This window comes from Leptolyngbya sp. Heron Island J (assembly GCF_000482245.1).
GTDB lineage: Bacteria > Cyanobacteriota > Cyanobacteriia > Phormidesmidales > Phormidesmidaceae > Leptothoe.
The window spans coordinates 1-57,671 of record NZ_AWNH01000034.1 but is presented as its reverse complement, the minus strand read 5'-3'; the positions used below and the strand labels follow the sequence as shown (position 1 = coordinate 57,671).

The following is a 57,671-nucleotide window of genomic DNA, read 5'->3' as shown; positions in this document are numbered from 1 at the left end:
TTTGTTGCCGACGACAGCATGTTGCCCCAGGATGCATCCGGCTGCTGAATGCCCAGACCAATAAAGCTCAGACCCGACTCGAAGAGAATATACCCCGGAATTGCCAACGTCGCAGAGATAATCACATAGGTAGCCGTCTGGGGCAAAATGTGACGCAAAATAATATGCAACGACCTTCCACCCATAGCCTGACTAGCCTGGACAAAGGTACGTTCTTTAAGAGATAACACTTCTCCGCGAATAATCCGTGCCAGTCCGGCCCAACCGATAAACGACAGAATTAAGACAATTAGCAAAAATCGCTGGGAACTGCTCAGACCGGCGGGTAACACCGCTGCTAGGGTAACCAACAGGAAAAACCCTGGAATGGTCATAATCACCTCAACCAGACGCATAATTATGGTGTCGATGGTGCCGCCAAAGTAGCCGGAAATACCACCCACCAAGAGACCTAAGGGAAAGGAAATCATAATCCCCACCAGGCCAATGCTAAGACTGATGCGGCCGCCGTGGATCAATCGACTCAGCTGGTCTCGAGCAGACTCATCGGTACCAAAAATATTCCATCTCCCTTGGCCAACGGTGCCAAACAAATGACGGTCAAACGTAAACCCCCGGAAGAGTTCCACTTCCTCTAGCTGCATCGACTCTTCAAAGGAAATGCTTTTGACAAAGGGAAATTTTATCTGCAGCAGCTGGTATTCGGCCCCCTTGACCCATAAGCGAATGGGGGAGGGCTGAGAAAAGTCAGTCTCTGTTTCCCGGCTGCCGGTTTCAATATCGACTGGCCCCTGGCTCACTGGATAGACGTGAGGTCCAAGAAACTGCCCAGACTCCTGGTCGCGCCAGTACACCGTTGTCGGTGGCAGCAAAGACCCATTGGGCTGTTGCTCGTAGGGATCATATGGTGCAGTAATTTCTGCAAAGGCTACCGTCAGGTAAAAAATGGCTAGAACCGTGGCTCCAAACCGGGCCAGAGAGTTTTGTTTGAGTTTTTTCCACCAGGTAGCTGCCATATCTGAGGTTGGAGGAGGTTTGTAAGGGTTGGAGTTATTCTAAGCTGTCTGATGCGAAGCGACTAGCATAGTGCCGATGCCTGAATTGGTAAAGGTTTCGAGCAGTAGGGAATGGGCGACTCGACCGTCGATGATGTGGGCACCGCGTACCCCCTGGGCCAGGGCGCGAACGCAGCAGGTAACTTTGGGAATCATACCGCCGGAAACAATGCCGGAGTCAATTAAGCTGCGGGCTTCTTGAATATCTAGCTTGTTATAGAGGGTAGAGGCATCGTGGTAGTCCTTAAGGATGCCGGGGGTGTCGGTCAGCAGGATCAGCTTTTCGGCGCTGAGGGCGGCGGCGAGTTCGCCAGCAACGGTGTCGGCGTTGATGTTGTAGGGCTGGCCTTTGGGGTCGGCGGCCACACTGGAAATAATCGGGATATAACCAGCATCCACCAGGGATCTGACTAGCTGAGGTTTGATGCGGGTGACTTCGCCCACAAAGCCGACACCTTCGGCGGCATGGGGGCGGGCGGTGATCAGGTTGCCGTCTTTGCCGCACAGACCAACGGCGCTGCCGCCAGCGGCGTTGACTAAACCGACGAGTTCTTTGTTGACCCGCCCGACGAGCACCATTTCGACAACGTCCATGGTGGGGGCATCGGTGACCCGCAGACCGTTTTTGAATTGGGGTTCAATGTTTAATTTGCCGAGCCAGGTATTGATTTCGGGACCGCCGCCATGGACGACGACGGGATGAATGCCCACACAGGCCATAAAGACAATGTCGCGAATGACGTCGTCTTTCAGGGTGCTGTCTTTCATGGCGGCCCCGCCGTATTTGATCACAACGGTGCGGCCTCGAAATTCTTGGATGTAGGGTAGGGCTTCGCTGAGGATTTGGACGCGGTTGGCGGCGGTTTCCATTGGGTGTCAAGCAAATAGGGAACGAGGATGGGGATATTCCATGGAACGTCCCCACAAATGATTGGCTAATGGTTAATGGTGGTGCTGGTGGCGGGGTTTTCGGCAATAAAGGTTTGTAGGGTATTGAGGATACGGGTTGCGATCGCAGTTGCCTTTTCCCCAGGTTGATATTCCACCGTCACATCGGCCTGGCCATAGCGAGCCTGCCGCTGTTCTAACAGCGTTGTCAGCTGATCGCGCAGATCCCCCTGTTTGAGCAACGGTCGGGACTGATCGCGGCTTAGACGGGCAATCAACTCATCGACAGAGACATTGATCCACACCACCAGACCCGATTGTAAATAGCTCCAATTTTGCTGTTTGACCACCATGCCGCCCCCGGTGGCAATCACCGTGTGGGTATAGGGTGCAACCTGGGCTAGTACCTGGGTTTCAATCTCACGAAAAGTCGCTTCGCCCTGCTCTGCAAAAATCTGATTGATGCTCTGCCCCGTGGCCTGCACAATCACATCATCTGTGTCGATAAAACGGTAGTTGAGGGTGTGGGCCAGGTGTTTGCCGATGGTGGTTTTGCCAGAGCCCATCATGCCCACCAGGTAAAGGTTTGTACCTTTAAGGAACTCTGCGGTCATGTGCCAGTGTGCGTTTTTTAACCCACCTATTATCGGTCTATTCGGTCCCATCTATGCGGTTTGATCTAGTCCGCCCGATCTAACAGTGCCTGCCATAGCCGTTGCGAACCGCCACCGCCGCTATAGAACAACAGATCGATCAAGAGTTGAAAGGCCAGTTTTTCCAGGACTGGCGGCGGCACATCCGCTTCCATACGCTCGGCATAGGTATTACTAAACCGATCTAGATAGTCCCCCAAAATCGCATTACGGTGCGGTGGGGTGCCCATTGCACCCGCTTTCTCCAGGGCCGCTACCGCTTTATTGATCGCCTGCCCATGTTGGCGGGCCAGCTGGGCGGTAATCAATACCAGGGCGCGGGCTTCATCCACGTCTAGCTTTTTGCGCCCCTGTCCTTTGCGTAACGGGCTCGACTGCCGTAGCCGCCACAAACTCACCCGGTCCGAAAGCAGGGTATCCATCTGCAGGGATTTTGCCTGGTCTAAAATCGCCTCGGAGCCAATGCCAACTAAAGTTTCCAGGGCCAGCAGCACCAAATCGAGCTGACCCTTGATGGAACGTAGCTGGTTGGGGGTGAGATTAGCAGACACCGCTCAGTACAAACGAAATACAGGTAGAGACACAAGACCGCATAGCGAAATCCCGTTAAGTGGGCCAAAGAGCTACCCAAAATTTGACACTTTATCACCCTTAAACGGTCACGTTGTAGTTTAACGCCGCATCGTCCCTGCTTATTAAAGTTGATGTCCACTGTAAAGACTTTATTGAACTTAGTCGAAATTTTATCCGTATCCCATGGGGCGGATCGCGAATGCATTAGGAAAGGGATGGACGTAACTATGGGACAGGTTTCGGCACTGCTGCCGTCTACCTATAAAAGCCGATTACGCAACTACCTTCAGGCAATTAATTGCTAAAACGGAGTACGCTTATGGGTCGCGCTAGTATCATTGAAGCCTATATTAAACGGTTGCTAGAGTTAGAGCATCCGGTTACTCAGTCTGTCCTGGAAGCGATCGCAGCAGAAGTTGGGATTACCAACGGTGAATTAGAGGCCATCAATCTACAAGTGCAAGCCCATCTTGACCGTGGTCATAACTACATAGAACTTGACAACTTCGATAAAGCTATTGATGTTCTGATGCGGGCCAGAGCGCTAGATCCCATCAACCTGGAAGTGCTCAACACATTGGCGAATGTGCATTATCTACGCTACAACCAGGACAGCAACTTAAACGATCGGCAGCAGGCGCTACAGCTGGCCAGACGGTGTTTAGAGCTAAAGCCCAATGATCGAGAGGCCCTGGGGTTAATTCGAGCATTGGATGGCAGTGCCAGTCCTGAGATGCTCTCGTTGCAAACCAAGCCAAATATCTTTCTTTTAATTGGCTTTTTGGAGAATGTTTTTAGCCCTAAGAAGTTCACTCGACGGACAAAAACTAAGATTGCGCTTTTGATCTTGTTTTTACAGCAACCCGTCAGCTATCCAAAAACAGCCTGGTGGGTAACCCAGAAGCTAGCGCTTTTGACCGGCAGTGCGGCAGCTGTTGTGCTCACCTTTGTGGGGGTGAGTCGATTGCCTGTATTTTCTAGTCTAAATGCGGCAGATTCTACCCTGGTTGAGGAGAACACGATTCCTAAGTTTGACCCAGGACCGAATGTACCCGTGGCGTTTAATTATCCTGGTTTGTTGATTGAACCGCGACTGTCGCGCCTGGGAGAATATGATGGTGAGCCTTACTATAAGCTCCATGGCGTTGTGATTAACGATAGCGGTCAGGAAGTTACTAAGCTCAATCTCAAGGTCGAGCTATTGGATGGTGATGGTACACCAATTTCTACGATCGATCAGGTCGCTCTTACCACTAATGGTTTCATTATTCGCCCTGGTGATACTCGCTCATTTGAACTGTTTCACAAAATCGCCCCGACTTTGATCAGTGTGCGTGTGAGTGTGATTGATATTGAGCAGGTTGTTGAGAATGGAACCCACATGGCTCCAACTGCTGATAGCTATAGTGCTAAGTCTGTTGTTCCCGCAGACAGTGAGGTGGCACTGATCAGTTACAGCCCACGGGGGAACCATTCACATTGACCAGACGTCAAGGTTGGACCACAAAGACTTTACTCAACTTAGTCGCTTTTTTATCCGTATCCACTCACGGAAACGGGGAATGCATTGAGTAGACATGGAGTGAACTATGGGTCGCGATCGCATCATCGAAGCATACATTCAGCGCTTGCTGTCCTGGGAACAACCCGTGACACAAGATACCCTGGCCGTTATTGCCCAAGAAGTTGGCATTACCAGCGATGAGTTGACGGCGATCAGTACCCAGGCCGATTCTCATCTGACCCGTGGTCGTGCCTACATTGAATTTGGCTGTCTTGATGATGCCGTCAAAGAATTGGGCCATGCCGCCTCCTTAGAACCCCTCAACCTGGACGTGTTGCATACCCTGGCCAATACCTATAACCTGCGCTACAACCGCACCCATGACGCCGACGATCGACAAAAGGCGTTACTGGTTGCCAAACGTTGTGTGGAACTCAAGCCAGATGACAAAGAAGCCCTGGTTTTGATTAGTTTTTTGGAGAATAACTCGACCAAAGGCAATCCCAAGCCCTCGCCATGGACCCAGCAAAAAGTAGCCGCTTTAGCCGGTGGTGTTGTCACTTTTGGCATTGGCATGATGGGGCTAAGTCGTTTGCCGATATTTTCCCCACCTCCGGCCCCCATGGGGCCAGCTCCCGGCACCATTGTCCCCGGCTCGGTCATTTATGAATCCCTTGATGCAGCTGACGCTAACGACTCTCAGTCGGCCAGGGATGATATGGCCATAGAACTATCATCCGATGTGGATATTCCTGTAGTTTTTGACTATCCCGGCTTAGTCATGGAACCCCGGCGCTCGGAACTGGGAGACTATGAAGATGCCACGTACTATCAGCTGCAGGGCGTCTTTATCAATTCCAGTAACCAAGAGTTTAGCAACCTGGTGCTTGATGTTGAATTTCTCGATCGTAATGGTGTAGCGATCGCAACCGCCCAAAAAGAAGCCATTGCCGACACCGATGCACTCATCCGTCCTGGCGATACCCACACCTTTAATTTGTTGCAAAAAATCACCCCAGAGCTAGAAACAGTGCGTCTCAGTGCGATTAGTCTGCAGCAAGCACCCGCCCGTAGAACCTACGTGCCGCCTACGCCGATTAACTACAGTTGGGACCAGCTAGAACCCGAAGATATTAGCTTTGAGTTAGCCAGCCGCAGTGAAGAATTTAGCGGCCCCACCCCTACCTCTCCCCAACCGGATGCTACCGCCACCGGCAACCCAGACGCCAAACCCACCCAGACCCCGGCAGGACCCACCACCTTTAATGCCGAGTGGGTGATTATTAACACTAGCAGTGTTCCGATTCGCGAACTAAAGCTAAAAACAGACTTTTACAGCGGCAACAATCGCCTATTACAAAGTGAAGATGTGTTCGCCATCAACACCAATGATGCTCCCTTATTACCGGGGGAAATACGACCATTTCGCGTCGTCAAGCCTGTCGTTAAAGGCTATGAACGCTATCGCGTCACAGTTGTTGACGTGGAGTAATAACAAAATAATTAGATAGCGATCAAAAACAAACTATTGCCCTAGCCAAACGTTGTATGGAGATTAACCTCAACAGCGAAGCGGCCCTCATGCTGATCAGCACCCAGGAGTATCAGGCCAATCAGCGCCAAATCCCTATCTGGCTAGTACGGCAGCAACACCCCCATGCTGCCCAACGAAGTCCGTCCCATACGGATCAACAAAGCCATTGATAAAGACTATGCCCGGTATAAAGTGACCGTATTAGAAGCAGAGGTCGAGTTCCCTACGAAGGGTGGTTTGCAGGGAGGAAAGCCCTGAGCAACCGATTTCGCCACATCACCAGTTCATACCGCCAGACTCATTTCCTCGCATAATAGAAAACGTAGCTTTACATTCCGTAAAGTAACAACATATTTTGAAGCCCCCCTGAGTCCCCCTGACTCAGGGAGGAAGGTCCATAATCACCACAAAAATCCACTTCACCCCCATGGCCCGAGACCTCCGCGAATTCATCAACCTAGTCGAACAACGTGGCCAATTACGCCGCATCCAAACATTAGTCGACCCCAACCTCGAAATAGCCGAAATCTCCAACCGCATGCTCCAGTGCGGTGGTCCGGCCCTCCTATTCGAAAACGTCAAAGACTCCCCTCACCCCGTCGTTGTCAATCTGCTCGGTACCGTTGAGCGCACCTGCTGGTCCATGGGCATGGAACACCCCCAGGAACTCGAAACCCTGGGTAAAAAATTGGGCATGCTGCAGCAGCCCAAACCCCCCAAAAAAATCTCCCAGGCCATCGAATTTGGCAAAGTCCTATTTGACGTTGTCAAAGCCAAACCCCAGCGTGACCTGCTTCCTCCCTGCCACCAGGTCGTCCTCAAAGGCGACGACGTGGATCTAACCCAGATTCCCATGATCCAGCCCTATCCCCAGGATGGCGGCAAAATCGTCACCCTAGGGTTAGTGATTACCAAAGACTGCGAAACCGGCATCCCCAATGTGGGTGTCTATCGACTGCAGCTACAAGGTAAAAACACCATGACCGTTCAGTGGTTGTCGGTACGAGGCGGAGCCAGACACCTGCGTAAAGCCGCTGAAAATGGCAAAAAATTAGAAATTGCCATCGCCATCGGCGTCCATCCCTTGATTATCATGGCCGCTGCCACCCCTATTCCCGTCGACCTTTCCGAATGGCTATTTGCCGGTCTCTACGGCGGTAGCGGTGTTCATCTAGCTAAATGTAAAACCGTTGATCTAGAAGTGCCCGCCGCCTCAGAATTTGTCCTGGAAGGTACCATCACCCCTGGCGAAGTCGCTACCGATGGTCCCTTTGGTGACCATATGGGCTACTACGGTCCAGTCAATGATCACGCCCCGTTGGTACGGTTCCAGTGTGTTACCCATCGCAAAAATCCGATCTATCTGACCACCTTTAGCGGTCGACCTCCCAAAGAAGAAGCGATGATTGCGATCGCCCTCAACCGGATCTATACCCCAATTTTGCGCCAGCAGGTGTCCGAAATTGTCGATTTCTTCCTACCCATGGAAGCCCTTAGCTACAAGGCTGCCGTCATTTCCATCAAAAAGGCTTATCCTGGTCAGGCCCGTCGCGCTGCTATGGCTTTCTGGACGGCTCTGCCCCAGTTTACTTACACCAAATTTGTCATCGTCGTCGACCACGATATTAATATCCGCGATCCGCGCCAGGTGATCTGGGCGGTAACCTCCAAGGTAGACCCCACCCGCGATGTGTTTATCTTGCCCGACAACCCCTTTGACTCCCTGGACTTTGCCAACGAAAAGCTGGGATTAGGCGGTCGTATGGGGATTGACGCTACCAGCAAAATTCCACCTGAAACCGATCACCAGTGGGGGGATGAACTCAAGTCTGATCCTGACGTGGCGGCCATGGTGGAACGCCGCTGGGCTGAGTACGGTCTGGGTGATCTAGATATGGGTGAAGCCAACCCCAATCTGTTTGGATATGATATCCGCTAGTGTTGTGTCAATAAATTAAACCGTAGGATGGGCGCTGCCCATTGTCTGATTTTGCCATGGCAGAAGATCGTCGCCCCTGGTTCAAAACCCTGCTCCGTGTGCGCGGTTCCGTCATTCGGGCCGTATTGCCCAGGGTCGGTATCTGCACGGCTTTTTCCTTAATAGTGACTTTGGCCCACGAAGCGGGTATGTCCGTCTCCTGGCCGGTACTGGGGGGCGTCGTGCCCAGTCTGGTGCTGGGTTTGCTGCTGGTGTTTCGGACCAATGCCTCCTATGAGCGCTTTTGGGAGGGGCGTAAGCTCTGGGGCAACATTGTCAACACGTCGCGCAACCTGGCCCGCCAGATCTGGGTGTCGGTGGATACAAGCCGTCAGTCTAAAGAACGGGCGTTGAAGCTGCTGGTGGCGTTTGCGATCGCAACCAAACAACACCTGCGGCAACAACCCTGCGAGCAAGAACTCCGCCATCTAGTCACCCCAGCCCAGCTCGATAAAATGCTAGGCATGAACAGCCCCCCGCTAGAAATTGCCTTTTGGCTAGGCGACTATCTGCAAGTACAACAGCTCAAAGGCCGCATCAATCCATATCAGCTCCAGGCCATGACCCAACAAGTCAACGGCCTGGTTGACGCCCTAGGAGGCTGCGAACGCATTCTTAAAACACCGCTGCCTCTGGCCTACTCCATCCATCTCAAGCAGCTGCTGGTGATGTATTGCCTAGCCCTACCGTTTCAAGTAGTCAGTGAACTCAACCTGTGGACCGTTTTAGTCGTTGCCCTGGTCGCCTTTGCCGTATTCGGCGTTGAAGAAATCGGTTTAGAAATCGAAAATCCCTTTGGCTGCGACCCCAACGATCTGCCCCTCAACGCCATCTGTCGCACCATGGAGCACAACATTCAAGACCTGGTAACCCTGACCCCCAGTATTGAAAAAAACGAACAACAACCCTGGCAAATCACAGCCCTATTACCTGTGGGCCAAGAAAAACAAAGTATTGAGTAGCAACCCTTACCCGCCACTCAATTGCTAGATTTCATACAAACTAAATATTCATCAACGGTTTGACAGCGCCAGCCACCATGGTTCTCTGCAGAGGAATAATTGATGGCTGGGAAACGCCGTGACCGGCCAAGCTGCTGTTCTCCAGGAAAGAATCACAACATTTTAGGAAATTTCCACATACCTATAAATTATTAGCTCTTTGGCCCCGACATAGTACTTAATCCCGCATTGCCTGGCACATAATCGACCCATAGAGGAATTACTTATATGCCTGATTCTATAGGGTGAGTCACATACTATGAAGTCCAAACGCCGTTTTTCTAGCCTTGGTAATAAATTTACCAAAATGCTGACCATCCTTTTTTTCGTTGGCATTTTCTCAAGTGGTCTAATTCTCTCAGTGGCCATGCGTCAGAAAGCCGCAGGAGAAATCGTACAGCGGGCAGAGATATTAATCGAAACCATGAACGCTGTTAGAAGCTACACCACTGAGCAAGTTAGTCCCCAGCTGGCGGACGAGCTGGCAGAAACGGACGAGTTTATTCCTGAAACTGTACCGGCTTACTCTGCTAGAGAAGTCTTCGAATCCTTTCGAGCGACGGACGAATACAAAGATTTTCTCTATAAAGAAGCGACCTTAAACCCCACTAACTTGAGGGATCAAGCCGACGAATTTGAAACCCAAATTGTCAATAAGTTTCGAGCTAACAACACGTTGACTGAATTAAAAGGCTACCGTGACTTTGAAGGCACAAAGTTAAAGTACATTAGCCGACCACTCACAGTTAGCCAAGAAAGTTGTCTGCAGTGCCATGGTAATCCGTCCGATGCCCCTGCCAGTATGCGGAAAACCTATGGTGAAGAGAATGGATATGGGTGGACATTAGGAGAAACCGTCGCTGCCCAAACCATTTATTTGCCTTCCAGCCAGGTATTTGCAAAAGGTAACCGCTATCTTTTGCTAGTCGTTGCCATCTTTAGCGGTGTATTTGCCGTAGTGATTGGTGTCATTAATCGCCTATTAAAAAGGACGGTCATTAGCCCCCTGGGGCAGCTCAATAAGTTAATTCGCGACATCAGCTTAGGACAATACATCACATTGCCCAACGGCACAGATGGCACCACCTCCCTGAGCAGTCTGACATCGAGAACCGATGAACCAGGGCAGCTAGCCCGAGCATTTGAACACATGGCAAATGAAGTCGTTCTGAGGGAACAGTCCCTCAGCCATGCTAAAGAGAGCGCTGAAGCCGCTACTCAAGCCAAAAGTGACTTTTTAGCCAATATGAGCCATGAGTTACGCACTCCCCTCAATGCCATCATCGGCTACAGCGAAATGCTAGCCGAAGAGGCCGACAATCTCTCTACAGAAGACGCCCAGACCGACTTGTATCGAATTCAAGGAGCGGGTAAACAACTCCTGACCCTAATCAATTCAGTCCTTGACCTATCCAAGATTGAGTCAGGTCGCATGGAGTTATATATCGAGGAATTTTCGATTTCCTTTTTAATGGAACAAGTCATTGACGTAATTAATCCACTGGTCCAGAAAAAAGGAAACAAACTCATTGTTCACCATGAAACGGAGCTAGATCTGCTCACAGCCGACCGCTCCAAGCTCCATCAAAGCCTATTAAACCTGTTGAGCAATGCCAATAAATTCACCGAAGATGGCACCATTGCCCTCACAGTGAAATCAGGTATGTACCAGGATGAACCATGGATTAACTTTATTGTCACCGATACCGGCATCGGGATGACACCAGAGCAACAAAAAACGATCTTTGAAGCCTTTGCCCAGGCCGATAACTCAACTACTCGAGAATTTGGTGGGACAGGGCTAGGATTAACCATCACCCAACAATTTACCACCATGATGGGGGGAGACATTACCGTAGAAAGCCAGCCTGATAAAGGCTCGCAGTTTACCCTACGGTTACCCCAAATCGTTAAAGGATTGAGTCAGTCCGTTGAAGATGAGCAACCGTGGGTATTAGTCCTGCAGGCACGAGAAAAAAATGATGAAATCATTACGCGGATGCTGCGGCAAGAAAACTGGAGTGTTAAATGCGTCGATAACTCTGCGGATGCCCTAAACCTAGCCCAGGTAGATCGTTCGCCTGCTTTGGTGCTGATTGATTTAAGTTTAGAACCCGACGCTGTGCAATGCATCAAAGCACTGCGGCAAACCTCCGAGTTTGAACAAATCCCGATTATTGCTATGGCCAACTCCGCGATTGAAGCTGATGTCAGTATCCAAATCGCCAACGATATTCAAAGTATTTATTATCGCAATGATTTGAACTTGCAAGATTTCTTAGCCGAATTGCATGTTTGCGCTGCCATCTAGGATCGTTGGGAGATGCATATCCCTAACTGACGGCTGATGAGCTCCATTTAGATTACTGTCCGACATCATTGCGTGTTAAATCTATCACCCCGATATTCACCATGCCTCAAGTTTTACTAGTAGAAGACAATGCATTAAATCGCAAAATGCTGGATCGACAGCTACGACATTGTGGATATGATGTCTTGATTGCAACCGATGGTGACAAAGGGGTATCAATCGCCATTGAGCATCAGCCCGACTTGATCATTATGGATACTGACTTGCCGGTGATTGATGGATGGCAAGCAATCAAAATCCTTAAAGCCTCTTCTGCCACCTTGCATATCCCAGTCATTGCGCTAACGACTAATGCCAAAACAGACAACTGGAAAACAGCGTTAGAAGTTGGTTGTAATGACTACGATACAAAACCCATTGTGCTCAAACGACTACTTAGCAAAATCAACGCATTACTGGGCGTCACATTGCCTTCGCCTAGCCTTGCCAAGAATCCCTCAGCGGAGATGCTGCAAGGTGAACAAATAGATAAAGTACTCTCTAAGCTTGTCGGCGCGGATATTGATGAGATTCTGACCCCAGTGTCTACCCAGGTTCAACCCTCGGACGGCTGTTTGAATAATCGCTACGAAGTCAGCCAAGTGCTAAGTAATAATCCATTTGGCCAATGTTTACTAGCCAACGATTTACAAACTACTCCTCTCCAATCAGTTATCATCAACACCTTTAACCTGCCAGTGGATAATCCCTCCCTGTTAGCGTTAGTACGCGAAGCGCTCACCTCAGAAATGAGCTTCTTAAGGGTGATCACCCGACAGGACGAAATTGCCACCTGTCTAGATTATTTTGAGCAAGATGATGTCTTCTACTGGGTGCAAGCCTATGTCGAGGGAACCTCTTTGGCCGATGAACTAGGCAGTGCTCAATCGATGGGATATGTCCTGCAGCTGACCCACAGTTTGCTCAGCAGTGTGAACCCTTTTCACCAGGGGCAAATGGTACACTGCGAGTGTAATCCCAGCAGCTTTATCCGGCGTCAATCTGACAATCGCATTGTTTTAGTAGAATATGGAGTGCTAAAGCGACTGTTTGTTAAGCTACGCTCCCATTCGTTGCCATATCGTCAAGCTCTTTTAAAACAGCATGACTATCAATCAGCTGAGCAGCGGGTGGGTAATCCACAGCTCAATAGTGATATCTATGCCATTGGGATGATTGTGCTGCAGTCATTGACAGGGCAATCTCCTGAGTGGTTGTTAACAGTCAGCGGTAAGCAAAATTTGACAGATTTGGTGAAAGCTGATGCCAACATTGTCAAACTGTTTGAGCGTATGATCAATTCCAATTACCATTTACGCTTTAAATCTGCTGGCGAGGCTCTTAAAGCACTTCCCCTGGGGCTAATACCGAAAAAAAATGCTTATCAGCAGGCCATCTCTTCATAGACTGAGCAACATGCCTTGATACAGTTGTCGGTATGCAGTCAGCCAGGGCTCGCGTAAGTTATTAGACTATAACTGTTGCGTATGTAGATGTACGTAGGTAGTTGTCTAATCATACATTGGGTTTTCTAAGTGTTTTCCAGGGAAAGGCGCACTAAAAGTCAAGATCTTCCTGATGCAATATGTAAAATCTTCAGTATCTAATGGAGAAATTAGAAACTTTTCATAAAGCGTCCGGATCTATATGATCGTGTGAAATTAACTTGCTCTAATATATCCGTGAACAAGAACATGCGTTGACCGTTGATACAAAGCCTATCGCCAGGGATTTTGTCAACGTATATCTTGCATGTATGGGGACATCATGGGTGCATCAAAAGCGCTTTGCCTGGTTTGAAGGAGGCATCTAAGAGGTTTGATTGAAGTATTGAATGGCTCAACTGGTTCCGGAAATCCCTAGACTATTGGGTTTACTGCCAAGCACTTGCTTTTCTAGAGGAAACAAGCTGCCTAGGAAAAATAGCATTCGTATTTCAGAGTTTACCTTTGAGGTTGTCTAATTTCACTAATCAGCTAGTGCGTTTTTGACTTTTTCACTAAACAGTTAAACAACCAGTGCTCTACCTGAAATGCGTCTACCACTTGAATCTGTTCCGCTGGGAAACCATCTGGGTTTTCTCGCATTAGCTGCCTATGTTGCCACCTTAACCCCGACCATCATGCGGATTGTATTCCCTTCAATCAAATCCCATGGTGTGGTTCGTTGGTTACTAAAAGAAAGGCGGGCTGTCGGCATATTAGCCTTTGCCCTAGCCGTGGGACATACCTATTTTGTAATTCGCAAACGCAATTTCGACTTTTTTGATTTCAATACCTACAGAGCCAGTGCTGAGGGACTGTCAACGCTGATCATTTTTGCGATCCTGACAGCCACTTCCAACGACTGGAGCATAAAGCGCCTTAAAAAGAATTGGAAACGTCTCCACATGCTGACATATGCTGCCATGTTTTTGTTAACCTGGCACGTCATCAACAAAATGGCAGGTCAGTGGACACTGGTGACACCCATCGCCACCGTGAGCATTACTGTCATTACGGTTTTGTTTCTGGTCCGCAAAGGAACCGAGTTTCAAAAAGAAATATCCCGAGTGAGGGCAGGATCTCACTAAAGTTAGGTTCAGTGTATAGAGTCTAGATACTGCCAGGTATTATCTGGAGAATGCTTTGTCGTTTCATTTTTTAGCAAGATGACTTCTCTGATAGAAGCACAGTGACGGATGGCTAATCTATTGGCCGATGGCGTATGCGATACTTCGATACTTCGTGACGCCCTATGCCGTTGGCAGCAGCTATGACTAGAAATCAGGATTTTATAAGTCCAAAATGTTGTCTGCAGAGGCATTCCATGGCACGTCTGTACAGCAAAAGATAGGACCTAATTGAATCCTCATCCTCATTCCTAGAGAATTTCAAGTCTGGTCAACCAGGCGATGTACTTGCATGAAAGTGCTGCAGTGGTGCAACCGTTAAAAGCCATGATCATTACTTCAAAATCTACCGAAGCTCCAGAAAAGAGATCGTTTTTTAGAAATTTTGGTGACAGATTATCTCAGTTTAAGCAACAGCCAGCAGCCAACAGTAAGAAAAAACGTAAAAGGAACAGCTCGACCCTTGAAAAAATCAGTCTAACTAGCCTGGCCATAACCTGCATCGCTGTTGCTGTAGATATGACAGCTTCTCCAATGATTATTCGCAGAGGAACTGCCTATGTAGCTACTGATTTGGCTACGGCTCAGGCATCAATTGGGTTTGATAGTCGGTTTGGTTCCAGGCAAGCATTTACAACTGATGCAGTCACCTATGGCAGTACTGCGCATACCAGCAGCCAGATTTTTGCAACGGGACATGCTGACGGCACCGTGTCGGTTTGGGACTCTATGTCCGGGGAGTTATTGCAATCTCATCAAGCCCATTCTGATGCAGTTGAAAATGTTGCGTTTAGTCCCAGCGGCAGGCTTATGGCTAGCGGTAGTTGGGATAACGACATTCACATTTGGAACCTGATGACAAAACAGGCATTTCATACGTTGGCGGGGCATACCGATGATGTGAAAGCGCTGGTCATCAGTGCCGATGGTCGTTTGTTAGTCAGTGGTAGCTTTGATAAAACCGTCAGAGTTTGGGATATTTGGACAGGTGAACCATTGCATACATTTGAGCATCCCCATGGCATTACAGCAGTAGCGATTAGTCCCGATGGTAAGACCCTCCTGAGCGGTGATCGACGCGGCATGATCCATGTGTGGGATCTTGAGTTGGGGATGAAGCAGATCACATTACATGTTCATAAGAGAACGGTGTGGGATTTAGCCTTTAGTCCTGATGGCAAGATGTTTGTGAGCGGTAGTCAGGATAAGTCAGTGATTTCGTGGGATCTGCAAAAGTTTGAGCCGATCTGCCTGTTTATCGGTCATGATCGGGCGGTGTATTCGGTGGCGTTTAGCCCAGATGGACGCACGGTGGCCAGTGGTAGCTATGACCAGACGGTAAAGCTATGGGATGTTAAAAGCCATCAACTGGTGCAGACGCTGGAGGGGCACGATATGGCGATATGGGATGTGGAGTTTGATGATCAAGGCCAGGTGTTGATGAGCAGTAGTGCGGATGGTGCTGTACGGTTTTGGGCGGTGGAGTGGTTGATGCAGAGGGCGGGAGGATGGGAAGAGACGTTGCAGGCAACGTCTGTACGTGCCAATTAGCGACAGTGCCTTCATTGTCTAAATTCATTTAAGTTTCCTGGCACATCTGAGTCATCCCTTAACGGGGGTGGCTTTTTTTTGCCTGTCGAAATGTTGCTGATGGGTTGGTCGACTGTGGCAAGAGCGCTATAACAGAGCTGATGTTTTACTGCTTGCTAATGAACTATGAATCTGGCCAAACGGTGCCTGTAGAGTTAGAGGATGGCAGCTTGATTTATGTAAAGGTAAAACCACCTCAAATCACACGTGGTGATTCAGACAAGTTGGGGCCTAAGTCTTCCTTTGATAAGGTCACGTCTTCGATTGAGGGAATTGTGACGGCCATTGCTAAGCCAATTAATGCGGCAAAACCCACAAAGGCGAGCGTGACGTTTGGGGTGGAATTGGAAATGCAGGAGGGGCTGTTGATTGCAGCGTTAGCGAAGGGGACAGGTAAGACGAGTTTAGAGATTACCCTAGAGTGGGAAAAGGGTGAGTAGTATAAACTTGAATTATCGCTCATTTCTGTCTTATAGATAGATGCTATGTTGGTCTCCAATGCGGTTTTTATCTCCTATCGACGTAGTGACAGTAACGATGTCACTGGGCGTATTTATGATTTTTTGAGTCAATATTTTGGTGCTGATGCTGTGTTTAAGACTGTTGACTCAATTCCGCGCCCTTACTCGAGTGAGTGTAGATTTTCATGTTCAGACTTGGGTTCAGAGGATTCAATATTGTCAGGAGAGTGGATTGCTCTTCCTGCAGAAGATTGGCGGCGGCTACATTCACCGAATACTGTTAGAACATTTTGCCCAAATGGAACCCCCTCGTAGGTTGGGTTGATAATTCGTCCAATATTCTTTGCTTTATAACGATCCGTTGAAACCCAACAATTGATAATTCCAGGCTATTTTCCTTAACCCCCAACCCAAGATTAACATTTGAGATTTTTAAACGTGGCGTGGGGTATCGATTGTTAAGGTTTTGGAAATATAGCGTAGGGTACCGATTGTTGGGTTCGCGAGACAGTAAAAGAGCGAGAGGTGTTGGGTGAGCGGAGTCGAACCCAACCTACGCGACCAATTCCTTGAACCAATTGTCCTGCCAGATATCCTCAAAGCTCTCATCCGCCTGAGCTTCTTCCTTATAGCGTGGGTCAATCTGTACCGCCTTTTGCAAATTCTCTAACGACTTATCCGTCTCCCGCTGCAGGGCATAACAAACGGCACGATTGTAGTACGTCTTGGCATAGTTCGGATTTAGCTCCAGCGCCTTTTCAAAACTCTTAAGCCCATCCCGGTCCCGTCCTAACTTCACCAGAGCCAACCCGCGATTATCCCAAGCCTTGACCAAATCTGGCTTAAACCGGGTGGCCTTTTCAAACGAAGGTACCGCATCCTCAAAGCGCTCTAGCTCCATCAGGGCCAGACCCCGATTTAACCAGGCTACCCCATCATTTTCTTGAATATTGACTGCCTTATCAAAGGATTCAAACGCCTCCTGAGTCTTTTGCAAAATGCCGTAGGCCACCCCGCGATTTACCCAGGCTTCGTGGTAAGTAGGGTCAAGGGCAATGGCCTTATCAAAGGAGATAATCGCCTTCTCTCGCTGCTTGAGACGGCTGAGCACCATGCCATTATTGAGCCAGGCTTTTGGATCGCTATTATCCAGCTCAATTACTCGCTCAAAGGTGGTCAAGGCATCTTCATAACGACGTAGCTCCCGCAGCACCAGCCCCCGCTGATACCAGGCTGCAATCCGCTGGGGTTCAAGGTCAATGACCTTTTGCAAGGCTGCTAGAGCCTCATCCCGACGCTTGAGCTGAGTGAGGGGCTTACTGCGGGCTAACCATAGATCCGCATTGCTGGGCTGAATGGCCAGGGCACGATCATAGGTGGCAATCGCTTCTTCTAAATTGCCTGTCTCTATCTGGCCTTCAGCAGTGGCTATCAGCTCATCAATGGTTTCAAATAACTCGGGACGGTTGGCCTGCAGCCGCGATAGGCGCTCGGTCAAGCTTTGTAGCTGGGTTTGAGCTGTATCGACAAACGAATCGGCCACATATTCAGGAGTGACTTCGCCAAGCTGGCGCATAATCTGATCTTTCTGCACCTTGGCATCTGTTTGCAGTTCTTCCAACTGCTGGGCAAAATTCTGTTTTAGCTGTTCCAGGTCAGCAACGGTAGCAGACTGTTCGCCTTCAAACTTAGCTTTCAGGCCATCCAGGGCCGTGGCAAACCGCTCGGCAACGACAATCAGCCGCTGCTGGGCTTCTTGCTGACGTCCTCGGGCGGTTTCGGCTAGCTCATTAATTTGGTTGCCGAGGTTGGCGTCAAAGTTGTTGAGCTTGTCGATTACCACATCCCGACGACCAAAGACAACGTCTCGGACTTCGCTGAGCTGCTGGGTAAATTCGTTTTCTAGCTGACGCAGGCTTTGTAGTGACTGTTGTTGCTGTTGGGTAATGCCTGACTGCAGCTCATTCAGCTGACGGTCAAAGTCTCGGGCGGTGACTTCAATGGTTTGCAATGTGCGGGACTGCTGGTCTCCGGTTTCACTTTGTAGCTGGTTGAGCTGATTTGAAAAGTTGTTGGCTGTTTGCTGTAAGGCGCGAAATGATTGTTCGCGTTCGGTGCTTAGATCACCCTGCAGTCGGTCTAGCTGATTTCTAAAGTCGGTGGCGACCTGGTCCATATCGCCCAACAGCACACCCTTGCGGCCTTCGACATCGACCTTGAGGGTGGCAAACTGGGTCAAGAAGTCGTCTGTGGACTGGCGTAGCTGTTGCATCAGGTCGGCTTTGCGGCCTTCGATATCGTTGCGTAGTTGTTGAAATTGCTGTTGTAGGTCCCCAACGGAGCGTTCAATGGTTTGTAGGGCTAATTCTTTATGGCCCAGGGCGTTGGCCTGTATGTCATTGAGCTGCTGGGTAAATTCCCCTCGATCCTGCTGCATGTCGTCAATGATGCTGTCCCGCTGCTGCTCTAGCTGGGTTTTCATGGCCTTGCGCAGGTTTTCTAGCTGGGGGCCAATGTCTTTTTCCAGATTGGCGAGTTTTTCTAACCAGCGATCGCGATGTTCAATGGTCTCAGCCTGTAGCGTACCAATCTCATCAGAAAAGATAGATTCCTTACGTTCTAACTCATCGAGAAAAATGCCCTGGCGATGGTCGGCGGTGGCTTTGAGCCCGGAGAGATGATTGTCGAGGGTAGCTTGGGCGCTGTCTAACCCTTGGAAAACGGACTGCTGCTGGCGACGGGTATCGGCTTGTAGAGTCTGCAGCTGCTGAATAGCGGCGTTTTTGAGGCTGTCTAATTCTTTAAGAAAGTCGGTTTGCGTGGTTCCCAGGTGCTGACGGGCATCGTCTAGTTCGGTCTGCCAGTCTTTAATGGTTTTGGCTTTTAGCTCAGTGATATCGGCCACCAGGTTGGTGAGAATATCACGCTGGGTGGTGAGGTCACGCCGAAAACTGCTGGAGCGTTCGCTCAGTTCGTCGGATAGGTCACCGGCCTCAGCCAAAATGGTATTGAGTTCACGGCTGGCGTTGCGGATTTTACCTTCGAGGTCGCTCATTTCATTGAGCTGACTGCGTACGACGGTGGCCACCTCGTTAACCACGGAGCGTCGCAAAAACCAAAGCATGACCACGCCGACGCCCAGCAGCAGAATCAGGGTACCCAGCAAAATGACAAACAGGGTCGTGGCTCGACCCATGGCCCGATCGGCTTCTTGCTGCAGCCGCTCAACCTCAGCAGCGGGGGCGGCGGTATTGGCTTGGGCAAAAACTGGTTGGATGGGGCTACACATCACTATCAGCATGAGGGCCAATTTGGGCCAGTTAGCGGATTTTGATGATGCGCTCACAGTCATAGGGGCAGGTAAGGTCTGAAAGACTGCTCATAGCATACCTGAGCTAGTGCGGCTTGCTTTACTCTTTGGTGGAGGGATTCCCTGACTTGAGAGTTCGGTTAATTTTCCATGGGGTAGCCATTGGGGTCGATGGTGGTGCGATCGCAAATTGCCTCACTCAAATCGACGGCCTGGGCTCGAAATAGATTTGCCCCTCGCAGGTCCGCATTAGTCAGTTGCGCTTTAGTTAGGATAGCTCGACTCAGATTTACCTGACGCAGATCGGCTCTCGTTAGATCGGCCCCCGTCAAATCAGCTCTGTAGAGATTGGCCTGATAGAGCTTAGCCCCCGCCAAAATCGCCCCCCGCAGATTGGTATAGGACATCACCGCCCCCTGCAGCTCAGCATTTGATAAATCAGCTGCCTGGAGAAACGCATTGCCCAGGTTGGCTCCGGTCAAAGTCGCTTGAATTAACCGGACTCGACTCAGTTTGGCATAGGGCAAATAGGCTCCCTGGGCCTGGGCACCGCTCAAGTCGCAGTTTCGTATATCGCAATCAAACAAATTGGCTGACTCTAGCACAATGCCTTGAAAGTCACGTTTCCCAGCTTGATAAGCCGCCAAGAATTCATCAACTGTCATACACTTATCTACGTCAAAATAATCAGATACGGCGGGGGTAGCCGACTGGCTAAATGAGGCTAACTCTAGAAGTCCCTGGCAGCTAGAGACGATATGTTACAGAATGTAAATTAAGATACATATCGTAAAAAATGGCCTTTCTTAAGCGTCACTTAAGGTTTTCTGGGGGCACCCTCGGCCTTGGGGATCCATTCAACACATAGCTTCACTCCACAACTATGACTGAGGCATCGCGTTCTCTTGCTCATCACTATCACCAGCGCACCAAGTATTTCCCCGATGCGTTGCCCCGAGGCACCTTAAACTGGGCTGAACAGCCGGATGTGTATAAACACTATCCTCTGGGCAGTCGTTTTGATTTACAGGGATATTTAAGGCCGGTGGAGCAGGCGAGCGATCATTGGTGGCAACGGCTGTCGCAGTTTTTGTTCCACAGCTATGGATTAACGGCTAAGTTCACCAGCACTACTGGAGAAACGGTCTATCTCCGGTCTGCGCCGTCGGCCGGGGCGCTATACCCGGCAGAGATTTATTTGATTTCCCGTGGCACGTCTCATCTGCCAGCGGGTTTGTATAACTATCAGGTGAAAACCCATAGCCTGGTGCGTTTTTGGGACGATCATCCCTGGCAGCGGCTACAGGAGGCGTGTTTCTGGCACCCAGCCCTGGAACATACGCATCTAGCCCTGGTGACCAGTGTGATTTTTCAGCGGTCTGCCTGGCGCTATCAGGCGCGGGCCTATCGTCGGGTCTGTCTGGATACGGGGCATCTATTGGGCAATATCGATCTGGCGGCTTCTCTGTGTGACTATCGACCCCATTTGATTGGGGGCTTTGTGGATGATGCGGTGAATGATTTGCTGTATCTGAATGCGGAGGAAGAGGGGGCGATCGCAGTACTAGCCTTGGCTGACTTGCTGCAGGTGGAGCAAAATTTGCCACGGGGATGTACGGCGCTGCCCAGCGCCTTGTCCATTGAGACGGTTCCAGCTGATGATGAACAGCTGCTAGAGGCGCTGCATCAGGTGAGTAAAATTACGCCGCAGCCGGATAAAAGTTTGGAGCAGGCCCAGTTAGATCATCCGCGCCAGTTAGCGGGGTCTCAATATGCGTTTCCGTTTGGGAATAATGCCAGCACTAAGGTGACTGCCATCAGCTGGGGGGAGGGTTTAGAGTATCTGACTAAAGCGATGTTGCACCGTCGTTCCACCCGGCGCTATCGAGGAGCGGCGATGTCGCTAGACCCGCTGCGACAGCTATTGGATTTTACGTATCATCCTGAAAATTACAGCGATCAGGGGTTTGATGCGCAGCCTGATTATTTTGATTTAAGTCTGATTCAGACGTTTATCGTGGTTTTGGGGGTCAATAGTCTGGATACGGGCTGTTATTACTATGATCCAGCCGCGACTACCCTGCGACAGGTGCGGTTTAAGCATTTTCGCCGGGAGCTACATCATTTGTGCTTAGGGCAGAATTTAGGTCGCGATGCTAGCGTGGCAATTATTCATACGGCGAATTTGAAACGGGCAATTGAGCGATATTGCGATCGCGCCTATCGGTATTTGCATATGGATGCGGGGCATCTGGGCCAGCGGTTGAATTTGGCGGCGACCCGATTGGGGTTAGGCGTTAGCGGCATTGCCGGTTTTTTTGATGACCAGGTGAATGATGTGCTGGGTATTCCTGAGGATGAGGCGGTGCTTTATATCACGACGATTGGGGTGCCTTAAAAGGGGTGGATGGGTGGATGGGTGGATGGGTGATGGGGTGGATGAGTATGCTCCCTGCCACCCTCTAAATGCCCCCCATTTCTCTCAAACTGCGGGCGATGGCTGACATGTCTTCATCGCCAAAGCCTTGGGCAATCAGACCACTTTCAATTTGCTCTACATAGGCGGCCATGGGTAGGGGCAGCCCTAGCTCACGGGCTGCTTCTAGGGCAATTAATAGATCTTTGCGGTGAAGCCGCATGCGAAATCCTAAGGGGTAGGTGTTGTCGAGCATATTGCCGGAGCGGTTGGTAAAGGCCCAGGAGCCAGCGGCACCACCGCCGACAGCCTGAACGACTTTTTCCATATCAAGCTCGGCTTTGAGCCCCAGAGCTAGACCTTCTGCGACGGCCCAAAAGGTGCCGGCTACCACAATCTGATTGATGGCTTTAGTGGTTTGACCTGCGCCGTTGGGGCCAATGTGGGTGATGGTTGTGCCCATGGCTTGTAAAACGGGCATGGCTCTGGTGAATGCGTCGGCTTCACCGCCCACCATAATTGAGAGGGTGCCGTTTTTAGCACCTTCTGAGCCACCGGATACTGGAGCATCAAGCATGGCGATCTGTTGGCTTGCGAGTTGGGTGGCAATGGTCCGCGTCGCAGTGGGGCTGATGGTGGACATGTCGATGACCAGGGTGTTAGGCTGTGCCCCGGCAATCACACCCTCAGGACCGAGGATGACGGCTTCTACATCGGGGGTATCACTGACGCAAATGACGACGACTTCGGCAGCGGCAGCGGCAGCGGCAGGTGAAGCGGCTCGCTGGGCTCCGGCTTCGACCAGGGGGAGTTCGCGATCGCGACTACGATTATGAACAGTGAGGTGATGCCCGGCGGCTAACAAATTCAGTGCCATGGGGGTACCCATCGTACCGAGGCCAATAAATCCAACCTTCACGTCATATACCTCCGAGTAGAGTTATCACAAGGCAACCATAGCAAAGGCTCCCCGAAAATACTTCAGGAAGCCAGACTATGTGAAATATTCGGTTTTTAGAGACAATGCAATATCCAGTTTTTAGCCGATGTTAGCCAGCACAGGGGTCAGCCGGAGCCGCACAGGGGTCCTCAGGGGCAGCACAGGGGTCTTCAGCGGGAGCAGCACAGGGGTCTTCAGCGGGAGCAGCACAGGGTGCCACTTCTTCAGTGGGAGCAGCACAGGGGTCAGCCGCACAAGGGTCAGCCGCACCGCCACAACCAGCCAAAACACCAATACTGAGCATAGATGCAGCCGCAACAGCTGCCATGTAGTTAACTTTCATTCAGAGGGCTCCTCTTAAAGCATTGAACAGATAATAATGCAGCCGAAACCAAATCGACAAATTAATCCATCAAATATTATTCGAGCCAAAGATTAATTTTGCCTGAGAGAGGGCTGCTAATTAGCTGAAAGTCGAATCGGTTCAACCCTGATTTTTCAATGACCGATACTTTATGGAAAAGGGAAGTAGTGCAACAGATAAATATTGCTGATAACTAGCGCTGTGGGTCGGATACCAGGCGAAATCCAAATAAGATGTGGCGATAGGTCGTAGGTCGGCCATGGCGATAGGCCGTACGACAAAATCCTGGTAGATCATCCCAGGCACAGCCTTTCATAATGGCGCGTTCCTGGCCGTCTTGTCTGTACACTGTGGAGGTAAACTCAAACACATTACCCGCCATATCTTCCACACCGTATACGCTTTGGCTGAGGGGATACGCACTCACCCGGCTGGTACCTGTAGGTCCATTTTTTTGCCAGTTAGTGGCCTGACCTTGCCAATTGTTACCCCAGGTAAAGTAGCGACCATCCTGACCACGGGCTGCTTTTTCCCACTCATCTGCAGTTGGCAGGCTATATTCCACGCCATCTTCTTGACTTTTCCAGGCAGCATAAGCCAATGCATCTTTCTGAGACACTAGCACTACTGGATAGCTAGCTTTACCCGGTGGAAACTGGAAGCTTCTCCAAAAGTAGGGTCGTAAATCCTGGTAGGAGTGTACCAGCATATTTTGCTCTTGATAGTTCTCAGGGGTAATACCGGGCTGATGATAGCCAGTGGCCAGCACAAATTCTTGATATTCTTCGTTGGTGACCAGGTTGCGACCGATGCAAAATGCCGCCATGCGCCGGGTGCTTTGGTCTGGTTCAAAATCAAACCATCGCTGTTGACGTAGACGCGTTTCCAACTCCGCGACATCTTCAGGGCGATCGGCCAAGGCCTCGGCCGAAATTCGGTAGGCATAATCTCGCTCGGCTTGATCACTACCCGCTACGTAGCGACCACGCTCAATGTATACAGAATCCTGCACACAGCGACTATCTTGACTATTTGAGGTAAGGCTATCGTTCAACGCTACCTGGGAATTAGCCTGGCCACATCCGGCAATCAAGGAAACTCCCAGCAGTGCCCAGACTAGAGGCCGACGCAGGTATCTGGTTGAGCGTGAGTTCAGCATTCGTACCACAAGTGTTTTAGGGGCGTTAAAAGAGTCGAGTTTTGTTTGAAAGATTTACGAAGGTTGGCATTAGTTATCCTGCCAATCGATTCAAACTGAGAGGAAAGGAATAGAACAGAAGATAATAGGTTCTGACTATCAAAGCTGCAAAAAGGTTTATGGCGCAAATCCCTTTCAGGCCATATGGCTTAATCTCATTTGTCTATTGGCCTAGTTGGTTGACCGATTCGGGGACTCTAATTGTCAGCGTCTAGGTATGGTTTGTCTAAGAACATGCTTTGGATACACGGCTGTTACAAGATTAAACGTTTCTTTCGTATACCATTGTTACAGTGAAGCAATGTTCTAAATATCAGCCTGTAACTGTATCTTTGTCTTGTTGAAAATCTAAGATGAAGCGGTTAATACAGGCCATCTACTTTTCTGCCTATGACGAATCACAATTGGCTGGTGACCGAAGATGGTCAGTACACTACGTTTGGTAATACCGATGTACAAGCTCCCGAGCGGGTCTATCGGCTATACCGATTCTTAACTGATTTAGAAGATATTTTGGCCGACGAGAGTGATAACAGTCGTCGTATTCAAAAGATCACACCGCTGGTGCGTCAGTTGTTAACAAGTTCCTACTGGCTACAGATGGAATATGATCCACCGTCCGCCAAAACGGGGTGGTCTGTCAAATTTTTATACCGAGAGTACGAATTCCCCCTAACTGTGCAGATGGTAGCTTGGGCCCCAGGCCAGGTGTCAACCATTCATAACCACGGTACCTGGGGGATTGTTGCTATGATCGGTGGTGAAGAAAAAAATCGTCTGTGGCGACGTTCTCCTACTGCAGAGCAACCCCATCGTCTGGAAGCTGTTGATGAGAAAGTCTTAGGCCCCGGTGACATTATTGGGTTTACCCCTGGCGCAATTCATCAGGTACAACCCCTGGGCGATGAACCGACAGTCTCCTTTAATCTCTACGGCGTCACTGACTATAAGACTCGCTATGCATATGATGTTGAGGCTCAGACAGCTAAGCTGTTTTGAGTCCGAAGTGGGGATGGTGTAGTGACTTTGGCAACACCTGAGTGAGTAGATGTTACTGAGTAGAAGCGCTCAAGCCTGGTACCCTTTCCTTGGCCGTAATTGGGATAAGATTTTATCGAGAGAGAAACGGCACAAGCAAATCCTTTACTCCTTATATCTTTCCTTGTCAACCTGTTCTCTGATCCACTGTTCATAGGCTTCGGTGCTCGCAACCATTGGCACAGCGATGATTTCAGGTAGATCGTAGCTGTGCTGTTGGGTGACTTGGGTGGCTATTTGTTCAAATAAGGCCAGGTCAGTTTTGATCGTCAGCTGATATTCAGCATCATTGTGGATGCTCCCCTGCCAGCGATAGATGGATTGAATAGGAGTGATGCTGACACAGGCTGCCAGCTGGTTGTCAAGTAGGCTCTCGGCAATTGTGCGGGCTTCGCTTTCAGAAGCTGTGGTAACAAGTATGAGACCTAGCTGGGACGATGTAGCCATAGATCCATAAGGGCTGAATGTGACTGGCGCGGGTCTATCTGACAATAACAGATGACAGCAGTCCCATATTTAGCCTGGAGGCTATAACTGGGGGCTGCTGCGACAGGGGTGGAATTGCCACGGGTTGACGGTGGAACTCCGGATCTGCTGACGTCATGTTTGGTGTGGAGTTATCTAACAGCGTATTGCTGACGATCGCACCGGTTAGATCGACCTGATTGAGGGTAGCTCGGCTGAGATCGGCGTTAACAAGATTGGCCCGCTGTAATTGGGTGTAGTTTAAATTCACTCCCACCATGTTGGCCCTCTGTAGATTGGCATGCTGCATCTGGGCTGAGGACAAATTGGCAGCTGTTAAATTGGTCTCCCGTAGATCGGCTCCTTTCATATGGGCCTGGGAAAAGTTAATGCCATTGAGGTCAAAGCCGCGAAAATTGAGTCCGTTTAGTCGCGCTCGTTCTAAATTGGCTCCATTGAATTGAACAGCGGTGATATCGGCTCCATAAAGTTTGGCTGCGCTTAAATTGGTCCAGGCCAAATTTGTACCCCTGAGTTGGGCTTCTCTTAGATTGACGCCTGGTAAGGCCGCACCGCAGAAGTTGGCGCAGTGCAAACAGCTTTGGCGAAAGTTTACATGGGACAGTTGAGCCCCACTGAGGCGAGCATGGGAGAGGTCGGATTTGATCCAAAAGGCACCACGACCTTCAATCTTGGTGAGATTGGCATGGTTAAAGTTACTTTCACTTAATTTGGCAAACTCTAGATTGGCGCGCTGGAGCTGGGCACCAACAAATTGCCCTTTGGTGAGAAATGCTCGACTGAGGTTGACCCCTGTAAGATTGGCACCGGATAGATCAACATTGACTAAAATACAGTTCGACAGATCGGCACCGCTCAGATTAATTCCTTTAAAGTTTCGATGGCCTGATTCGTATAGCCGCAGGAACTCGTGAACTTTCATCGTAGGTTAGGACCTGATTGTTTATAAATCACTGCCGTTGGTGAGTGGCAGTTGTCTACAAAATCACGCTAACGACATTCTTTATAGGTTAGACGGCACCCCGTACAATAAGTGCAATGGTTGATGTTGGTTGATATACCAACTTAAAACTTAAAAAAGTCTAAATTTTCAACACACCGTAACGATATGACTACGCCTAAAGAGATGGCGATAAACCCTTTACTACTAGGACGATGGCAATCATTTGCCCTGGGGGCGCTGTGGTTAGGTTTTGTAATCTATGCGGTGTTACTGTCACCGCCGAGTCAGCCCGATACTCTAAATGTGATTCTCCACCTATCCACAGGACAGTGGGCTCAGCTCAATCCTATGGTGGTGGTTTTGTTTAATTTGATGGGGGTATGGCCGGTGGTCTATGCCAGTTTGGCGATCGCTGATGGTCGTGATCAACGTGTACTTGCCTGGCCGTTTGTAGTCGGGTCTTTTGGTGTTGGAGCCTTTGCGCTTATGCCGTATTTGGTTTTGAGAAAACCGACCTGTGATTTACCCTATCGGGCGACGGAGACTGTTTTGCTCAAAGGGTTGGAACATCGATTGGTGGGTGTGGGTGTAGCGATCGCAACCCTCTTACTCATCATCTACGGTTTTGCCCAGGGAGACTGGTATGAGACCTGGCAGGACTTTCTTCACCAGTTTGCCACCAGTCAGTTTATCCATGTTATGAGTTTAGATTTTTGCCTGCTCACCCTACTGACACCTAGCCTGTTGTGGGATGACATTGCTAGACGTAATCTATCCCCTGGCTGGCGAGCGGTCTCTCTGGTGCCGCTGTTAGGAGCGGCTGTTTATCTGGCACTGCGTCCTGCTGCTGTCGCCCCACAATGACCCACTTTAACGATATTGCCATTGAGCATCTGTGGGATGCAGAGCAGTGGAGCTATATCCGCAAGAATGTTGGCGAATGGCGAGGAGCTTTTATGCAGTTCTCCCCGATGGCACACCAGGTGAGTGAGACCCCTAGTGTGCTCACCCTGAAAGAAGATCGCCCTAATCAGCATATGACCCTGGTCTTAAAGCGTACCCCTCCAGGCAAAACCACCCACACCCTGGAGCGAGACCTTGGCTACCCTGGTGCCATTCCCTATGTCTGTTTTTTCCCGACGGGTGCATTCTCCCAGGGAGCGATGCAGCGATATCCCTGCAGTAGTTTTGGGGCTGAGTTTTCTCTACTGTCTGACCATCGACGGATGCGGCTAGTGCAGCTGTATAAGGGTAGCGCCAGCGGAGACCATATCCTCGATTATGTCACGCTCATTCCGGAATATCGCTTTTCTGACCAGGGGACACCCTCAGAAACGATGCCCCCTGTTTTAACGATTGACACTCTTTTAGGGGAGTGGCGGGGGGAATGTCTCTATTTACCCGCCACCATGGAGACTCCTCAGGTGAGTACCAGCTATTGGCAGGCTCAAGGTTCAAAACAGGAGTTGATCCTGTCATTTACCCCTGACGATAATCGCCCAGACCAGAAGACACCTAAAACAGTGCCACAACGATTTACTCCGGTCGATCAGCAGCGCTGGCAGGCTGTCGAACAGTCGCTACAGCTTTGGCTGTTGCCTGGTAATGTCAGCTGCACGGTGTATCCTCAGCTGCCAAAACACTACGGTGCTCAGATTGAACTCTGTTGGTATCTATCGACCCATCAGCGTCAGCGCATTGTCCGAGATTATGATGACACTGGTAACTGGTTAGGGACATCTCTGATGTTGGAGGCACGGGTGTGATGGGTGCTGTTTCTACACGTTGAATAGTATTCATCCGCCTTTGTCTCTCGCCACCAATACCCATAGCCTCAATTGCATACCTCTTGCTCATCCCCTGCTTTCAACCACCATGTCCCACACTCAAACTATTCTGCAATCCCTTCCTGGTAATCCTTACCTAGGTCTTCAGCGGGCGGATACGCTCTGGCATAACTACCGCCATGGCAAGATTCCTGTACCCGATGTAGTCTCCACTCAATCTGAGCCATTAGAGCTTCCGGCTGATCCCTACGATGTCGTTATCTGTGGTGGCACCCTTGGCATCATGTTGGGTGCTACCCTGGCTAGTCGCGGCTGGCGGGTAGCTTTATTGGAACGAAATATCCTGAAAGGGCGGGAGCAAGAGTGGAATATTTCTCGTAGTGAGTTAAGGACGTTTGTTGATCTGGGTCTTTTGAGTGAAGTCCAGCTAGAGACTGCGATCGCAACTGAATATAATCCAGCCCGCATCTACTTTGAGGGCGGTGAAGATCTCTGGGTGCGCGATGTCCTCAATGTTGGTGTTGACCCGGTATATCTGCTAGAAACCCTCAAACAGGTGTTTTTAGCTGCCGGGGGAGAGCTCATGGAAAAGACCCCCTTCTCCTCGGCGCGGGTGGCTGCCAACGGCGTGCAGGTCACTGCTGGCGAAAAAACCTTAACCACGCGGCTGTTAATTGACACAATGGGACATTTCTCCCCGATTGTGCAGCAAGCTCGCCAGGGCCATCCCCCGGACGCGGTGTGTCTTGTTGTGGGTACCTGTGCTACGGGCTATCAGAATAACCAAACCGGTGATCTAATCGCCTCATTTACGCCGATTAAACACCAGTGTCAATATTTTTGGGAGGCTTTTCCCGCCCGCGATGGCCGCACCACCTATTTGTTTACCTATCTCGATGCCCATCCCGACCGCATTACCCTCAGGGATCTGTTTGAAGATTACTTTCAGCTTCTGCCTGACTATCAAGGGGTGCCCTTGGAACAGCTACAGTTCAAACGTGCCCTGTTTGGCTTTTTCCCAGCCTACCGCAACAGTCCCCTCCGCTTTCCCTGGAACCGACTATTGGCTGTGGGTGATGCCAGTGGCCACCAATCTCCCCTGAGTTTTGGTGGATTTGGGGCGATGATTCGACACCTGGGTCGTCTGAGTGAGGGGATTGATGATGCTCTACGGCAAGATCAGCTCAACGCATCGGCCCTCAGCTGGTTACAGCCCTATCAGCCCAACATTGCTGTCACCTGGCTGTTTCAAAAAGCCATGAGTCTGGAGGTAGATCAGTCCCTGGATCAAGACCAAATCAACACTCTGCTCACTACCATCTTTCAAGATATGGCGGCCTTGGGTGATCCGGTGCTTCGCCCATTTCTCCAGGATGTTGTCCAGTTTTTACCCCTGGCCAAAACATTGCTACGCACCTCCATCTATCATCCGCTGCTAGTGGCTAAGATTTTGCCCCAAGTTGGCATTCCAGCTGTTTTAGACTGGACAGGACATTACCTAAGTTTGGCCGTTTACAGTGCCCTTAACCAGCTTCTGGCCGCCACTCCCAGCCAGTCTACCAGTTACTACTGGCGACGTTGGAGAGAGTCCTTGATCTACGGTAGCGGTAGCGATCACAACACTCACTCAGCAAAAAGTTGACGGTAGGGAATCGGGAAAATCAAACAGCGATCAATCAGGCGCTCAAAACTCACCTCCCGTGTTTCCCCACTTCCCCTGCCTGCCTCTTCTCTGCCTCTCTACCCCCACCCGTCTCCATGTCCCTGCGCTTCTCCCAAGCCCAACAGCGGTTTCGCCATCTCATCAGTCAACCCACGCTGGATCTAGCTGCTGCCGCCCTTTGTCCGGCGCAAGAAATGTATCCCGATCTTGATCCCGCTGTGTATTATCAACAGCTAAATGACATTGCGATCGCTATTAAACCCAAGATTTCCAGCTATCCACTCAAAACGATTCAGACTATTAACCAACATCTTTACGTAGAACTCGGCTTTAGCGGTAATCAAATTGACTACTACGATCCCGAAAATAGTTATCTCAACCGAGTACTCGAAAGACGTTTAGGAATTCCCATTACCCTGGCGCTGGTGTATTTAGAAGTGTCTCAGCGGCTTGATTTGCCCATGGTAGGTGTGGGCATGCCAGGACATTTTTTAATTCGGCCTACGGTGGCAGATATGGATATCTACATCGATCCGTTTAACCAGGGAGAAGTTCTGTTTGCCCCTGACTGTCAGGCTATTTTTCAGCGACTCTATGGGGGTAATGCCGCCTGGAGTCCGGCCTATCTGGTTCCCATTAATGCTAAGGCTTTCTTAGCTCGGTTGCTCAACAATCTAAAGCTGATTTACTTAAATCGGCGTGACTTACCCCATACCTTGACAATCCTCAATTATCTGCTGCTGCTGTTTCCCAATGAACCTGGTAACAGTCGCGATCGAGGGTTAATTCACTATCAACTCCAAAATCTATTGGCTGCCCGTAGTGACTTGGAAACCTATCTGAACCACAGTCCGAGCGCTCCAGATCGTGACCAGATTACCAAGCTCTTAGATAACATTACGGACAATCTCTAGGGGACTAGCGCGGCTTGTTGATCGCCATATAGATCTCGAAATACCCATATATCAGGGAAAGACAGAAGATCCTTGGCCCGATGTCTCCTACCGCCAGTCTCCTGTCCTTCCCCCTTTTTCTGTACAATTTGAACCATTGCTCACCCTTATGTAACGGTAAATTCAACTATGGATGTGATCCCTGCCATTGATTTACTCGGCGGTCGCTGTGTCCGTTTATTTCAAGGAGACTATGACCAATCCCAAGTCTTTGATGATGATCCGGTCGCTGTTGCTTGTCGCTGGGCTGAGCAGGGAGCCTCTCGCATTCATCTGGTGGATTTAGATGGTGCTAAAGCCGGTAAACCTGAGAACTGGCAGGCCATTACCGAGATTGTTAAGGCGGTGAATGTGCCTGTGCAGGTGGGGGGAGGATTACGCGATCGCAATCGAGTTCAGGCCTTGTTTGATCTAGGAGTGCAGTACGCTATTTTAGGCACTGTCGCGGTGGAACAGCCCGATTTAGTGGGAGAACTTAGCCGTGAGTTCCCAGGCCGCATTTTTGTCGGTATTGATGCCCGTGACGGTCGAGTAGCTACCCGCGGCTGGGTAGAAACTTCGACCGTCATGGCTGATGAGCTGGCTGGTCGCATGGGAGACTTGGGGGCGGCTGCAATTATTTACACCGACATTAAACGAGACGGCACCCTCAAAGGCCCCAATTTAGATGCCCTTAGAGAACTTGCTGAAAAAATTAATACGCCGATCATCGCTTCGGGGGGAGTGAGTTCCATGAGCGATTTACTTAGTCTTTTAGGTGTTGCCCCCCTAGGAGTGAGCGGTGTGATTGTTGGTAAAGCCCTCTATACCGGTGATGTGAATTTGACAGAGGCTATCAAAGCGATTGGTCCTGGACGACTTCAGGATGTTCCTCCTGACTTGCCATCAACGCGTTGGGGATAGCCTGACTGACAACTCCATAAAAGAACAAAAGTAGTTCGCATGAACTACTTTTGTTCTTTTAAACCAAAGATCTTGGTTCACCGTTAACAGTTTGCATTCTTCTACCCTGAAAATTTCCAAAAAAATATTGATGATTCTTTCCCAGGAAATAATTAAGACTGATAGATCCAGATCGTCCTGTGTAAGAGGACAGAAAGGTTACTTCACAAAGTTCATGCCAAAGCTGTTCCTGTTTGTTTGTTTGGCTTGAATTCATTGCTGAACAAGGGTTTCGTAGATTGATATCGGATGGTATCTCGGCTGCCACTATCTAAAAAACAGCGGCTGTTAGCGTCAGCTAACAGCAAAAAATCAGGTTGTTGGCAGGGCCAAAAAAACTTCAGTGATATTACTTTTTTGAGTTTGGGTATCTTTTTGGTGTTAAAAACTTGTTGAATTAGTGCTATATGTTTGTAGAATTAAAAAACAAGTGAGATTGTCCTTCTCAAATATTGCTCTATTCATTGCAACAAAGTGAGGTTGAATCCAAATATGGCTACTAATGTCCTTGATCAGCTCAAGGAAGTTGAATCTCAGCTGGTTTCTCAAATTGAAGAACTAAGCGATCAACTTTCCGCTACAGAGAAACAGCGCGAAGGTCTTAAGACTGTTATTAATATGTTTCAGTCCACTGGAAGCACCAACGGTGTTGCCGCCAGTGTTACTGAGATCCTGACTAGCGCAGTTGCCAGCGTTACCGAAAGTGAGGAAGAAGAAGAGCCAGCTCCGGCTAAGAAGCCAGGCAAGCGTCGTGGTCGTAAGCCCGCTGCTAAGACTGCTACGAAAGTAAAGGCAGCCCCCAAAGCTAGGGCTACTAAAGCAAAAGCAGCGGCAGAGCCCCCAGCGCCTAAGACTACTCGCAAGCCCCGTGGCGGCAAGTCTCCTAACTGGCAGCGCTATGTTCAGGACCCCTTCCGCAAGACTCCTCTGCCTGATGTTGTTGCTAATATTTTGAAGGCTCAGCCCGATGAAGCCTTTAAAATTGCAGAAGTGATGGAGGCTATCTTCAAGAGCGATATGCCTAAGGCAACCTTCTTGAAAGCTCGTAACCGGGTCTCCAATATCTTGTCCGCTGGTGCGCGTACTAATGAGTGGTATCGTGGTCGCGGCGGCAAGTACAGCATGAGTAAGAAAGCCCTGACATAATTCGGCTGGCGTTAGTTGCGCTATTAACGATATCTATCACAGCATATAAGCCCCTGGTTCCAGACCTGTTAGAGTATTTCTAACTAGTCTGTGTCAGGGGCTTTAACGTAGTCATCTGCTGGTCTCAAAGATCCCTCATCACCAGGGATTAGGTGCACGATTCCCTAAGATTTAATAAAACAGTAAGGTGTCCGTAAACTTTTGAGGTTTCACTGATTCTAAAGGGGCAAAGCGTAACATTTTTAAGCAGTGTGAGTGTGCCAGATGACTGATTTCACCGTACAAATACTGAGTTTCCTGTGTGTCAGAGGTAGGCAATTGGGCAATATTAGCTAGAGATATACGTCTAATCTTTATCTTCCCTGTGATGCGGCAACGGCGAATGTCTATGTGATTTTGAATTGCTATCCTAGGTATTAGTATGTATTTATTATTGTTATCTATGAGTTAGCAATGTTGGAATCCAAACTGTTTTAGGGGACTCCCCCAGACTTAGCCTTGCTTTTAATCAAGTTCAGCAAGATCAATTGCTGCAGATGCCGAGGCGATTGTGGCTTTATCTAAATCTATGATTGATTTTTCAGTTGCTATTCGTCTTTACAACGGTGCTTTAGTATTACCTAGGATTTTAGAGGCTCTTAAGGCCCAGGTGATTTCTGATAGCATCAATTGGGAAGTCATAATCGTTGACAACAATAGCGTTGACGGGACTGTTGATATTGTCCGTGAATATCAACAAACCTGGACATTGTGTCCCTTAAGGTACGTATTAGAAACTCGACAGGGGGCGTCCTTTGCTCGCAATCGCGCGATTTTAGAGGCGCGGGGCACCTGGATTGGTTTTTTGGATGACGATAATATTCCAGCGTCTACCTGGGTGCAGGCAGCCTATGAGTTTGGCTGTGCTCATCCTCAGGCGGCTGCATTTGGTGGCCAAATCCATCCCAATTACGAGATGACGCCGCCTGCAAATTTTGAACGAATTGCTCCATTTATTCCTGTGGTCGAACGAGATGAAACTATCTGTTTTACAACGGGATGGCGAGCTATGAGTAATTTGGTTCCGCCTGGAGCTGGGTTGGTAATTTTACGACAGGTTTGGCTGGAGTATGTCCCCTATCCGTTGCGGTTGCGGGGGCCGGTGGGTGATGCATTACACCTGAAGGGAGAAGATGTTGAAGCGTTGCTGTACTTAAAAAAAGCTGGCTGGGAAATCTGGTTTAATCCGCTCATGCATATTGAGCATCAGATTCCAGGCTGGCGTTTTGAGCGACGCTATTTGTTACGATTTTTCCATGGGATTGGTTTGAGTAAATATGTGACTCGTATGGTTTGTATAACTCCCTGGAAACGGCCACTGTGGGTGCTTTTATTTATGGCGAATGACAGTCGTAAACTGCTGTTGCACCTGGTTAAACACTATCGTCATCTCCACAGGGATGTGGTGTCTGCAGCTGAACTGCAGCTGTTGATTAGTAGTTTGTTGAGCCCGTTTTATACCTGGCAAAAGTCCCTGTCTGGGAACCGAGAGACGCTTGCTGCTAGGTTCCAACCCACCAACGATCGCAAGCCAAAAAACGATTTAACTAAGCAATCAACTGCCTTATCTAATTGCCTAAATTCTAATAAATAGCTAGCCAGCGTTAACGGATATCCGCTGGAGTTTTTCTTTATGCCCACGATTTTAATTTATCGTGATCAGCTCTTACCTTATTCAGAAACATTTATTCCCGCCCAAGGAGATAGTCTGTCTCACTATGGGCCAATTTATGTGGGGACCAGCCGCTTAACAGAGAGTCTTCAAAATCAGCAGCAGACTTGTGTTTTGGAGGATTATGCTGTTTCAGGTCGTTTATGGAGGGGGCTGTATAAGTTTGGTGGCATTAGTCATCCCCGCTGGTTAAAGGGACTTAAGCAGCTGAAGCCAGCATTAGTGCATGCTCATTTTGGCAGTGATGGAGGATTGGTGTTTCCCCTGTGTCAACAATTGGCGCTGCCGCTGGTGGTCACCTTTCATGGCTATGACGCCACGTGGGATACACCGGCCTGGACAACGGTGCGTACTCAGGGTGATTTTTTTAGGGCCTTGCTGTTACATAAACGAGACCGGGCAATGGTAGTTGCCCATCGTCTCATTGCCGTATCTCAGTTTATTCGGGATCAGCTGCTGCTCAGGGGAGGCACTGCCGATAAAATCGTCGTCCACTATATTGGGATCGATCGCCAGTTGTTTTGTCCTCGGGTTGACCAAATCCGCGAGCCCATAGTGCTGTTTGTGGGTCGATTAGTTGAGAAAAAAGGTGGAGAGTATCTTGTGCGGGCCATGGCTGCAGTTCAGCGTCAGTTGCCTACGGTGCGGTTAGTGGTGATTGGAGATGGGCCTCTGCGATCTCACCTTCAAACCCTGGCCGACCAGCTTGCAGTACAGGGCGTCTTTTTAGGCAAACAACCGCCTGAACAAGTACGTCATTGGATGAATCGGGCACAAGTGTTTTGTGGACCCAGCGTTATTGCTCGCTCTGGAGATGCTGAAGGGTTGGGTATGGTATTTGTGGAAGCCCAGGCCATGGGGCTACCGGTGGTGAGTTTTGCCACCGGGGGAATTCCTGAAGCGGTTGTCCATGGCGAAACTGGATTGTTAGCATCGGAAAAAGACACCGATCAGTTAGCCAAAAATTTAATCCGACTACTAGAAGATGAAAACCTGCGCCAACGGTTTGCCCTGGCTGGGCAGGCCCATGTAGCTGCAAAGTTCGATTTGAAAAAAAATACCCGGCAGTTAGAGACGATCTATGACCAGGTAGTACAGCAATATCGAGGTTGAAATTATAGTGTCTGCCCTATCCATCGGGTTTAAACCGCTTTAATGTTCGTCGCAAGTTAGGCACATTGGCAATTAAGTAGTCCACCCGTTTGCGCCAGTCTTGAAACATTTGTTGGCGAGCATCGGGAAATGCCTTAAATAGCTGATTAGCTGTGGTTAAATCTTCGGCAGTAGTGGCTCGATACGCTGCAATGGCAGCATAGGTGTTTAAGATATTTTCTAGAAGCGGTCGATAGCTTTCAGGACAACGACGGCGGATGGGCTCAGGCTCTAACAGCATTGGCCAGGGAGGACGTACCTGATTCCAAACGGCCAGGTCAGACGCTTCAGTGTGATACCACATCAGTGGCCGCAGATCTCGGTAAATGGGATAGTTGAGGATGATCTGGAGCCATAGATAAATGTCTTCGCCGTAGGTGCAGCGATGCTTGTCATAAAAACCACCAAAGTGTTGGATGATGGTGCGATCGCACACAATTGCCCCTGAATGGAGCAAGTCAATATTGGGCTTATATTGATCTGTGGATAGTTCAGACGACAGCTGCCACCGACCAGACGTCAATCCTAGGGGTGTCAACACATTGCGCCAATCAGAACGCTGTTCCCCCCGATATTGTCCCGTCACACACAGGGCGCAGTCAGAATTCTGGCGCAAATGATTGAGCGTCACCTCTAAAAAATTAGGCAGCCATTCATCGTCAGCATCCAAAAAAGCAACATAAGGAGAACTTGCTGCCAGCAAACCGCGATTACGCGCACTCCCAGGCCCTTGATTATCCTGATGAATCACCTGAAGCCGCTGGTCATCAATCGCTTGGACTAACTCAGGTCCCTCATCTGTAGAGCCATCGTTGACCACAATCACTTCGCTAGGTGGTAAGGTCTGCCTCAAAATTGAACTCAAGGTTTCTTTTATGTAGGCTGCCTTGTTATATAGCGGTACGACAACGCTGATACGAGGCGGCTCATGAATTGCCTGGAGTTGGGGCATGGGTCTAAGCACCAGTGAGTTTATGATCTCGATAGCTGTGCTAGAGAGTGACGAATCTGCTGACCAATAGCAGACCAGCTGTAATATTCTAAAAAGCGCTCATAGGCCTGCTCTGATAATGTTTGAGCAATTTGAGGTTGCTGCCATAATTGCTGAATTGCCTCCACCATAGCAGCGGAAGAGTCTCTTAAAAGTAAATGTTTTCCATCTTCAACAGCAAGCCCTTCCGCCCCCTTTCCCGTACTGATAACCGGGCATTTAGCGGCAAACGCCTCTAAAAGTTTAAGTCGAGTACCGCTGCCTTTTTGTAGAGGAACTACCATCATCGTTGCTTGTGCCAGATAAGGACGAACATCCTCCACTGCTCCCGTCACAATAATGTGTGGATCAATTTGAGCTGCTGCTAGCATTTCCTCCGTCGGATCACAACCCACCAACAAAAGTTGGCAATTACCCACATTTTTTTGAAGAGCTGGATAGATGTGATTGATCAAAATAGAGGCCGCCTCAGCATTAGGATAATAAGAAAAACGCCCCAAATAGATTAAGGTATTGAGATCTTCAGCCACAGGGGCATGTAAACAATCTCTGGGTGTGTAGTCGTCAGGATTAACCCCATTGGGAACCACATAGGCTGCGGTTTTCCCCGTAGGGTAGAGCGTCTGTAAACAGTCCACATCTGTTTGACTGCACAGCCACACTTGATCCACAGCCCGAATCAAATTTTCTTCAATGCGTCGTACTTTAGCCAACATCTGAGGCGTCATGGCATCAACACCCTGATAGCGACTCTCATCCCCTTCGACGTTGTGGTTATCCAAAATGAGCGGACATCCAGCCTGTTGCAAAATGGGCAGATAACGATATAACCAAATCTCCTCAACAATGATCAGCGTCGGCTTATAGGTTGCGATTTTTCGGCGCAGCTGCTCAGCCGCAGCTTGAGTGTAGAGCCAATCAGCACGGGCATGACCAGTGGACCGTAGCCGCCAGAGACGACGCTGCACCTTTTCCCAAAGCGGACGCGATGGTGCCGATAGATCAAAATGTTGCCAATCAACCTTGAGTGGCAGTGATGTTGGCTGGCTATCCCCTTTAGCCATGGAAAAAATAGCCACTGCACCATGTTGAGCCAAAAGATTAATATTTTGCCAATTACGTAACGAAACACCACCGCTGAGGGGATACGGTTTTACCTGCACTAAAAAAAGAGTGCGATGCTCCGAGGTCAACGGCAAGGCGTCTGCCTGACGCATACTGCTCATAAGCTAAAGGTTTCGCTAGCAATCAAGTTATAGATATAGCAAATAGTGGCTTGGTTCAGACAGTTGAGAGCTTGGAAACATTATTACTGCAGGCCTCTCTTTCGTGCCTCCATCCTCATTTTTCCGGCCTTTGCCATATCACCCAGATCAAAGTCTGAAGCTTTCTCCACAGAAGCACTCCAAGTTTAATCGTAGATCAAGTGTAACTAAGCTAATGGATGACGCTAACATGCAGCTGTTGAAAGTGCCGGGCAGACGTCGAGGTAGCGTTCGTAAGGCGTAGATTTTAGATAGTAAACCAGCTCACCATAGTTTTCCACCGATGCTTGTAAGGTTTGCGGTGAAACTTTTTGATACTTACTGACCGCGGGTGTCGATTGAATCCCCAGAAACCGACAAATGGCGTCAATAGTAGGCTGATGCTGGGTTTCACTAGCCAAGTTTTTCTCGTAAGTCAATGCCATATATGGGATATCTCTCAACAAGGAGAGCTCGTACTCCCAGAGACGTTGACTTTTCTCCATCCAGTCAACTACGGCCTTGGGTTCCACATAAATTTTTTCCTGCTGCACCCCTGTCCTGAAGTTGCTCTGGTGAAACTTACTCTGGTGAAACCCAAAGCTACGGGCACGAATGTTGGAAATTGCGTGTTCCAACAGGTTTTCTCGTCGCAGGTACAAAATAGAAACCCCTGCCTGGCTGAGTTCGTATAAAAAATCTGAACCTTGCCGAATCTGATGGGTATCTCGGAGCTGATAGCTCAAGAGCTTACACCCATAGACGGAGTTATGGGCTTGGGCAGCACGGGCTTTAAGATACAGCTGTGGCCAGAGAACGGGCTGAGCCAGGATTTCACCGTCGCAATCAATTTCAGGTAAACAATTGAGTAAACTTACAAGGGTTGTGCTACCTGAGCGTCCGCGACCAAAAATAATAAATTTCTGAGGGGCATGATTTGATTGAGCACGGACGAAGTTGAGATAAACCTGTAACTGATGCTTAAAAAGGACCATGCAAGTGAATTAAAACGCAGGCGTTCAACAGATGCGCTTAAGGGGAATTATTTATTCGGTCCTAATAATAGGACGTTAGAAGGGATAAGTCCAGATATCAAGGGTCTTTAAGTGATAAAACCTTGATTTTTTTGCTAAATCCTAGAAAAACATAAAGAACTGATGACTAAAGTTGACTCATGCCCTATAAACCTGTAATTACGCGATTATTGGTCAATCAATGGTATTTCCAGACACAGATTGACTTATTCAGGGGCTGCGCCAATGTGTTTTCCTGATTGCTTGGGTCGTTTCATCCATTTTGTTTGCCAATAGCTGAGCTTACGATCAATTTTTACTTGTAACTTTTCGAGGTTGAGGTTGAAGCGGGCATAGGGACCTGGGTTGGATGTGTGTGTAGTGTAGCCGTATTTGGCAGCAGCAGGAAATGTCAGCGAGTCGATCATCTCAATTTGATGACTGGCGAGCTCATGGTGCCATTTATTAAGGGCATGGGCTGATATGGGCTGTAGAGCTGATTCTAAATGTTGAACAGCCCAACCCTGACGATTGATCAAGGGAGTATGAGTTTCGGAGCGGGCTATTAACATATCGGTCCTATAGGTCTCGCCAAGAAACTGGCACAGAGCTATGAGAGATGTTTCAGGCTGTTGTACAAGATTTTCATAGCGTAACAGCTGGACGCGTGCATCTTTTTGCCAGGTTTGTTCAAACCTGGTGAGGCTGGCTTGCCACTGCTGGGCATGGATATGAATATAGTTGCTGGCCCAAGGAACCTTTTGCAAGGAGGCCGTTACTGCTCTTGGGTCCCGCAGCATCCAGATGACGCGGGCATTGGGAAACCAGGTAAGAATGTGATCTAAGCTCTGGTAGTGCAACGGGGTCTTTTCGCCCCAGCGCGGTTTATTAATGTTGTTGGCGTACTCTTCTAACCAGCCTGATAAAATATGCTGGTGTGATGGTGGACCTTTTGAGAGGATTCGCTCTCGTGTTTTGTTGGCATCAATCCCAAAATATGAGAATCTCTGACTGCGGCTAAGGGCTTGCCAAAAGAGTTCAAAGTCTTTAGAGGATGCGAGGTCGAGAGTTTTATACTCTTGTAGCCAATAGGAAAAATAGTGGGTTTCAGGCGCGATCGCAATCCGGGGATGGGCTGACAGCATACTGGTGAGTAACGTCGTCCCAGAGCGAGGCATACCGACGATAAAGATAGGAGCCAGTGATTGGCTATCGGTGGAGTGACTATCAGAGGAGTGACTCATCGCCATCAGCTATCTAATAATTGACAAAGTTTACGTTCAATCGGTGTCATTTGCTGACGATATCGCTCAACAGCTTGGATGAGGCGATGCTGACTTTGCGACGACTGGCTAAGGAGAGCCTCAAGCCGAGGTTTCACAGTGTCCAGGGTGAATTGCTGGATGGAAAAACTGTTGACCTGCTGCTCAATTTCTGTTATAAAACCAGAGACTTTTGGGTCGTAGACAGCGGCCAACAAGGGAATACCTAACCCTGCTGCCAAGATGAGTGAATGCAGGCGAGTGCCAATCACTAAGTCAAACGACTGTAAAACATCCAGCGCCTGTTCCACCGAGTTAAATGCGCCATGAGCCGTGACGTGCTGCTTTTGCCGACTCCGTTGTAATACGGCGTTAATAGCGTCTTCATCGTTGTCCTGTCCCCGATCATTAGGCTTTTCGGTTTGAAAGGGAAACAGTGACACAGTCGCGCCTTTGGTTTCAACCAGATAGTCAATAATCTGTGCCATTTCACGATAAAACCTGTGTTCAACCGCCTGATCTATCTCCGGCAAACGGCCTGTCAGTGAGCGGATTGAAATTGCAATTTTAGGAGCCGACCTCTGAGGAGCCGATACTGCCTGAGATCCAAAATTCATGGGTGTTGTCGTCAACTGCAGGGCCAAATCGCTGATCACATATATAGGACGAGTGACCCCCATCTGCTGTAACTTCTCTTGAGATCCTTGATCGCGAACAGCAATCAGATTAACCCGATTTAAAGTCTCAACAATGGCCATTTTGGTTTGAGGTTTCCAAATTTCTCCCACACTAATACCGAGAACGATGGTACGACAGCCTAACGTCATTGCCCGCTGCAGTGGCTGCAGCCAGGTGGTCGCGACATCCCGAGTGGAGGAGTCTCGGAGCAAATCACCGCCTCCCAAAATAAAAAATTGATGTTGCCATAGCGCTAGCGTGTGGTCCATCCACTGTATCCACTTTTCACGACGACGACGGGGAAATTGATTGCCTAATGTGGCCACACCGTGGCGCATTGCTGTATCTTCTGGGTCATTAGAATAGACCGTAATCTGGTCAAGATAATTTGGGCCTAAACAACGTTGGAGTAGCCGCAGCATACCGGCCAACATGGCTTCATCGCCTAAATTGTGGTGGCCATAGAACCCACAAATCAACAGGCGATGACGTTTTGAGAAAACCATAATGGATTGGAATATGAGTTAAGGCGTAGGGGCATTGAGAATAATGAGGTCTATATTGGAAATGTTGGCAGCAACTCGTGAATAAGAACTCCAATAGGACCCATAAATTTTGCGTGTACGCGACAGCGCATATAAATCAAGGACGGCTGCTTGCATGCCTTGTTCGTTATTACGACTGGTCGCTGCCAGCTGGGTAATAATACGGTCACCAAATTCTTTTATCAGTTGATGCTTGACCTGTAGTGAGTCCGATGCCAGATAAAAGTTTGTGTCTGGATTTTGAGTGATTTCCTGTGCGATCGCATCTCTAAATAAATCTAATGGACTGTGCTGAATCGACTTACGATGATCGCCCCGGCGGATGTGTATTCCGACTGTATAGTTGCCAAAATCAGCCGTCCGCGTGCGAATTGCTTTTTCTAAGACAGGAATGGGTTTAAATAACCCATAGGTATTGTCTGGGTAGAAGCTGCGATCGGTCCAAATCATCAGACTTTGATAATTTGCCAGGGTTTCTAGCCGATTATTTTTTATCAGTTGAATCACTTCATCATTGTCAATAACTTTTTGAAAATTGATTTGTTGAAAGACTTTAGCTGTCAGGGATAAAAAACTTTGCTTCAGCTGGCTTGAACCGTGATTTGTCTGAGGATTTAAGTAAATTGATGTAAGTTGAGGCGATGTAATATTAACCTGAGGGATAGGCTGAAATAACTTATCAAATGGACATCTTAACTGAGGAGTATTTTCCAGCCAGATCACCGTCAGTTGCTTTTGCAATTTGTGGCTCAATGTAATCGCAGAGTCAATTGCCCTCATCCGATTTCCCAGTCCACCATGGGGGACTAATGTCAATTTTGGGTTAAATCTAAACGCCATTAGTGAGTGTTATACCAAGGTCGAATTTAGTGAGCTTGGTGCAAAAGAGACAAACTTGTCGGGGCAGGTTTTGTACTGCTTTGGGATACCTACCGGATACCCTTTGGCCAGGCTAACTAACGTTTACCCTGATCTCCAATTGATGATGAAATACCTCTAGTATGGTTCAAGTTGCCACACTAGAGGTATTGTCAACTATTTAATTGCCATAGAAAAGTTATGGAATGCGAATCTCAAAGCGAAATGCGCCAATGGCACTGGTTTCAACATTGAGACCTGACTCAGGTCCACCGACCACAACGCCACCGCCTGCTCCAACACCAGCAGGACCCGGTAGGGCATTACTGGAGGGAAATTCTCCAGGGGCAGACAGGCAAGAGGGCTCCAGGGGTTCTAGAGGATCTTTCTCAAACAATGGCCCATTAGGGGAGAAGTTCAAGTTTCCACCGACTGTTGGCTGAGATAGTTCTAAGCTACCTGGCTGGAGGATGCTAGGGGGCTGTAGCTCATCGCAAACTTCTACATTTTCAGCAGTCCCCGTACCGATATTGAAGAAGAATACGGTGTACTCAACCAGGTCCCCCGATTGTAAGGTATTTGACACATTGGTCAGGCCCAGGGGCAAGGTGTTGTTGGATAGGGTCTGCAGCCGTTGACCGTCGCCGTTTGGATCAGCACTATCTCCCTCTAGAGCCAGCTCTACACCATTTCTAGTCAGCTGAGTGATCCGTTTGAGCAGGCGTAGATCCGGTTCAAAACTAATCTGGGTAGGATCATTTTCACCTGGTTCATTGGGGTCCCCATCCCCATCCGGGTCAACGACAGGACCGCTATCAGATAAATCGTTGGTGGTATTGCCATCGGCATCGGTAGCTGATGCGGCAACTTGGTTGACATAGGGACCGGGTAGGGGAGGTGTTAGGTTTGGACTGCTTGTGTTGACGTCAACAACCAGTTGAAACGTTGTTGATGCACCAACCGCCAATGTGCCTGTTGGTGTACCTGCCGTATCCGCTAGCAGTGTCGTATTACCACCAACAATGCCATCAAAACCAGGATCTGCCGCGAGTGTAGTGGCTCCAGCCGTTAAGGTCACATCAACCACCTCAAAGGCACCTGCACCATAAACAGAATCTAGATCCTCATCCACCTGTACCTCTTCTAATGGCACGGTTCCCACGTTAGCAACGACAATGTCATAGGTTACCCGAGCGGTTGCATTGCCAAAGGTTCCAGCTGGCTCAATCACCGAGGAACTAACCTGTTTGGCTACACCAATTACTGGTGTGGGGGGTAATAGAACTGGGGTAGGATCGTTTTCGTTAGGTCCTCCCCCAGGAGTTCCATCACCTGGGTCAGGGTCTGTATCCACTCCGTTATCCGAATCATCATCCACTGTGGTACCACTGGGTGATGTACCCACTGCTTCAATTTGGTTCAAGAAAGTATCTGGAACAGTAACTAAGTCACTCTCCACTTCAACGGTGAACTGGAACGTGGAATTTTCGCCCACATCAAGGGTTTGGTTGCCTACCAGAATATTGACATCGCCAGGAGCACCGACAGGGGCATCCGCATCAAAGTTACCGTTAGGAACTAAGGCAACCTCGTTGGCGATACCCTGAGGAGTAAATGTTGGCCCACCGATAATCGAAAAAGCACCTTCACCGTAGGTATCATCCAGATCTTCAGTCAGTTGCACATTGTTTAAGGGGACGTTACCCAGGTTTTCCACCGTGGTTTCATAGACCACCTCAAAGTCACCATCAGCCTGGGTAGTTGCCGAAATAACTCGCTTGGACACCCCGATAAAGGGTTCTTCCGTAGGCGGCAACTGAACGGGAGTGGGGTCATTTTCAGTGGGGCCACCGCCAGGATTGCCATCGTTAGGGTCAGCATCGGTTTCTACACCATCATCTGAATCGTCATCCACCGTTGTGTTGTTGGGGGATGTGCCCACTGCCTCAATCTGATTGGTAAATGTGCCTGGTGTGGTGATCTGGTCATTATCGATCTCCACCGTGAATCGGAAGGTGGATTCTTCACCCACCTGCAGTGTTTGTGCTGCGGCCAAAATATTGGTGTCACCGGGGGTGCCGTTGGGAGCATCGGCATCAAAGCCAGGGTTGGGAGTTAAGGCGACCTCGTTGGCGACACCCTGGGGAGTAAATGTTGGCCCACCGATAATTGAAAAGGCCCCTTCACCGTAGGTATCATCCAGATCTTCCGTAAGCTGCACGTTGTTCAACGTGACATTCCCCAGATTTTCCACCGTGGTTTCATAGACCACCTCAAAGTCACCATCAGCCTGGGTGATTGCTGACACAACTCGCTTCGACACACCAATGGCAGGTTCTTCTGCAACAAGTGGAGGGGCGGTAAAGTTAATGTCACCAATAGCGATCGCATGGGGGGCAAAATCTTCAGTACCTGGACCATTACTGAACTGGATTGTAATTGTGTCAGCCGCGTTTGGAAAGTCAACAGTAACGTTGCCGTTTACAAAGTCACCAACAAAGTTACTATTGGGGCCGGGAACTTGACCTGGGAATCTGGGAGAGTTGGCGTTTTGGGTAGGGTTATTGGGGTCATCACCCGGCGCAACTCCAGTGATAGTAACTGATGTCGGTCCAATGACTTCCTGGTTAAACGTCCCTTCGTTAAGAGCAGGGCCATCACTGGTTGTAATGCCAGTTACAGGAGTTCCTCCTGAGGTGGCGGACACGACTACTTCATCCTGCCAAGACACACTGCCGTTATTGAAAAGGATGTCTAGGTCATAAATAGGAAAAGAAGCTAGAGTCACGTCAACTGGTGTATCTGTTCCAGTTAACAAAAACTCAATGGTAACAGTGGCTTCATCACCATTACCCCCTAAAAGATTGATGAGTAAAGTTTCATCGGGTGGTGAAGGACTAACAAAATCAGAGTCGGTTAGATCGAGATTAGCGTTGCCATTATTGCCGACGTCTCCTCCAACAGTGACGCGCACATCTACACCACTTCCCCCAACATTTGTATAGGTGTTTTGATTGGTGCCCACAGGGAAATCAACAGCTTCCCCTGCAGCTCCAGTTCCCCAGTCCACAGAGGTAGCTACCTGAGCTTGAGCGGTTGGTGCCAGGGTCAACAAACTCGCCAGAGGTAAACTCCAGGCTAAAACCTGTCTGAGCTTGCTGTTGCGAAATGCCTGCTCAAGATGCCGAATACCAGCTGAGCGAAGACCTGGATAGTGCTTTTTCTTTGAATTGTTATGACAAAATTTCACGGTAGGATTCTCTACTAATACTGACGGTATTGACAGGTTGACAAGTCAAAGCAGGTCTTATTCAGGCTGTAAATCTGTTTCCAAATTTTCGTAGATGATGTCGAGACCGCGAGTATCGGTGAAGATAAACTCGGTGCGGCGATCGCGAGCATAGTCAATGCGAGACGTGCCAGTTGATACTCGTTGTGTTTCACCAAAGGAGCGAATACGCATCCGCTCAGGGGCAATCCCTTGCTGCAATAGATAGTTTCTAGCGGCTAGAGCCCGACGCTCACCCAGGGCCTGGTTATAAGCATTGCTAGCTCGGGGATCAGTGTGGCCCTGGAGTTCAACGGTGATAAACGGATACTCCTGTAAGACAGTGATAATCTCATCCATAATCGCGGCGGATTCGGCTGAGATATCGGACCGATCTAAGGCAAAGTGAATGTTGCGAGGAATGCGCAAAATCACTGGGTCTGGCGGTAGCTCCGGAGCCGGTTCCGGTGGATCTTGAGCGATCTCACAGCTGGGCATAGCGGGTGTTGTGGGTCCCTCCGTCAGATTGCCAACAGCGGCAATGGCTGAGGGTTCAGACGTGCCGTAAATTTCATCGGTGGCAATGGCGCTCAACAATGCCCCGTCTGCAGCATCAACGCTCACATTAAAGCTCCCAGTTTCATCCGTAGCTACGGTGGTCACATACTCGTTGAGGGCACCGTAATAGCCTTGACGGTCAACAACTTTGTAGATGTCGACAGTAGTGCCTGGATCGGCGATTCCGCTGAGGGTGACTTGATCGCCGCTTACCGGAAAGACATAGTCGTCAAATTCGGGAGCATTAATGCCTGCATTGGCAGTATCTCGCCGACGCAGGTTGGAGTTGCGCGGTGGATTGGGACCGTCTTTGCGCTGAAAATCTTGAATGCCACTGTTGTCGTTAAAGCCTAGATCGACACTCAGACCATCTAAGGCGGCAAAGGTGTTGTTGCGGATAATATTGCCTTCACTACGGGGATAGGATGCGATCGCAACCCCTGGTCCAGGCTGATGTTGAATCACATTGTCCGTCACCTCATGACCATTGCCCATGAGATAGATAGCGGCTCGTCTAAAACGCCGTCCATTAAACCGAATATCGTTGTTATAGATGCGGGCAGACCCTTGGGGTTTAAACATAAACACACCGCTGCCATCAATGCCGCACATCAGGTTGCCATAAATCTCGGCTCCATCAATGTTGCCATCCAACCGAATGCCATCGGGAATACCCGCGATGCCATTAGTCCGCATCGTATTTTCAGTCACATTCATACCAATGGCCTGAGCCCCAGTAATAATGCCGCTACCCTCATGAAACTCAATCCGGTTGCGCTGAATCACCGTATCCAAACCGTTAAAAACAAAGACGCCCAGAGCTGACATCTGCTCTGGGGGCGGCATTTGCCCTGACGGCGACATCCCCAACCAATTGTCTTCAATTACCACACCCACCGGAGCATCTGAGTCTTCATCAGGTCTTAGCTCCTGCCAGTCAGGGGTATTCGGTAAACCTGCATCCACCGGAGGGGGGAGGTGAGTGATAAAGATATTGGCCGGGGGAGTTGTCTGGGTGGACCGATGGTTGGCAGAAAACCCATACATGCTCAGACCACGAACGGTGACTTCGTCAGCAATAATGGTCAGCCCTCGCAAAACTTCAGCCCCAGTAGCGGCGGTCAGGGCTACCACCGGGGTGGGCACAGGGGTAACCATGGTATCCGTTGTGGAAAGTGGTCCATAACCAGGTTGGCTGGCACCATCAATCAGGGTACCTGCTGCCATGATCGGTGGCAGAGGTTCTACTAAAGCAATGGTGGTATCACCCGCTAGGCTGAAATTAATGGTTGGACTAGCGGCTGGAGTGACCCGAGCTTGCTCAGCAGTGCTGAGTGCCGTCACAGGCAGTGTGCCATTAACCACCTCAATGGCTTCCCGCAATGTCAGTTCATCGTCAGGACGAACAGCGCCATCGTTGGCCGAATTGACAATTACAGAATAGGGGGTGGTCCCTGGTTCTGCGTGGGCCGGATAGGCCATCAGCGGTAGCGTGAACGCCAGGGTGGCAGTTCCGACTAGCTTGGATACATGCATGATTGCTCTCATTACTCCTCACCCCCGTCAGTGATCTGTGGATTGTCAGCCGCTTGGTCGGCTTCGATGCCTTCGACATCCGCTTCATAATCCGCTGTGTCATTAGCTGTAACCGCCGCCGGGACAGCCCCAACGGGGTCTTCAATTGGCGGTGAGTCGTCTGCCTCAATTGCCTCAATCAGCGATTCTTCCTGCTGAGGTGGAGCAACTTGCTGTAGACCAAACTGATCCCACAGTTCATTGACCTTAAAGGTCACCCCGATATAAGGACCGTCATCCGAACGATAGCCGCTACCGCCCAAGGAACGATCGTTGACGCTGCCAAAGCTATACCCTACTCCCAGTCGCAGGTCTGGTGTTAGATAGTAACCAGCTTCGAGGGCAAAGCCAACTTCGTCAAAGTTAGTCTCTGGCTGGGTGATATAGCGAACTGAACCAGTGACGTCCCAGCGGTAGGCAAAGCGATGGGTGGCTCTTAATTGCCCCAGGTGAATGGTATTGGTGGATGTGACTCCAAGGGAATCTAGGTCAGCATTGGTTGTTCGTAGAGCATATTTGCCGTAGAACTCCCAACGCCAGCTGGGGGCATAAATACCTTCCATGGCCAGGGTATGCTCCTGAATCGAATCTGATCCTGCGCCTACCAGCAGAGAGTTGGGGGTGCTAGAAGGGTTAATCGCGTATTCGTAGCTCAACAAACCATTGAACTTGTCGCTGTGGGGATTCCGGTAGGCCAATCCTAGACGGGCGCTGGTGGAGCTGTTGAGACGGTCAGTAATGGTCTGGTTGGCAAAGTTAGCATGTTCAATCCGAGCCAGGGTAGTCAGGGCCGATGAGAGTTTACCGGCAGCGGACGCGGTGACCACGGTATTGTTGCCATCTTCAGAATCGCGGTGCTCAAATCGAGCACTGGCCTGGAAATCAGGGTTGTCTGTATACTCCAGACCTATGGTGTAAGTAGTGCCGCTAACCAGACCTAAGGACGCCGCCGACTGTCCTACAGCATAGGGCTGAATCACGCGGTTGCCGCCCGTAATGGAGGATAGGCTATCGCCAAAGATTCGTTGAAAGCCAAAGTCTGCATGCAGACCAGGACCCAGATTAAGGCGATGGTTAAGCCCTAAAGCTCCCTGACCACTCATGCCATTGTTGGCTCCCAAAATGGAATAGCGACCGGTTAAATGAGTGTTGTCGGTGAGGTCGTAGTTAACCAGCGCATCAACGGTGGTAAGGGCATCGGGGGTGACATCATCGTCGTGGAAGAACCGTTGAGCAAATCTCAAGGTCACTTCTGGTAGTACGTCCCAGTCAAGCCCTATAACACTCTGCCCTGGGTAGGCATCATCTTCATCCCCCAGGGTGATATCGGACTGAGCCCGGAACGTCCATTTTTTAGCCAGCGGCCAGGTTAATCCTGCTGATATTTGATTGGATTCGACATCAGTGCCGGTGACTCGATCGTTGCGATCGCGATAAACCCAGTCTAAATTCCCCGTAATGGCACCAAACTGCTGTTGAACGCCAGCCCGTAGCGTTGTAATTGAGTTGTTGACGGTCGCGCCATCAGTCCGTACTAGACCTGGATTGAGCAGCTGTTCCGTGGCCGTGGGAATCAGATCTTCATTCCCCCTATTTTCTTCGCGGTCAAACTGCACCTGCAGCTGTGTATTACGGCTGAGATTGTAGCCTAGCTGCCCCCCCCAGCGGGTTTGCCCGGCCCTAAAGCTAGTGGTGGCCGTATTGCGAAAACCGCTATCGGCATCTCTAAAGTAGGCGGTGCCAGCTAAGTCAGGGGTAATACTGCCAGTGGCCTCTACCCTAATTGCCGTGCCATCTTCATCGACGGTGGGGTTATCCAGAGAAGACCGCGCAATCTCAGCTACTAACTGTCCAGAATCACCTAACTGCACCAGGGCATCCACACCAATTAAGCTAAAGTCCTGGGCTCCCTGGTCTTCAAAAACAGCTGATGCTCCAATCCAGCTAGGTGATTCCAGGCTGGTGTCAAAGTTATACTGGAGCCGTCCACCGAACAAATCTCCATCATCTTCATCGCCGTCCACCTGGTAAGTTGCCACAATCCGGCGGACTAGAGCTGGCCCAAATGGATTGGCATCAACGGCGGAAACAGGACTGTTAAACAGAATTGCCCCGCGATCATAGTCAATGGAGTAGTCAACTCCGCGTACTAATCGCACCCGTTCGATCACCGTCCCCGGTCGATTGAGTTCTTCAATTTCAAAAAAGAGATCCTCACTGCCAGCCAGGATCAGTCGCCGGGATAGGAAGTAATAACCGCTGGTGCCATCGGGCACAATCGTATCGCGCTGCAGTGCCCGCAGATTGTTGGCGTACAGGGCCGTGAGCTGGAGCCCATTGCCAAAGGTGTAATTTCCTTTAAAGCCGTGGAGTTGACGATTTAATGCGGAAAATTCCTGGGAGAACCGAGAGAATTCTGCCGTATCGTAGTCTCCCCACATAAAGAAGTCGGGTTCGTAGCCTACGATCTGAGAATCTCGTTCAAACCGTACGTAGAAACTGTCAATGGACGGCGTCAAAAAGTCGGTGGTAGAACTGTCTCCGTAGGTTGGATAAGTTTGTTCGCAGTTCTGCACATCTCGATATAGCCGGTTGTCGTTACAGCGTTCATTTAAAGCGCGATCGCTATTAAACGCCGCTGTTAATAACCAACTCCCAATGGTGCCAGTAGCAAAAATCCCGGCGTCCAAGTCAGCTTCATACTCTCCCAGCTCACCGGGTTCTAAAAAGTCAGCATAGCGGCCCCAAAAATCCGTTGCTCCAGGACCAAAGCGAAAATCCACTACACCAGCCACCAGGGATGGTCGATAGGGAGTGGTGAAAATCACTTGCGTGTAGCCATCCAGGTCAGCGGCGGGCTGTTGCGCAGTTTCCTCATCATCCAACAACCCTAAGGCCTCACGAGCTGAGGCACTAGCCCGAATGGCCACAGTTTGAGCATCCAGGGATGAACGCAGTTCAACAGTAAATTCTCCCTGGCGTGCCAATACCTGGAAACCACTGCGATCGATATCGTAGTCAGCCCCGATAAAGGTTCCGCCTGAAGCTGTGAGGGTGACTACCACATCCTCCCGCACAGGTCGTCCAGCTTCATCGAGCACACTTCCCTGGATTGTTAGGGTAGACCGACCATCGGCAGGAATAAACGATTCACCCGCTGGAAAAATCTCCAGAGTCAGGTCATCTCCCAGCTCATCCTGAATCAGCGGTGGTAGCCCACTAGGTACCTGACGAATAATAGTGCCATCGATAAATCCTTCAGCTTCACCTGGATCTTCTTCAGCAGGAAGGGTCTCTGAGTCTAGTAAATCACTGGGTAAATCATCGCTAGCCTGAGCAAACTGCTCTGGACTATCACTAGCTGGTGTCAACAGCACATTCGTATCAGCTGTTGTTGCAGCGATTTGTTGCTGAGCTGCCCGAGCCGGTTGCAGTAGTGCTACCACACCCGTCAAGGTCGTGAGCAGTCCTAAACAAATTGAGTTAGATAACAAACGCATCATCATTAGTTCTGGCCCTCCCCGTAGGTCGGTGTTACTGCAAAGTTCATCCGTGCCAGACCGCCTGGCTCTAGGCGAACCAATCTAGACTGACTGTTGTTTTCTAGACGATAGAGATTGGGGGCCAAGGTGTAACCCGGTAGACTGCTCAGATCAAGTACACCAACTCGATTGCCCGATACCACATTGGCCATGGAGAAAAGACCATCTGGGTCGGCAATAATCCGATTACCGTCATCCATGTAAACGACAGCATTCGGTACACCGGGCTCGCCACGCTGTTGTTCACCATCAAAATTCTTGTCTACAAACACTCGACCAACGATAGTGCCGCAGTCAGACAAAATACCCGGGCGAATTGTTAACCGGAACTCGGACTGCGCTGTGGGAAAACCAGGGGCTGATGCACTGGCTACGTTGACACCAGAACCCCTTACAGAATCAGGCGTTAGGGTGACTGCGTACAAAATTTCAACTGTTGCACCAGCCGCCAAAGAGTCAAACCGAAAAGTAAGCTGGCGTTCTGAAACTACAAACTCTGTCAGCGTTGGTGGTACGGGGGCTGTATTAACTGAGTTTTCAATATATTCCAAGCCACGCGGTAGATTGTCTGTAACCGTGAGAGGTGTTGCTGCGACCTGACTCAGGTTGTCAACCAAGAGGCGATAAATAACCACATCACCGGGTTCAGCTGCCGATTTGTCGGCTGTTTTTGTCAGTCTAAGTAGCTGATTCCCCACAGGTGGGACTCCAATAGTCGTCGTGTTGCCCGGTGCTACTATTCTGGGCCGATCAGGACTTGTTGGATCGTCAAAGGCCCCAGACGGAGTGTTAGTGATTTGGACCTGTGCAATCACAGGCATCACAGGGGTATGGGCATAAACCAGTAGAGTGCTCAACAAAACACCCACTAAAAAAAAACTTACAGCTTTGAGCAGGTGTCGTGTGACACCTCTAAGACGGTTTTTCAAAACTCTCATGACCCCTCACAGGCACCAACAACAAGGCAAACAGCTATCATCGCCTTTGATACAAGCAACTTGAAGCAACGACTCATAATGTCTTAATGACCAGCACATACAGTCACAAACACAGCGTGACTGTATCAAAATTTATCAGTGGACCCTCGAACCAATTAGGCACTCAGAGAGCCAGGAAACATCACTTACTGTGAACGTAAACACCCCATAAATCAAGGAAGTTTGCCGTATATATACGGTTACTCCTATCTCTGGTCAAGGATTATTACACTCCTGTTTGGGTGAGTGCAATACCTTACAGTGCTGGTCGAAATCTAGGAGCTTATACTGAAACGTCCCAAATCAGGAAAGTTTGATGAAGAATAGAAAAAAATCTCTAAATTTTCACTGTTTTACCTAGTAAATCCATGGGGATCGCCGTTCCAATGTCCTGATTTAAGAGAGATATTCCCCTTCATTGAAGATCACTTGAATTAACGTGAAGAATTGTTGAAGGTTACATCGCGCAACATTTTTCAGTCGACTTTAACATCGGCGATTTTATGGTTTGGTTGCTCTGCGATTAGCATCAAAAAAACTCTAAGAAGATTCAGTACTCTTCAATAGCGGGTGACTATTTTGTTGTATGTGTAGGCTAAATGCTTAACAACTTAAAAAAGCCAAGGAATAACGAGTTGAAAAAGTCAAGGAATAACGAGCGATGTGATTAGCCCAGGGATAATCTAGTGAAGTGCCGCTTTGAGTTGTTGGCAAAAGCTTTCAAGGTCAGCAATACCTGCTGGGTGATCTTGACCCTGTGGGGCTAGTCGCTTAACAAAGGCACTGCCAACGATGACACCATCGGCTCCCCAGGCTCTCAGTTGAGCCGCTTGTTCAGGAGAGGATACACCAAATCCTACGCCAATAGGTTTATCGGTAACAGCACGTAACTCTTGTAGTAAATCTTGGACACGACTCTCAATCTGACGGCGTATGCCGGTAACACCCGTGACACTGACTAGATAGATAAAGCCTTGACACTGCTTTGCGATCGCAACAATTCGTTCCGTAGGGGTCGTTGGAGCTACCAGCAGCGTGACCTCAATGCCAATATCTTGAGCTGGCTTGAGCAGCACATCCATTTCTTCTAGCGGTAAGTCGGGCACTACAAGACCGCGTGCGCCCGCCTGATAAATATCTTGCAAAAACTGTTTAATACCCCGGTTGAGAATCGGGTTGTAGTAAGTAAATAGGACAATGGGTGCTGATAGCTCTGGTGATACGTCAGCCACTAATTCCAAGACCGCATCTAGCGTTACACCACGCTGTAATGCGCGGGTGGCCGCCGCCTGAATCACCGGACCGTCTGCTAATGGGTCAGAGTAAGGCACACCCAGCTCAATCAAATTGGCACCGGCTCGGTCCAATGCGCGGAGGGCCTCCGCAGTAGTCGCTAAATCAGGATCGCCCGCTGTGATAAATGGAATAAGAGCACAGCCATTCTGGTCGCGCAATGTCTGAAATTGAGCTGAAACTGATTTACCCATAATTTGTGTACCCGAGTGTCTAAGTTTGGCCTGCGGTGATAGATAGTGCCATAAAACAGCTAGGATGACTGGGACTTTTTCTCTGCTTCCAGTTCTGCTTGCAGCTGAGCTAATTCTTCATCCGACATCTCATCTAAACGCTTTTGCAGAACCGCATCCTCATAATCTTTAAGCTGCTGATTGTAGGTCATTTTCTGAGAAAACACTCGGGTCAGATAGGTAAACACCCAGCCCAATAGCCCACCAGTAAAAATTACCTGGCTCCATATACCGGCTGAAATCCCATCTAGTCCTGCGAGTGAGAGGCCCAGATAAAGACCTCCACCCGCTACAAAAATACCTAAGCCAACGCCAATTACATCAATTCGGCGCATGACTAAATCTCGCGACGCTGAGGTCTAAAGTTGAGAAAGGGCGATAGCAGCAACATGCCTGGGAAAAAAATAAACACCAGTGAGTAAATCAGCAAACGCTCAATAGATGACGCTACATTCCAACGCTGCTTTAGATAAAACAGCAAAATGCCCGGTACAACGACCAGATAGAGACCTGCTAAACCGGCATACACTGCCAATGTAATCAAAAGTGAGATATCGAGGTTATCCATAGCCCCTAAGGTTTTTAACCACGTCGTTAGTCATCATAGCGTTCAGGGGGTTGCACAGAATACCACTTGGTGTTGGAATTAAACAGGAGTTTTCACTGGTCAAGACAGGAGCATTCCTTCTGCTTACCAGGGTTAACTACTCAACTAAGGGGGCGTGGCGGAATGGTAGACGCTGCGGACTTAGAAAACTGAGCCTTAGTGGAGAAATCTGCTAAGTGGAAGCTCTCAAACTCAGGGAAACCTAAGTCTTGGTTGGTTACTTGACCTTCTGAGATATGGCAATCCTGAGCCAAGCCCTTCAAAAGGCGAAAAATAGAGGGTAAAGTTCATCCTTTATCTTTTCGATTTCATCCTTTTGAAGGGAAGGTGCAGAGGCCCGACGGGAGCTACCCTAACGTCAAGTCGAGGGTAAAGGGAGGGTCCAATCCTCAAAGCCCGCTCAGCGTGGCAACAGTGAAAGCTGTGGGAGGATGAAAATCCGCTGACCTTAAACGGTCGTGAGGGTTCAAGTCCCTCCGCCCCCATTTTTTAAGTCTTTCTTTAGGGATCACCAAAAGACTGAGTCGATATAATTTGTCTGTAAGTTTGTACCGCCTGTTATGTAGCTAAGCGCGACAGCTGATCCCCATGATAGTATCTAATCACTTATGGCCGGACTGCATATAGTGTCCAGCCCTTGTGAGGAATACGTTGGTAATTCAGGGGTCAGTAATACTACGGAGGTGAGGTCAGGGTAAGTACAGGGTAAATATACGTTCCGAGTAGGGTGTATTCTTATTACACGGTCAGCGCCCATGCACATTTTTCTACTTCGTACAATATCTAATACCTATCTTGATCTTGTTAGCCGTGAATGCTGATAGCACGAGTGGTCCTGTATACCAGTAACTTGCATGGTTGTTGATAGAGTTTCTGATTCGTTTAATCCTCGACGTCGACATCAAGACGTACAGCAGGCTCAGCAAACAATTTATGATTTTTTGCTAGACATTGTTAAAACCTGGCCAGCGGAAGATGTGCTTGAGGAGTTTAAGGGGCTTTTTTTGCAGCACCATGAAACTATAGGCACAAACACTGTGCCGGCCCTTTACGCCATCTTATTTGCAAATGACGAAAAGGAATTTCACAATACCCTCAAGCGATCCTGTTACATTCTCATCAATAACTGGGAAGTGGCCCGTGAGTACACTGCTATCCGCGGGCTAATTCAGCTGTTTGCTGACCCAGCTATTCGTAGAATTTCAATATCGCCCACCATTAAACGGTTGCGGCAATGGTTGCAGTTTTTTATTGAGAGCGACGATTTTAAGGATCTGAAGCTCTTTGTTGAAAACCGCTTTAGTGGTGAAGACCCTCACTGGTCAAGACGCTATACGGCCTATCTACTCGCACCGCAGTACATCGATACGAATAATCCACTGGAACAGCGAGAAGCTGCCAGGGCTCTGTCCCAACGTTTAAGGGACAAGTTTAAGTTTGACCTGGCTATGTACACGGCTCATTTTCAGCACTCCCAAGCCCAGAGGGAGCGTCGAGTTAACCCAACTATGTTGGGAGATAGTGCCCTGCGAGTGATTAGAGCTCTAGTTGCGAAGCGCGGCATGTTTAGCCATCGTAATCTGGCTCGAATTTTTCATGACCAGACTCAAGGGCTCACCTACGGCAGCTACAAAAATAGCCTGGTTGAGTACTTGCTATTTTCGGTCATCAGGACAGACTTTGTGGTAACCCTGGAAAAGCGGTTGCTGACTAAATTAAACGGCTTATATGTCAAGTTTGAGCATCAGCCGGTAGATGCCTCTCTGGCACTGCTCACCAGTAACCGAGTGATTGATTATCTGATGACGGAGAATGCGGAAACACCGTCATCTTTGTTTAGTTTGCTTCTGACTAATGGCCGACCGCTGACGTTGGCCATTGTTTTACTTAAGCTGCTGTTAATTTCCCCTAAGTCCCATCCGTATTTAGATGCTCGAATTGCCGATCTAATTCGCTACTATGAGCAGTTTCCTCGGGAAGAGTGTCAGTGGATTATCAACTTTTTAGAAATATACGGTGTCACCCTAGCTATCTGTGGCAGCGACGTACAGTACAACCTGGTTCAGGTGCAGCAGGATGAGGATCGAGCCAGTAACCCGGAGACTACCTCTTTGGAGGAATATCGGATCTTTTCTCAGATGATGAGGGAGCTACACTGGGCTCCCGTGCATCATCGCTCGGAAGATGTGAATGGCTAGTAATCTGCTTAGAACTGGTTGCTTAACAATCCTTATTTAACTAGGGCCATATCAGGTGTCGGAGCAAGCTGGGGTAATGTTGGTCCATTGATTGGTCGCTTCGGGCTGATACAGAGGCTGAGCGGCGGCAATGGCGGCCCATTGAATATGTTTCCAACCAACCCCATGTTCACGGGCTAGCTGAGCGCAGGTTTCATACTCAGGTTGCAGATTGAGTACAGGACCGTTGGGGGTGGCTAAACCAGCCTTAATTTGAACCGGGCCATAGTCAGTAGTGACAGCTTGCCAGGAACGGTAGAGTGCCTGACGCTGCTGCGGGGTCATCCGGATACCCAGGGTTGTTGTTTCTGAAAATAGGATGGTTTGGCAGGCGTTAGCGCTGGCGACAGTACAAATAACCGTCAGTAAGCTGCCCGGACGATTTTTTTTCATACCGACGGCCTGGGTAAATACATCCAGGGCTCCAGCTTGAAACAATCGGTCGTAGAGATAGCCGATGGCCTGGGGGGTGAGATCGTCTAGCTGGGTTTGGAGTTCTACGATGGATTCGCTATAGCCGGGGGTGGGGTGAGGGGGTGAGGG

At 49.4% G+C, this 57,671-nt stretch carries 46 protein-coding genes and 1 pseudogene (1 of these 47 running past the window's edge); 21 read left to right on the top strand and 26 right to left on the bottom strand.

Annotated elements, in window-relative coordinates; translation table 11 throughout:
• The 4 genes from N836_RS49395 to N836_RS49380 form a co-directional block, all read right to left on the bottom strand.
• Window positions 1-1,016: the 5' portion of an ABC transporter permease gene (locus N836_RS49395; RefSeq protein WP_023072168.1), read on the bottom strand. 133 nt of this gene lie to the left of the window's left edge; only the first 1,016 of its 1,149 coding nucleotides appear in the window; the start codon lies at window positions 1,014-1,016; the stop codon falls past the left edge of the window.
• A 39-nt stretch (window positions 1,017-1,055) separates the two neighbouring features.
• Window positions 1,056-1,925, bottom strand: coding sequence for an acetylglutamate kinase (gene argB, locus N836_RS49390; RefSeq protein WP_023072167.1), 870 nt, complete (start codon window positions 1,923-1,925; stop codon window positions 1,056-1,058).
• A 65-nt stretch (window positions 1,926-1,990) separates the two neighbouring features.
• Entirely contained in the window at window positions 1,991-2,557 is a 567-nt protein-coding gene (locus tag N836_RS49385; protein ID WP_023072166.1) for a shikimate kinase, read from the bottom strand.
• A 65-nt stretch (window positions 2,558-2,622) separates the two neighbouring features.
• Window positions 2,623-3,147, bottom strand: coding sequence for a DUF3038 domain-containing protein (locus N836_RS49380; protein ID WP_023072165.1), 525 nt, complete (start codon window positions 3,145-3,147; stop codon window positions 2,623-2,625).
• A 341-nt stretch (window positions 3,148-3,488) separates the two neighbouring features.
• Between N836_RS49380 and N836_RS49375 the strand changes: the two genes are divergently transcribed.
• The 10 genes from N836_RS49375 to N836_RS49340 all read left to right on the top strand — a co-directional run bounded on the left by N836_RS49375 (window position 3,489) and on the right by N836_RS49340 (window position 16,177).
• Entirely contained in the window at window positions 3,489-4,652 is a 1,164-nt protein-coding gene (locus N836_RS49375; RefSeq protein WP_023072164.1) for a tetratricopeptide repeat protein, read from the top strand.
• Window positions 4,653-4,758: 106 nt separating this feature from the next.
• Complete coding sequence (locus N836_RS49370; RefSeq protein WP_023072163.1) at window positions 4,759-6,165, top strand: tetratricopeptide repeat protein; 1,407 nt, start codon at window positions 4,759-4,761, stop codon at window positions 6,163-6,165.
• Window positions 6,166-6,221: 56 nt separating this feature from the next.
• Complete coding sequence (locus tag N836_RS76445) at window positions 6,222-6,377, top strand: hypothetical protein (RefSeq protein WP_023072162.1); 156 nt, start codon at window positions 6,222-6,224, stop codon at window positions 6,375-6,377.
• 257 nt (window positions 6,378-6,634) lie between these two features.
• Window positions 6,635-8,146, top strand: coding sequence for a UbiD family decarboxylase (locus tag N836_RS49365; RefSeq protein WP_023072161.1), 1,512 nt, complete (start codon window positions 6,635-6,637; stop codon window positions 8,144-8,146).
• A 56-nt stretch (window positions 8,147-8,202) separates the two neighbouring features.
• Window positions 8,203-9,147, top strand: a complete 945-nt coding sequence (locus N836_RS49360; RefSeq protein ID WP_023072160.1) for a bestrophin family protein — start codon at window positions 8,203-8,205, stop codon at window positions 9,145-9,147.
• Between the two features lie 298 nt (window positions 9,148-9,445).
• Window positions 9,446-11,497: a c-type heme family protein gene (locus N836_RS49355; RefSeq protein WP_023072159.1), complete on the top strand. Its 2,052-nt coding sequence runs from the start codon at window positions 9,446-9,448 to the stop codon at window positions 11,495-11,497.
• Window positions 11,498-11,598: 101 nt separating this feature from the next.
• Complete coding sequence (locus N836_RS74150; RefSeq protein ID WP_023072158.1) at window positions 11,599-12,942, top strand: response regulator; 1,344 nt, start codon at window positions 11,599-11,601, stop codon at window positions 12,940-12,942.
• A 626-nt stretch (window positions 12,943-13,568) separates the two neighbouring features.
• Window positions 13,569-14,108, top strand: a complete 540-nt coding sequence (locus N836_RS49350; RefSeq protein WP_023072157.1) for a ferric reductase-like transmembrane domain-containing protein — start codon at window positions 13,569-13,571, stop codon at window positions 14,106-14,108.
• A gap of 558 nt (window positions 14,109-14,666) precedes the next feature.
• On the top strand, window positions 14,667-15,698 hold the full coding sequence (locus tag N836_RS49345; RefSeq protein WP_161634958.1) for a WD40 repeat domain-containing protein: 1,032 nt from the start codon (window positions 14,667-14,669) through the stop codon (window positions 15,696-15,698).
• 158 nt (window positions 15,699-15,856) lie between these two features.
• Window positions 15,857-16,177, top strand: coding sequence for a CU044_2847 family protein (locus N836_RS49340; RefSeq protein WP_023072155.1), 321 nt, complete (start codon window positions 15,857-15,859; stop codon window positions 16,175-16,177).
• 574 nt (window positions 16,178-16,751) lie between these two features.
• Here the strand turns inward: N836_RS49340 and N836_RS49335 are convergent.
• Window positions 16,752-19,550, bottom strand: a complete 2,799-nt coding sequence (locus N836_RS49335; protein WP_023072154.1) for a tetratricopeptide repeat protein — start codon at window positions 19,548-19,550, stop codon at window positions 16,752-16,754.
• 98 nt (window positions 19,551-19,648) lie between these two features.
• Entirely contained in the window at window positions 19,649-20,173 is a 525-nt protein-coding gene (locus N836_RS49330; protein WP_023072153.1) for a pentapeptide repeat-containing protein, read from the bottom strand.
• 218 nt (window positions 20,174-20,391) lie between these two features.
• On the opposite strand from N836_RS49330, the gene N836_RS49325 reads away from it, so the two are divergent.
• Window positions 20,392-21,906 (top strand): SagB/ThcOx family dehydrogenase, encoded by a 1,515-nt coding sequence (locus tag N836_RS49325; RefSeq protein WP_023072152.1) that lies wholly within the window; start codon window positions 20,392-20,394, stop codon window positions 21,904-21,906.
• Window positions 21,907-21,970: 64 nt separating this feature from the next.
• Here the strand turns inward: N836_RS49325 and N836_RS78185 are convergent.
• The 3 genes and pseudogenes from N836_RS78185 to N836_RS49310 all read right to left on the bottom strand — a co-directional run.
• Window positions 21,971-22,846 (bottom strand): annotated as a pseudogene (locus tag N836_RS78185) (NAD(P)-dependent oxidoreductase); the annotation flags it as partial.
• A gap of 127 nt (window positions 22,847-22,973) precedes the next feature.
• Complete coding sequence (locus N836_RS49315; protein ID WP_023072150.1) at window positions 22,974-23,207, bottom strand: hypothetical protein; 234 nt, start codon at window positions 23,205-23,207, stop codon at window positions 22,974-22,976.
• A gap of 214 nt (window positions 23,208-23,421) precedes the next feature.
• On the bottom strand, window positions 23,422-24,387 hold the full coding sequence (locus N836_RS49310) for a formylglycine-generating enzyme family protein (RefSeq protein ID WP_023072149.1): 966 nt from the start codon (window positions 24,385-24,387) through the stop codon (window positions 23,422-23,424).
• 429 nt (window positions 24,388-24,816) lie between these two features.
• On the opposite strand from N836_RS49310, the gene N836_RS49305 reads away from it, so the two are divergent.
• Entirely contained in the window at window positions 24,817-25,425 is a 609-nt protein-coding gene (locus N836_RS49305; RefSeq protein WP_023072148.1) for a hypothetical protein, read from the top strand.
• Between the two features lie 144 nt (window positions 25,426-25,569).
• Here the strand turns inward: N836_RS49305 and cutA are convergent, their stop codons facing one another.
• Window positions 25,570-25,911: a divalent-cation tolerance protein CutA gene (gene cutA / locus N836_RS49300; protein ID WP_023072147.1), complete on the bottom strand. Its 342-nt coding sequence runs from the start codon at window positions 25,909-25,911 to the stop codon at window positions 25,570-25,572.
• A 34-nt stretch (window positions 25,912-25,945) separates the two neighbouring features.
• Entirely contained in the window at window positions 25,946-26,872 is a 927-nt protein-coding gene (locus N836_RS49295) for a pentapeptide repeat-containing protein (protein WP_023072146.1), read from the bottom strand.
• Window positions 26,873-27,058: 186 nt separating this feature from the next.
• On the opposite strand from N836_RS49295, the gene N836_RS49290 reads away from it, so the two are divergent.
• The 4 genes from N836_RS49290 (at window position 27,059) to N836_RS49275 (ending at window position 31,257) form a co-directional block, all read left to right on the top strand.
• Window positions 27,059-27,757 (top strand): hypothetical protein, encoded by a 699-nt coding sequence (locus tag N836_RS49290; RefSeq protein WP_023072145.1) that lies wholly within the window; start codon window positions 27,059-27,061, stop codon window positions 27,755-27,757.
• The gene (locus tag N836_RS49285) at window positions 27,754-28,659 is read left to right on the top strand and encodes a DUF3598 family protein (protein WP_023072144.1); all 906 of its coding nucleotides are present in this window, start codon (window positions 27,754-27,756) and stop codon (window positions 28,657-28,659) included. The genes N836_RS49290 and N836_RS49285 overlap by 4 nt, the downstream gene beginning before the upstream one ends.
• A gap of 109 nt (window positions 28,660-28,768) precedes the next feature.
• The gene (locus N836_RS49280; protein ID WP_023072143.1) at window positions 28,769-30,322 is read left to right on the top strand and encodes an FAD-dependent oxidoreductase; all 1,554 of its coding nucleotides are present in this window, start codon (window positions 28,769-28,771) and stop codon (window positions 30,320-30,322) included.
• 116 nt (window positions 30,323-30,438) lie between these two features.
• On the top strand, window positions 30,439-31,257 hold the full coding sequence (locus N836_RS49275; protein WP_023072142.1) for a SirB1 family protein: 819 nt from the start codon (window positions 30,439-30,441) through the stop codon (window positions 31,255-31,257).
• On the opposite strand, the gene N836_RS76440 is transcribed toward N836_RS49275, so the two are convergent.
• Complete coding sequence (locus N836_RS76440; protein WP_023072141.1) at window positions 31,254-31,394, bottom strand: hypothetical protein; 141 nt, start codon at window positions 31,392-31,394, stop codon at window positions 31,254-31,256. The genes N836_RS49275 and N836_RS76440 overlap by 4 nt on opposite strands.
• A 31-nt stretch (window positions 31,395-31,425) precedes the next feature.
• Between N836_RS76440 and hisA the strand changes: the two genes are divergently transcribed.
• The 4 genes from hisA to N836_RS49255 all read left to right on the top strand — a co-directional run bounded on the left by hisA (window position 31,426) and on the right by N836_RS49255 (window position 36,208).
• Window positions 31,426-32,199: a 1-(5-phosphoribosyl)-5-[(5-phosphoribosylamino)methylideneamino]imidazole-4-carboxamide isomerase gene (hisA, locus tag N836_RS49270; protein WP_023072140.1), complete on the top strand. Its 774-nt coding sequence runs from the start codon at window positions 31,426-31,428 to the stop codon at window positions 32,197-32,199.
• A 531-nt stretch (window positions 32,200-32,730) separates the two neighbouring features.
• Window positions 32,731-33,384 (top strand): hypothetical protein, encoded by a 654-nt coding sequence (locus tag N836_RS49265; RefSeq protein WP_023072138.1) that lies wholly within the window; start codon window positions 32,731-32,733, stop codon window positions 33,382-33,384.
• 568 nt (window positions 33,385-33,952) lie between these two features.
• Window positions 33,953-35,017 (top strand): hormogonium polysaccharide biosynthesis glycosyltransferase HpsE, encoded by a 1,065-nt coding sequence (gene hpsE / locus N836_RS49260; RefSeq protein ID WP_023072137.1) that lies wholly within the window; start codon window positions 33,953-33,955, stop codon window positions 35,015-35,017.
• Between the two features lie 39 nt (window positions 35,018-35,056).
• Complete coding sequence (locus N836_RS49255; RefSeq protein ID WP_023072136.1) at window positions 35,057-36,208, top strand: glycosyltransferase; 1,152 nt, start codon at window positions 35,057-35,059, stop codon at window positions 36,206-36,208.
• A 16-nt stretch (window positions 36,209-36,224) separates the two neighbouring features.
• Here the strand turns inward: N836_RS49255 and N836_RS49250 are convergent, their stop codons facing one another.
• The 13 genes from N836_RS49250 to ndhL all read right to left on the bottom strand — a co-directional run bounded on the left by N836_RS49250 (window position 36,225) and on the right by ndhL (window position 54,852).
• On the bottom strand, window positions 36,225-37,199 hold the full coding sequence (locus tag N836_RS49250; RefSeq protein WP_023072135.1) for a glycosyltransferase family 2 protein: 975 nt from the start codon (window positions 37,197-37,199) through the stop codon (window positions 36,225-36,227).
• A gap of 20 nt (window positions 37,200-37,219) precedes the next feature.
• The gene (locus tag N836_RS49245; protein WP_081716836.1) at window positions 37,220-38,464 is read right to left on the bottom strand and encodes a glycosyltransferase; all 1,245 of its coding nucleotides are present in this window, start codon (window positions 38,462-38,464) and stop codon (window positions 37,220-37,222) included.
• Between the two features lie 224 nt (window positions 38,465-38,688).
• Entirely contained in the window at window positions 38,689-39,477 is a 789-nt protein-coding gene (locus N836_RS0137710) for a nodulation protein h (protein WP_023072133.1), read from the bottom strand.
• Between the two features lie 245 nt (window positions 39,478-39,722).
• Window positions 39,723-40,739, bottom strand: a complete 1,017-nt coding sequence (locus N836_RS49240; protein ID WP_161634957.1) for a sulfotransferase family protein — start codon at window positions 40,737-40,739, stop codon at window positions 39,723-39,725.
• Window positions 40,740-40,744: 5 nt separating this feature from the next.
• The gene (locus N836_RS49235) at window positions 40,745-41,941 is read right to left on the bottom strand and encodes a polysaccharide pyruvyl transferase family protein (RefSeq protein ID WP_023072131.1); all 1,197 of its coding nucleotides are present in this window, start codon (window positions 41,939-41,941) and stop codon (window positions 40,745-40,747) included.
• 18 nt (window positions 41,942-41,959) lie between these two features.
• Window positions 41,960-42,760: a glycosyl transferase gene (locus N836_RS49230; protein ID WP_023072130.1), complete on the bottom strand. Its 801-nt coding sequence runs from the start codon at window positions 42,758-42,760 to the stop codon at window positions 41,960-41,962.
• A gap of 277 nt (window positions 42,761-43,037) precedes the next feature.
• Window positions 43,038-46,088 (bottom strand): hypothetical protein, encoded by a 3,051-nt coding sequence (locus N836_RS49225; RefSeq protein ID WP_023072129.1) that lies wholly within the window; start codon window positions 46,086-46,088, stop codon window positions 43,038-43,040.
• A 57-nt stretch (window positions 46,089-46,145) separates the two neighbouring features.
• Complete coding sequence (locus N836_RS49220; protein WP_023072128.1) at window positions 46,146-48,200, bottom strand: OmpA family protein; 2,055 nt, start codon at window positions 48,198-48,200, stop codon at window positions 46,146-46,148.
• An 11-nt stretch (window positions 48,201-48,211) separates the two neighbouring features.
• Complete coding sequence (locus N836_RS49215) at window positions 48,212-51,745, bottom strand: hypothetical protein (protein ID WP_023072127.1); 3,534 nt, start codon at window positions 51,743-51,745, stop codon at window positions 48,212-48,214.
• Window positions 51,745-52,719, bottom strand: a complete 975-nt coding sequence (locus N836_RS49210; RefSeq protein ID WP_023072126.1) for a DUF11 domain-containing protein — start codon at window positions 52,717-52,719, stop codon at window positions 51,745-51,747. The genes N836_RS49215 and N836_RS49210 overlap by 1 nt, the downstream gene beginning before the upstream one ends.
• A 722-nt stretch (window positions 52,720-53,441) precedes the next feature.
• Window positions 53,442-54,245: a tryptophan synthase subunit alpha gene (gene trpA / locus N836_RS49205; protein ID WP_023072125.1), complete on the bottom strand. Its 804-nt coding sequence runs from the start codon at window positions 54,243-54,245 to the stop codon at window positions 53,442-53,444.
• Window positions 54,246-54,304: 59 nt separating this feature from the next.
• Window positions 54,305-54,619, bottom strand: coding sequence for a DUF3007 family protein (locus tag N836_RS49200; protein ID WP_023072124.1), 315 nt, complete (start codon window positions 54,617-54,619; stop codon window positions 54,305-54,307).
• Between the two features lie 2 nt (window positions 54,620-54,621).
• Entirely contained in the window at window positions 54,622-54,852 is a 231-nt protein-coding gene (gene ndhL / locus N836_RS49195; protein ID WP_023072123.1) for an NAD(P)H-quinone oxidoreductase subunit L, read from the bottom strand.
• A gap of 893 nt (window positions 54,853-55,745) precedes the next feature.
• Between ndhL and N836_RS49190 the strand changes: the two genes are divergently transcribed.
• Window positions 55,746-57,089, top strand: coding sequence for a hypothetical protein (locus N836_RS49190; protein ID WP_023072122.1), 1,344 nt, complete (start codon window positions 55,746-55,748; stop codon window positions 57,087-57,089).
• Between the two features lie 51 nt (window positions 57,090-57,140).
• On the opposite strand, the gene larC is transcribed toward N836_RS49190, so the two are convergent.
• A partial coding sequence (gene larC / locus N836_RS49185) for a nickel insertion protein (protein ID WP_023072121.1) occupies window positions 57,141-57,671 on the bottom strand: 531 nt, incomplete at its 5' end.

Excerpts from the sequence above, each read along its gene's own strand:
- argB (WP_023072167.1), bottom strand. The coding sequence starts at position 1,925 with ATGGAAACCGCCGCCAACCGCGTCCAAATCCTCAGCGAAGCCCTACCC.
- N836_RS49385 (WP_023072166.1), bottom strand. The coding sequence starts at position 2,557 with ATGACCGCAGAGTTCCTTAAAGGTACAAACCTTTACCTGGTGGGCATG.
- N836_RS49375 (WP_023072164.1), top strand. The coding sequence starts at position 3,489 with ATGGGTCGCGCTAGTATCATTGAAGCCTATATTAAACGGTTGCTAGAG.
- N836_RS49370 (WP_023072163.1), top strand. The coding sequence starts at position 4,759 with ATGGGTCGCGATCGCATCATCGAAGCATACATTCAGCGCTTGCTGTCC.
- N836_RS76445 (WP_023072162.1), top strand. The coding sequence starts at position 6,222 with ATGGAGATTAACCTCAACAGCGAAGCGGCCCTCATGCTGATCAGCACC.
- N836_RS49365 (WP_023072161.1), top strand. The coding sequence starts at position 6,635 with ATGGCCCGAGACCTCCGCGAATTCATCAACCTAGTCGAACAACGTGGC.
- N836_RS49360 (WP_023072160.1), top strand. The coding sequence starts at position 8,203 with ATGGCAGAAGATCGTCGCCCCTGGTTCAAAACCCTGCTCCGTGTGCGC.
- N836_RS49355 (WP_023072159.1), top strand. The coding sequence starts at position 9,446 with ATGAAGTCCAAACGCCGTTTTTCTAGCCTTGGTAATAAATTTACCAAA.
- N836_RS74150 (WP_023072158.1), top strand. The coding sequence starts at position 11,599 with ATGCCTCAAGTTTTACTAGTAGAAGACAATGCATTAAATCGCAAAATG.
- N836_RS49350 (WP_023072157.1), top strand. The coding sequence starts at position 13,569 with ATGCGTCTACCACTTGAATCTGTTCCGCTGGGAAACCATCTGGGTTTT.
- N836_RS49345 (WP_161634958.1), top strand. The coding sequence starts at position 14,667 with ATGACAGCTTCTCCAATGATTATTCGCAGAGGAACTGCCTATGTAGCT.
- N836_RS49340 (WP_023072155.1), top strand. The coding sequence starts at position 15,857 with ATGAACTATGAATCTGGCCAAACGGTGCCTGTAGAGTTAGAGGATGGC.
- N836_RS49335 (WP_023072154.1), bottom strand. The coding sequence starts at position 19,550 with ATGACTGTGAGCGCATCATCAAAATCCGCTAACTGGCCCAAATTGGCC.
- N836_RS49330 (WP_023072153.1), bottom strand. The coding sequence starts at position 20,173 with ATGACAGTTGATGAATTCTTGGCGGCTTATCAAGCTGGGAAACGTGAC.
- N836_RS49325 (WP_023072152.1), top strand. The coding sequence starts at position 20,392 with ATGACTGAGGCATCGCGTTCTCTTGCTCATCACTATCACCAGCGCACC.
- N836_RS49315 (WP_023072150.1), bottom strand. The coding sequence starts at position 23,207 with ATGAAAGTTAACTACATGGCAGCTGTTGCGGCTGCATCTATGCTCAGT.
- N836_RS49310 (WP_023072149.1), bottom strand. The coding sequence starts at position 24,387 with ATGCTGAACTCACGCTCAACCAGATACCTGCGTCGGCCTCTAGTCTGG.
- N836_RS49305 (WP_023072148.1), top strand. The coding sequence starts at position 24,817 with ATGACGAATCACAATTGGCTGGTGACCGAAGATGGTCAGTACACTACG.
- cutA (WP_023072147.1), bottom strand. The coding sequence starts at position 25,911 with ATGGCTACATCGTCCCAGCTAGGTCTCATACTTGTTACCACAGCTTCT.
- N836_RS49295 (WP_023072146.1), bottom strand. The coding sequence starts at position 26,872 with ATGAAAGTTCACGAGTTCCTGCGGCTATACGAATCAGGCCATCGAAAC.
- N836_RS49290 (WP_023072145.1), top strand. The coding sequence starts at position 27,059 with ATGACTACGCCTAAAGAGATGGCGATAAACCCTTTACTACTAGGACGA.
- N836_RS49285 (WP_023072144.1), top strand. The coding sequence starts at position 27,754 with ATGACCCACTTTAACGATATTGCCATTGAGCATCTGTGGGATGCAGAG.
- N836_RS49280 (WP_023072143.1), top strand. The coding sequence starts at position 28,769 with ATGTCCCACACTCAAACTATTCTGCAATCCCTTCCTGGTAATCCTTAC.
- N836_RS49275 (WP_023072142.1), top strand. The coding sequence starts at position 30,439 with ATGTCCCTGCGCTTCTCCCAAGCCCAACAGCGGTTTCGCCATCTCATC.
- N836_RS76440 (WP_023072141.1), bottom strand. The coding sequence starts at position 31,394 with ATGGTTCAAATTGTACAGAAAAAGGGGGAAGGACAGGAGACTGGCGGT.
- hisA (WP_023072140.1), top strand. The coding sequence starts at position 31,426 with ATGGATGTGATCCCTGCCATTGATTTACTCGGCGGTCGCTGTGTCCGT.
- N836_RS49265 (WP_023072138.1), top strand. The coding sequence starts at position 32,731 with ATGGCTACTAATGTCCTTGATCAGCTCAAGGAAGTTGAATCTCAGCTG.
- hpsE (WP_023072137.1), top strand. The coding sequence starts at position 33,953 with ATGATTGATTTTTCAGTTGCTATTCGTCTTTACAACGGTGCTTTAGTA.
- N836_RS49255 (WP_023072136.1), top strand. The coding sequence starts at position 35,057 with ATGCCCACGATTTTAATTTATCGTGATCAGCTCTTACCTTATTCAGAA.
- N836_RS49250 (WP_023072135.1), bottom strand. The coding sequence starts at position 37,199 with ATGCCCCAACTCCAGGCAATTCATGAGCCGCCTCGTATCAGCGTTGTC.
- N836_RS49245 (WP_081716836.1), bottom strand. The coding sequence starts at position 38,464 with ATGAGCAGTATGCGTCAGGCAGACGCCTTGCCGTTGACCTCGGAGCAT.
- N836_RS0137710 (WP_023072133.1), bottom strand. The coding sequence starts at position 39,477 with ATGGTCCTTTTTAAGCATCAGTTACAGGTTTATCTCAACTTCGTCCGT.
- N836_RS49240 (WP_161634957.1), bottom strand. The coding sequence starts at position 40,739 with ATGAGTCACTCCTCTGATAGTCACTCCACCGATAGCCAATCACTGGCT.
- N836_RS49235 (WP_023072131.1), bottom strand. The coding sequence starts at position 41,941 with ATGGTTTTCTCAAAACGTCATCGCCTGTTGATTTGTGGGTTCTATGGC.
- N836_RS49230 (WP_023072130.1), bottom strand. The coding sequence starts at position 42,760 with ATGAGGGCAATTGACTCTGCGATTACATTGAGCCACAAATTGCAAAAG.
- N836_RS49220 (WP_023072128.1), bottom strand. The coding sequence starts at position 48,200 with ATGCATGTATCCAAGCTAGTCGGAACTGCCACCCTGGCGTTCACGCTA.
- N836_RS49215 (WP_023072127.1), bottom strand. The coding sequence starts at position 51,745 with ATGATGATGCGTTTGTTATCTAACTCAATTTGTTTAGGACTGCTCACG.
- N836_RS49210 (WP_023072126.1), bottom strand. The coding sequence starts at position 52,719 with ATGAGAGTTTTGAAAAACCGTCTTAGAGGTGTCACACGACACCTGCTC.
- trpA (WP_023072125.1), bottom strand. The coding sequence starts at position 54,245 with ATGGGTAAATCAGTTTCAGCTCAATTTCAGACATTGCGCGACCAGAAT.
- N836_RS49200 (WP_023072124.1), bottom strand. The coding sequence starts at position 54,619 with ATGCGCCGAATTGATGTAATTGGCGTTGGCTTAGGTATTTTTGTAGCG.
- ndhL (WP_023072123.1), bottom strand. The coding sequence starts at position 54,852 with ATGGATAACCTCGATATCTCACTTTTGATTACATTGGCAGTGTATGCC.
- N836_RS49190 (WP_023072122.1), top strand. The coding sequence starts at position 55,746 with ATGGTTGTTGATAGAGTTTCTGATTCGTTTAATCCTCGACGTCGACAT.